Consider the following 57063-nt stretch of genomic DNA (forward strand, 5'->3'; position numbering starts at 1 on the left):
GATGGTGACGTATGGCTCTTCGCTTCGCAGCCGCTTGGCGTCAAAACCATCATCACCGTCGCTCGTGTAGTTTGTGATGCAGCGTTGGCTCGCGGTGGTGTCACAGTTTTGATTAAGATGCATCCGAACGAGACCAGCCCGTACCGCCAAGCCTATGATGAACTTGCACGAACATACAACATCGAGATCCTAGTTAATCAGGAAGCGAAGTCTCCTATTGCAATTGTTGCCTCGGACGCTGTTTTTACGCACTTTAGTTCCGTTGCCATCGAGGCTCATGCAATGCAAAAGCCAGCCATCGCTGTAAATCCTTTTGGAAAGCCTCTACCATTCGACCTCGACTCATCAGGAATTGCACCAGAGATATCTTCACCAGAGGAGATAGTTCCAACGCTTAAGCGACTTGCTGCTAACGAATCCGCAGTCGATGTGCTCCGTGATGGTCGAGCTCTAGAGCGCGCCAGGGAAATAATTGCAAACCAGTTGAGGAACGGCAAGCAAAAGCCAAAAGAGCGACAAGGCTCAATTATGAGATGCTATTCGGAGCTCCTATTATCTTACCGTAGACCGCTATCGCCAATAGCGCGGCCCCTCCGAAAGCTGCTTGACCTGTAGCCATCCGTTTGCCCGCCACCGAACAAAAATTGTTTTATAGTCATCATCAGAGGGCTTCAACAGCCGCCATATGCCGTCATGTGAACTGCGCTGGATGCAATGCAATTTTGCGATCTGACCTGCCCCCGATCTTTCATCCTGCGGCGATTGGAGCCAGAGTGGGCCCCGTTTCGCCGGACGGTCGGCGGTTGGGTTTAGGCATTGACGCGGATGAACTCCCGAGGCGATCGAAATCTCAGTCCTAAGTGCGCGGCGATTTCGCAATAATCCTCGATCTATCCCGTCAGCAAGGCCGATGGTCTCGGCATCCGGCAGGATGGTGGCGCGAGCATGGGCTCGCTTCAAGGTTTTCACAAAGGCCTCCGTCATGCCGTTCGACTCCGGGCTGCGAACCCGCGTGAAGAGCTGAACGAGGCCGAGGGCGGTCGCGGTGTCGGCGGTATTAGCCGCGATGTAGGCGCTTCCGTTGTCCGACAGCCATTTGACCGGGTGAGGTGTCTTCGTTCCGCCTAACCCCCTTTCGATCGCGGCGACCATCGGGTCACGCACCATCTCGCCGGAGATGCCCGCATTGGCGACGGCGAGCCATGCAATGATCTCGCGATCGCAGGCGTCCAAAACGAAGAGGATGCGGACAACCTCGCGGTTTCGAGCATGATTTCGAGATGATCCGAGCACAAGCGAACGTTCGAACGGAGCGCGATGACGACGCCGTCATGGACGCGCCCGGGACGACGTGCGCTCAAGCGCTCAAGGACAAGCCCGTTGAGACGTATGATGCGCAGAACTGGCTTGGCGTTGATCGGTGGCTGATCCGTATCTCTCCGTTGCCGGTTCACGAGGGCCGTAACGCGCCGGTAGCCATGGGTCGGCCGCTCGTCGACCACGGCGCGGATCAATGGGAGGACCTCGGCGTCATCAGCCTTTCAATAGGGCCCTCTTGGCTTTGGACTGGCAATGCGTCGCTCGTTGAGGTGGGAACGAGAGACTTTCAACGTCTCGGCGACGAGGCTCACCGGGAACCGTTCTTCGGATCTCTCAGGACAGCAAGCGCGACGCCTGTTTTTTCGGCGTGCGCCGTCCAAGGCTTCCTTCAGGATCTCGTTCTCCATGGTCTTGCGACCGAGGAGCCGTTCGAGATCGCGGACGCGCTTCTCCAGATCACGTACCTTGGACGTGCCGACGGCATCCTCGTCGGCCTGGACTGAGGCATGACCGCCCTCCAGCATGCGCCGCTTCCAGGCAAAGAACTGCGAAGGGAATATGACGGTCTGGCGGGCAACAAAGGATACGCTCATCCCAGGCTGCATTGCCTCTTCCACGAGGGGAACCTTCTCGACCGTCGACCGACGGGGTCGACGCTGCACCGAGGTGATGATTTCGACCCATGAAAACGAGCCATCCGAAGCTTTAGACATAGTCGTACTCGTAGGCGAATGCCTATGCCTTGTCGGCTATGCCGACTGTCCGGTCAAAAAAGGGTGCGGTCCATAGAGGACCTCGAACTGCCGGTAAGATCATTTGATCGACAATAATGTATGCACGTACGGCGCCATTGTTGGGGGGATCGAATTTAGGACCTAGGCAAGCCAGAGCCGTCTTGGTTCGGTTGTGGCAACTTTCAGACCAGGGGATCCCGCCGGTGAATCCCGTCGCCGACGTCGACTTCCAGAGGTTACGGGCCTAAGCGATCAAATCCGTCCCGACCGGCGTCCGCTTTCAACTCACTCAAGGCTCGATTAGGGTATGCGCCGCTCAGTATGCCGACCGGAACCGATGAGGCATTCTATAGTAGAAGACCAGACTAATGTTCTCGCAGAGTGCCTCTAAAACCTATTCGTGGGTCTATAGGCCAAAAAAACAACGAAAAGTAAGGTCGGTAAAAATGGGTGTTATTGCGTTAATACCAGCGCGCGGTGGATCGAAAGGTATACCGCGGAAGAATATTCGTCTAGTAGCCGGAAGACCGTTAATCGCTTGGACAATCGATGCAGCGCTTGAGGCGCGGCGTGTGGATAGGGTCGTAGTTTCAACGGACGATGAAGAGATTCGAGACATCAGCCTGGCATTAGGAGCGGAGGCTCCTTTTCTTCGGCCAAGTACTATTGCTGCAGACGAATCCTCCAGCATGGAGGTTGTCCGACACGCAGTAGAAACGTTGGATATGAAAACACTCGTTTATCTTCAGCCAACATCCCCATTAAGAACTTCCGACGATATAGACGCAGCGCTATTCATACATCAAGAGAGCGGAATGTCCGTTATTTCCGTAGCTAAGGTCAAGCCGTGGCTATTCGAATTAGATGAAGGGAGTATGTTGCACAGTATTGGTAAAATCTCCGATACGCGCCAGCAAGGATCGCAGGTCTATGCGCCCAATGGTGCGATATACATAGCATCGGCCTCTAGAATCGCTTCAGGTGGCTCGTGGTGGGATGCTGCCAGAGCTTATGTGATGGCATCGAGTGTGTCAGTAGACATCGACGAACCGTATGAATTGATGTTTGCAGAACTGATGTTGAACAAAAGGATTCAAGGGAGTTGACTATACGTGAAACCGGTCATGAACGCATCAACCTGGGCCACGGCAGGTTTCGCGGATGATCGCAGCAACCATAACCGTTAATGCCTACATCAGATGATCTAGAGACTACTAAGAACTGCGATTTCGAGCGGGACGACAGGACTTGGGCACGGTTGCGAGGTCGCTTCGGACCTAAACGGCGCGTTCGTTGGGACTATTTGGAATCGAGTACGTGTGCAAGGATATTGGGGACTATGGAGATTGTTCCTGGACGCCGCAGTGATCCCAGGGGTCACTAATGCTTTGCACAATCAGCTGAACATTTCCAAAATTCGCTGATTTACAAGTGCTTTAAGCGGCTTGAAGGTTGTGTCGGGACCGCATTTGCTTTGACGCGTCTAATTTCCGAGTTTTGGTGATTTGCAGATCGTCTTCAGACCGCTCTGACGGCGCTTTCGCCATCACGCGGGCGCACTTCGCCTCTGATGTCAGACAAAGCGCGTGAGATAGTAGTCGAGAATACCCATGCCGATCTTCGCCTCGGCGCGCGCGATGCCGATGATTCGGATGAACGGGGAGTGTTAGGGGTTTCGTTTGTGTGTGGGCGGGCGGTTGAAGATTTTCAGGCCCTAGCCGCTGTGAAGCGCTCGCCGTAGAGGATGGCGAACTGCGCTTTGGCCATCGCCCGGTCACGGGGCGCCATTTGCGACTCCTTCTCGGCCCGGTTCAAGGCAAGGAAGGGACGCTTGATGGCCGCGTCGTCGCGCGGGAAGTGGCCGCGGGCGGGTACCGTCCGGCGCAGTTTGGAGTTCATCGCCTCGATTTGATTCGTGGTGTAGACGATTTTGCGAACCTCTTCGGGGAAGGCGAAGAGCGGGATGACCTCGCTCCATGCCCGGCGCCAAGCTCTGGCCGATGGCCATGTATTTCTGGCCCCATTCGCCGTTCTCGACCGCCATCAGGGCCTTTTCAGCCGCTTCGGCGTCGGTGGCCCGGTAAATGTCCTTCAGCGCCACGGCGACGGGCTTGCGATCCTTGCGATGAAGTCGAAGCTATGACGCAGGAGATGAACGATGCAGGTTTGGACCGTGGCACCTGGAAAGACCGCGACGATCGCCTCGGGAAAACCCTTCAGGCCGTCGACGACGGCGAGGAGAACATCCTCGACGCCTCGGTTCTTCATCTCGTTCATAACCCGCAGCCAGAACTTGGCGCATTCGTTCTGCTCCAGCCAGAGGCCGAGGATGTCCTTGGTACCGTCGGCGCGCACGCCAAGGGCGATGTGGACGGTCCTGTTGCGGACGAAGCCCTCGTCCCGGATTTTGACCCTGAGGGCATCAAAAAAGACAAGAGGATAAACTGGCTCGAGCGGCCGGGCCTGCCAGGCGGCAACCTCGTCCAGAACCGCGTCGGTGACGGCCGAGATCAGGTCCGGCGAGACGTTGACGCCATAGAGATCGTGGAGATGGCCGACGATCTCTCGGTTGCTCATGCCGCGGGCATACATCGAGACGACCTTTTCATCGAAACCCGGAAAGCGGCGCTGATATTTGGCGATCAACTGCGGATCGAAGCTCGACTGCCGATCTCGCGGAACGGACAGCTCGAACTTGCCGCTGTCGCTCGTCACGGTCTTCTTGCCGTAGCCGTTGCACCCGTTTCCAGCGCCCTTCTCGCCGGCGAGATGGTGATCCATCTCGGCGTTGAGCGCCCGCTCGGCGGGCGCCTTCTTCAGGCCGTCGAGCAGGCCGCCGGGGTCAAAAGCAGTCGTCGGATCGGCGCCCAACAGAAGCTGGTCGAGCATGTCTTCGCCCGTCGGAAGGGACCCTTTGGCACGTTCATCCGAACCATCGACATCGTCCGCGCAGATTCGAAGATCAGCACAATCGACCTCGCTTACAATCTCACACGTTTCATATGGTATCGGGGGCGAACCCTGTACCCGGCAGAGCACGGCACCATCAATATGATTTACAAGGGAGGTGCGATTGGACGACCGCATCTGCTCAGACCGTCGCCTGATCGCGAACCGCCTCCACCGCATTCCGCGCCTTGCGTGCAAGATTCATCCTGCGTTTCGTCTTCTTCGACAGTTTTCGCTCAGTCCATGAAACGGCGCCCATAGTTTCTAGGGCCTGTTGACATAGTGGATTCCCAAACCGTCTGAGGTCTGATTCAAGGCTGTCTTTTGGGGGCGGCTTTGGCGCGAGGCGATCTGACGGACGAGGAGTGGGCGGTGATCGGCGAACTTCTGCCGAGCGAACGGGGTCCCAAGTCCCGCCCAGCCCATCACAATCGGCGTTTTTTGGATGGGATGCTGTTCGTCCTGCGGGCGGGATGTCCCTGGCGCGACATGCACGAGCGCTACGGGAAGTGGAATTCCGTCTATGTCCGCTTCCGACGCTGAGCCGAACAAGGGGTCTGGGACGCCCTTTTGGAGACCCTGGTCGAGATGGGTCTGACCGACGACTGGCAGCACATGATCGACAGCACGGCGGTCCGGGGTCATTCGCAGGCTGCCGGCGCAAAGGGGGGACCTATTCGGAGGGCTTTGGTCGAAGCCGCGGCGGCTTTACGTCGAAAGTCCACGCCCGAGTGTACGGTCAGGAACGCCCTCTCGGCTTCCTCGTGACCGGCGGCGAAGCTTCCGATTACAAGAGCGCTGCCGGTCTCCTTGACATCCCGGTCGGCAAGCCGCGCCTGATGCTGGCCGACAAGGGCTACGACGGCGACGCCTTCCGAACCGAACTGCTGCAAAAAGGCGTTCTGCCGGTCATACCGGCGAGAGCGAACCGTAAGAACCCGGCCAAGCACGACCGGATAGCCTACCGCGATCGCAACCGGATCGAACGCACGTTTAATCGGCTGAAGCAGGCAAGGCGGATCGCAACCCGCTACGACAAAACCCGCCTCTCGTTCCTCGCTTTCCTCAACCTCGCCGCCGCAAGGCTATGCGTGAAAGACTATGTCAACAGGACCTAACCTAGCACGTGTTCCCAAAATCGAGAACCACTTCACCCTGCTCGGCTGGCTGATCGCACACCCTCAATCAAAGTCCTCAAACATGCAACGCCCGCAGGCGGCGCAACGTACTCATACCTAAGAGCGTGCCTCCGAACAAGGTCCAGTTCTCGAGCCATAGAAGTTGCGTCCTCGTATGCCACCACGTCACCGGCCTCAATAGCAGGCCGTAAGTGCTCAATCCCGGGGAGTTTCGCTGCAACAACAGGCAGTCCAAAGTTCAGACCCTCAATAAGCGCAGTGCTATAGACACCAAAAATTATGTCCGCGCATGCGAAGTCATCGTAGATAGAAGAACATCCTGAAAATTCGAAATTCCGGAAATCATAACGGCGTGCGAGCGTATGGTATGGTTCACTGTTTTCGGTAGGATGACAGCGGAAAAGGAAATTAATATCGGGCCGAATTGCCGCTAGCTCGGTGGTCCATTGAAATAATTGATGCCCAATGGTACCCTGAGATATTGTCAAAACCCTTTTTTTATCTTGAGCATACTTGGGATCTAATTTTCTGATAGATCCGCTCATCGGGAAGCCAATTGTCTGAGTTTTTACCCCCGGAGGTAAAGGCGTTGAGTCTGGCCAGTAGCGACCAAAGCACCATATTTCATCGGGAAAATAAGGGATCGATGAATTCTGTCCGGGCCAACTATAGCCGAGTTGAAATCTAGAAAATAATCCGTGTTGAAGCTCAACAATGCGACATTTACATTCCCGCGCAGCCGCGATCGCCGCCATGGTCGTTGCGTTATACGAATTAACGACAAAAAAAACTTCAGTGCGTTGCTTTTCAAATATTTTAGAGAACCCATATTTCAATATTTTGAATCTTTTTATTATGGTGCATATTTTCTCCTGTATGTCTATATCATCAATGTCAAAAGAATTTTTGATTCTCTCTGATATAGTGACGCATCTCGCTATATGGTGGTTGCCGAGCATCACATCATATTTCTGCCTAAACTCTTTGGTGAAATAATACTTTAATGCATCGACACTGAATGCCCCTTTCAGATCGGCGTCCATAGTGCGATCAAAATATATTGCTTTGCCACGAACTACATTTAATATGGATGCCGATATCGGCTCCACCCCATGTGAAGTCCGGCCTGCGGCCCAGATGGCATATGGCTTCTTATTGAGGAAAGTATCAAGTATAAAAGGAGAGACGAGGCGTTTGAATTCTTTCTTGCCGCGTTCTGTGTATTCCGTTTTTCTCCGTCGTTTTTCCTGTAACCGCAAACGGTGCAAATGGTGTGGATATGTCACGATATTCATTCTCGTGGTCAATTCGAGAAATAATTCCATACGAACTAAAATCCACGGATAAACGCAATCAACCTTCCATCCGGCAAGGTCGAGGTCGCGCTCTAATGCCCAGAAAAATTCGCAGACAGCCTCGATATCGCTAGAAATGATTTTCTTTGCGGTTTTTGAAAGATTGGAGTCTTGGTTCATCGCGGTATTTCCAAGAGTGTTCCTTAAAATGTATCTGCAATTCTTTGAAGCGATGCGGGAACCGCCAAGGTTTTCCTGTCCGTGAGGACAATCGAACGTTGTTTGGCTAAGACCCTCGTGCAAACCTTATATCTAGGGTGGTTGCGTACCATCGCGAATTGCAACGGTGTACTGATGCGGTGGATGCCCGCACCCGGTGATACAATATATATCATAACGTCTCTGGAGACACCCTACTCGGCAAGCAGTGTCTTCGAACTCTCGGGAGGGTCTTCGATCGGACGTGTGTCAGGCCTTTGGATATAGCCTTGATGGCGCCACGGGCCGGTATGCTGTTCCAAAAAATGGTTCCGCATCGATTTTGAGAGCTGCATGCGCTTAAACCCTAGGTCTGAATGTCCCTGCCTTAAACTTCGAAGTCTGTACCGAATTCTCCTCTTGGATCGCTTGCCCCGGCTTTGTGGCCATGTCGTACCACTTTCCTTCGAGTGCTCCTGCTGATCAAGAGCTTCAGACCGCCAATCGGAAGCGGACCCTGGTGCTTTGAAGTAGTTCCAGCTTTCGGTTGGCGTCGAGAGATCACAGATGGCGCAAAGGGCGAGGCAGAAGGTCTCGAAGGTTCAGTCTCCGGCGTTTCGAAGGAGCGTTTTGAGCTTTGAGAAAGCCTTCTCGATCGGATTGCGATTGGCTGTTAGGCGACAAAAACAGGTATAAGGCGGACGATCTTCCCGCTGGTCTCCCATGGGAAGTTCGAACACTCGCAGTCTACCGAGTGGCCAGCAAGGTGCGGTATCGCAACGCCGCCAATTATCTGAGATCGATCTGCCAAATCGCACCGTACTTTTGGGTACCGCCGCGCCTTCTCGTCAAGCGCTGCGGTCGACAAAGACAGACCTAGCGCTACTATCCTCGGAGAAAAAATCGAACTTTAACCATGCCCTCGATCACAATCAGGAACGTCAATGATCGCGTCGCGTGGGTATCAAGTATCAAGTGAATGGGCAGGAACTCCGACGACAGTAACTCCCGCAGGGACCTCTCGGTGCACTAATGCCCCGCCCCCCACAACCGCATCTGATCCGATCTTTATTCCAGGCAGGACATGTGCGCCCACTGCGATCCAGGCGCACTCCCCGACGCTGACGGTACCAGCTAGTACGGAGCCCGGTGAAAGGTGGCCGCCGTCCGCTATTTCCGTGTCATGATCAAGCAAGGCGCCGGTGTTGACTATTACACCGCGGCCGATGCGAGTTCCAATGTTGACGGCTGATTGGGCCATGATTGCAGTTCCGCGACCGATACTGCAATCGGGACAGACCCATGCCGTCGGATGTATCAACGCCGGCGCCTCGGCGCCGGCGCTTAGAAGGCTATCCAGGAGCAATAAACGCTTTCGATTGTCGCCAAGGGCAACATGCACAGCGTCGCAGGCAGCGATGGCTTCGGTAATATCCTCGCCGGTGCCGGCAATGGGCCAAGCAGCATTGTTTGTCCGAACAGGCCAATCTGGGTCGAAGAATACGATGTCCGTCCAGCCTGCCGCGCGCGCCACAGATGCCACACTGCGACCGTGCCCCCCGGCTCCGAAAATTCCGAGTCGACGGGTCATCACATACGCTGGTCGAGGATGAGTGCCGAGTCACGGTGCGTATGCAAAAACCTAGGCTCGAGCGCACCGATTAGCGATTTGATTCCGTCCTTGTCGGCTGTATCTTCGTCTGACAGCACGATCCGCGACAACACATCCACGACACGCGCTACCTCGCCTGTCCGTGCGCTCCGGTAAGAGACAGCCTGTAAGGAAGTAAGGTCCGCCTCTATCGCGTTCTCTCCTTCTGCGATGAACTCTTCATAAGGCTTCTCCCCGGCGGTGTCCGGCTTAGTCAAAATGAGAGGCCATCGACCCGCGGCGATTTCCTTCGAGATGTTGACCTTTGCCGACGCCTCCTCTTCGTAGATCGAGGCTTCGAATCCGTTGTGACGAAGAAAAGCTTCGGCGATGTCTCGCAACGGAACGAGGTTGGTCTGCGGATCCAGGCGAGGGATACCGATATGTTGCGACGGAAGAAGTAGTGACGCAAGTGTGCATATATGGCCAGACTCCTCTAAACTGACGAAATACCGGCGAATGCCGTCAGGACAAGCAAGGGGCTCGCGCCGCGCGAGCCTGTTCTCGAAGGCTTGCAGAAGGGAACCGTTTGAAAAAGCGACGTTTGCGAAACGGGCGGAGGTAACGGGTGATCGAAAACGACTGGAGAAAGCATCGTCGAAAAGGACATGCTCCATCACCCGCTTCGTCGCACCCATAAAAGACGAGGGATTGGCGGCCTTGTCTGTGGACACGCTGAAATAGCGCGCGTCCGGTGCCGATTGGGCCACCCAGCCCATAAATCGGGCCTGTTTCACGATATTAGTGTCAAGCATCTGTAAGATGGAGAAGATGTCTTTTTCCGAACGCACGTGCTTGATGGCCGCAAAATTGAGGACGAGATCGTAAGGCGCCTCCATCTCTAAGAAGAGACGCATGGCTTTCGACCCGTAATCTAGCGGCAGCGCACGCAGATCGCGTACATTGCCAGCATGATGCGAAGATCGGAATTGGCGCACGAATTCGGCCAGGCTGTTCTCATTCTGGTCAATAACATGCACGGCGCGCGGTCCGTAACGGCAGAGCGTGAACACCGTATTGGAGCCGATCGAACCGGCTGCGCCTACGGCTAGAATGCGTTTGCCCGCGACCGCTTCGCGCAATGTGTTTTCGTGGACCGTCAGATCGCCCAGAAAGAATGACTGGTCGCGTCCAGTCGCGATGGCGGCCGGCGAAGCGGCGGTTTTAACTATCTGCGCGGTCATAGCCGATGCTTCGAGCCACTCAAGATTCAAGGTGTTGGAGGAGGGCAGAGACGACGAGTGCTTGATTATCTTTACTTAAAGACGTGGAGCAGGGCAGTGTGAGAATTCGATGCCATATGGAATTGGTCACCGCCATTGTTCCACAGGGTGATCCGCGATAGGGCGCCTGCAAGTGAACTGGCTTCCAGAAAGGGCGAGCTTCGATTCCGGACGCCCACAAGGCCGTGCAGGCGTCCTTAACTGATTGATTTTCGGATAGCACGACGCCTGACAACCAAAATGTGCTCTCCCCATCCGAAGGTGCGGGAAATGGTGCTACTGCCTCGTGGTTCGCAAATGCGCGGTCATATGCGGCACGTATCCGCTTCTTCGCGTCGAGAAACGTACCCAACCGTTGGAGTTGGGCACAGCCCACCGCCGCTTCGAGGTTGGTCATGCGATAATTGTAGCCGACTTCGTCGTGTTCGTAGTCAAGCGAGACCCGAGCGGTCGATGACAGATGTTTCGCCCGCTTCACAAGATCTTCACGCCCAACGATCATGCCACCACCCCCAGAAGTGATCGTCTTGTTGCCGTTGAAAGAATACACGGTAAGGTCGGCAATTTCGCCTATGGGTCTCTCACGGTAACGCACTCCGATTGCTGCGGCAGCGTCAGCTACGATCGGCAAATTGTATTGCTGCGCGACTTTCACTAGACCATCCATGTCCGCTGGAGTGCCTAGAGTATAGACCGGCATCAGAGCAGCAATCCGCCGACCTGTCGCAAGATGATAGAGTGCGCCATTGCGCTTGACCGCATGAGCTTCAATTTCTTCTGCAACACGAACGGGATCCATCGTCCAATTCGTTGAGTCTATATCGATGAACCACGGCGTTGCACCACTGTGTGAGATGGCGTTTGCTGTGGCAATAAAGGTGAAGCTAGGAGTAATAACGAGATCCCCTGAGCGCACGTCAAGAACTTTTAGAGCGAGATGTAATCCCTGCGTACCAGACCCCATAGCGGCGCCTGCGGGTGAGCCTGATAATGCTGCGACTTCCTCTTCGAAACGGGTCACGAAGGCGCCTACCGTCGAGACAAAATTCTCATCAATGCAGCGCTTAAGATACTCGCCTTCGAGTGAGCCGGTATTTGGAATAGCAAGAGGTATCATACGCTTTCTGTCTCGGTGATTCGAGGCGGTGTTGAGATGCCTTTGTTGCCGATTGTCACTGAACATGTAAATGGGGCGGCGATCGCAAATTGGTCCACGTCAGGTAAGATGGAGCCTAGCAAATGTTGGCGGCAATCAACGAATGGTTTAAACAACCTAATTGGGTATTCGTTGTCGCCGAGGCTGGGGTCAACCATAATGGGAGTATTGAGCGCGCTCTGGACATGGTCGAAGCAGCAGCTCGGGCGGGTGCGGACGCCATCAAATTCCAAACTTTCAGGGCTGCGGGTTTGGTGACGGCAAATGCCGAAAAGGCAGCTTACCAGAAGCGCAATGACGGGATTGATACGAACCAGGCGGAGATGCTTTCCGCTCTTGAATTAAGTGAGAGTCAGTGGCGTACGATCAAGGATCATTGCAGTATGGTCGGCATCAGCTTTCTATCAACTCCGTTCGATGAAGATAGTGCGGATTTTCTAGAAAGCCTCGGTGTCGAAGCGTTCAAGATTTCGTCGGGTGATCTGACACACCTTGCGTTTCTTCAGCATGTGGCACGCAAGGGCCGACCCATGATTATCTCCACTGGGATGGCAAATCTTGCTGATATAGAGGAGGCTGTGGATGCGATTGAAGCCGCGGGCTCGCCGCCACTTGCGATCCTTCACTGCGTGTCAGACTATCCGGCGGACCCTGCGTCGAGCAATCTAATGGCCATACCGACGCTAGCGGCTGCGTTCCGTCGTCCTGTCGGATGGTCAGATCATACACTCGGAGAGGCTACAAGCCTGGCCAGTATTCCACTAGCATCTAAGATGATTGAAAAGCATTTTACTCTCGATAAATCATTGCCGGGGCCAGATCACATTGCTTCTCTGGAGCCTGATGAGCTCGTGCGGTTTGTTGCAAATATCAGAACGATCGAAGTTGCACTAGGCGACGGGCGAAAACGTCCGCATGACGTTGAGCGCGACACTGCGCGGGTTGCCCGCCGTTCTCTCGTGACCTTGAAGGAGGTCAAAAAGGGTGAACTGTTCACGATCCAAAATTGCGGGGCGCGGAGACCCGGTACCGGGCTAAAGCCGAAACTCCTCGAAAGCGTGATTGGCCGTCGTGCAAGTCGCGTTCTTCCGGCCGGAACTATCCTCGCGCTTTCAGATATCGGTTGAAGACGGACATAGTCGTGTCGGTTACCAAACGTCGAATATTCGTTGCAACTACAAGTCGCGCAGATTTTGGTATCTATCAACCGGTCTTCAAAGCGCTTGCATCTGATCCACGTATCGAAGCAAGCCTTCTCGTGTCTGGAGATCACGTGCCGCTGTTAGAACAGGGCAATGATATGCGTGCCGCGCGCCTCGCCCGACAATCCGGCCTGCGTCTCGCAGGATTGATTCCTATGCCCCTTGGGTCAGGCAATTCGGTGGCTATTGGTGCGGCAATGGCGCAGGTAACGGCGGGTGCCTCTGAGTTTTTTTTTGCAGTCCGGCCGGACGTACTTCTTGTGCTTGGAGACAGGTATGAAATGCATGCCGTGGTGGTTGCCGCGAGCGCGCATAAAGTGCCGGTCGCCCATATTCACGGCGGGGAAGAGAGTGAGGGGGCCGTGGACAATCTCTACCGTCATTCCCTAACGAAGCTGAGCCATCTCCACTTCTGCGCTACTGCTTTAAGCGAGCAGCGCATATTAGCAATGGGGGAAGAACCATGGCGAGTCTTCCTAACAGGCGCCCCATCCCTCGATGGAATAGCCGAGACTAAAATTCTCGACAGAAAGGCTCTTGGGATCGAGGTAAAGCTACCGGATGGCCCGTTTTTATTGGCAACCTATCATCCGGAAACAATGCGATCCGATAAAACGGTCGACGATCTCGATGAGATGATCGCCGCGCTGGATGAGATTGCTATGCCCACCCTCTTCAGCCAAGCAAACTCAGACGAATTGGGTCAAGAGATTAATCGTCGTTTGAAACTTCATTCGAAACGTTGCCCTTGGATGATCCTCCATAATTCGCTCGGGCGGCATAAGTATTTTTCTGCCATGCTACATGCCGCCGTAATGGTCGGCAACTCGTCTTCCGGAATCATCGAGGCCGCCAGCTTTTCCCTACCGGTTATTAATATTGGCGGTCGTCAAAAAGGTCGTGAGCGTTCTGCGAACGTCGTCGATGTACCGCCGGAGCGGAGTGCCGTGATCAAAGCGGTGCGTAATGCAATTGAACACGGCCGGCTAGAGGTTGAGAACGTATATGGTGATGGACATGCTTCGCAAAAGATCACGAAGGTTCTTGCTGAAATAACTGTCGATTCTCGACTTCTAATCAAACGCTTCAATTTGAATTCTGTATAGGCCGAGTCTTCAGTTACTCAAATGTTACGAAAGGGTCATCGCGGAAAGTGATTTTTTGAGGGTCTTCTGGACTGCACCCGGGTTTGAGCGGGGATGTTATCGGCGGCTAAAAATCGCACTCTGCCCAAGTGTACGACCATATCGGAAGGTTCCGACGGATCGTTCTAAAAGGTCGAAATCTTCGCATCGATGCATTGCCGACCCTGTCGGTCTACAGCCTAAAAGGTCCATCTTCTCGGAGAGGCAAGGCGATATCGTGTGCGGCGCTGTACAGAACCATGGGCGCAGTCATTCCCGTCAGTCGCAGCGCGCCGGTGAAGGTCGTCGTCTTCCAGTAACAGTGAGGGATCTCCGCCCGGTAACGCTCGCCGCAAGGCGCCCGACCGCGAGCGGGCTATATTGGTCGACAGTCCCATCTCATCAATGAACACCAAGCGTGCGGGATCGAGATCGGGCTGGCTTTAAGCCAGGCTCGGCGTCGACCCAGGAGGTCGGCTCGCTCTTGCTCCAGCGCGTGTGCGATCTTTTTTGAAGGCCCAGCCGCGGCGGTAGAGCCAGACGCTCATAGTACTGCACCTAATTCGAACTCCCACTTCGTCGACGAGACGCTTAACCATCTCGTCGAGCGTGACGTCCTTCTGCTCCTCAATCATCCCGACGATGAAAGCTTCATGCGAATCAAGAGCCGAACCGCGCCGCCAACCTTGCAGCTGTGGCGTTCGCTCACAAACCTTCGCGCGCCCGACCTAACGGATTGCCGTCGAGATGCCGACCCCGGCCTGGGCTGCAGCCTGACGTGCGGGCATCCCGTCCGAAGATGCGTTCAGAACCCGTGAACGCAAATCTTCGCTCAACGCTCTGCCCACCATTCACCTCCTTCATGGAGAGATTTTGAAACAGGTGCCGCTCCAAAAATTACTTCGCATTCCATTCATCGATCAAAAGATATCCTCTAGCGCTATGCACTGTGTGCTTAACTCAGGATACACCAAAACTGAACGGTGAGTAGCTGCGCTTCTCCGACTGAAACAGCGATCTTAGATATGCAACGCATCAGTCGCGGCTTCGTCGTCTGAAGGGCGCCGTCCATTCGGTCGAAGTCGCCGCGACGGCCACGTAGAGCACCGAGAGGGGGAAAATCTCTATCAGCATCCGATTGAGCGAGTCGCCGTTCCCGACGCGATAGGAACCGCCGTCCCGGACGAAGGCCAATAGGAAAAACATCGGGATCGCCGCTGTTACGGGGAAGCGCAGGGTCGCAAGGCGCCGGTCTTTGCAGAAGCTCAGCGTGAAGATCACGATACCCGTCAGGACGACCAAGGAGCGTCCCCAGGAACCCGCGCCGATCACCACGTTCTGGAAAGTTGCATCGAGGCTGCCGAGAAAGATGTCCGGCTCGTAGAGAGCCGCTACCGCGAGAACCAGCCAGAGACCTGCTTCCGCAAGGCCTAGAAGCGGACGACGAAAGCGCGACAGAAGCGGCGCGGTGAGAAGCGGCGCAGCAAAGATTGCGGCGACTCCGAGTGCCGTGGGGCCGAGGGCTGAGAGCGGAAGATCCCGGTCCGCGCGAAGGTGGGCAAGGGCGAGGTAGGCGTGCCAGGAAAGCGTCATCGCTCCAAATCCGATCAGGACGGCGATCCGATCGCGGCGCGGCGCGGCGCCGTTCAGAACGAAGGGCAGAACCGCTAGACCGCCGAGGAGAAAGCCCTCTGCCCGCCCCAAGACCAGCGGCGGCAACATGAGGAGCTGGATGGCGACGAGGAAGCTTTGCGGCACACCGGTAGATCGCTCATTCATCGCCCCCGCCGCGGCGATGATCATGACGCAGGCGGCGATGTAGAGGTGGGTGTTGAGATAGAAGGAATTCCAGACATAGCGGTTGTTGCTGATGATCAGCAGCAACATCAGCACCGCGATGACGATCCGCTCCTTCCGTCGAATCGCTTCGCGTTCCGTCAGCGCCCAGAAGAAGAAAAGTGACGTCGCGAGGACCCCTAGCGAGAGGGTCGGGATCAAGGATTTGATGTAGTACTCGTCGAAGATCCGGGCGAGCGAGAGGGAGATAGGAAAGGTGTAGAGGCGCTTTCCGAGATCGTTGAGAGTGATGAATTCGGTCTCGCCCTTAGCGAAGAGGAGAGCGCTGCGCAGATACCTGAACGTGTCGCTGTGATATTTTACGATGGCGACATGGCGCATCGCATAGACGACGACCGCCGCACAGATCAGGCCGAACGCGAGAACCGTCAGGCGCCTCGCCAATGTTTCCGGTTCGTGTCCGCCGGGGCGCCAAGCGGTGATGAGCATAACCGCGAAAGGCAGGCCGCAAGCTGCCACCCAGACGAACAGCGGCTCCGTGGGCAGGCCGAGGAAGAGGAGGGTGGCGCCGACCGAAATCGCGAGCGAAAGGCCCGCAATAAAAGAGAACATCAAGGCGCCGACCGCCGACAGACCCGTAAGCATGCCGAAGGTCCAGCCGGACACGAACAGCCCCGTGACGACGGTCAACTCACCCAAGGCCGAGCTCTTTGCGCGCGGCCTCGCCGAGAAGGCTGGTATCGACGTAGTAGAATTTTCCGTATGGGTCGTGGAGAATGACGAAGATGCCGGAAGGCTGATGGCTCGTCGCGATCCCGAAGGTTCTTTCTATCACGGCCAGCGTACTGCCACGGTCCTCCGCGAGGGCCGCCAGGTCCCACAGATTCGTCGAAAGATCGATCGACGCAAAGAGGCGATCCGCCTCGTAGTCCCGATACTGGATTTCGGAGGCGAGACCGAGAGAGCGGATCGCGATCGCGTCGGCGATGCGCTCGCGTGTGGGCATGATGACGACACTGTCCGGGAACAGAACGCCGAAATAGTAGTAGGGCGCCACGGTTTCGCGCGAGGAGTTGTCGCGATCGATCGAGACTTGGACCACGTCGACCGAATCATAGGCGTAGATCGCCTTATAATTATGCCTGGTGGTTTTATCGATAAATGGAAATTCTACAATATTCACGATAACAGCGAAGGTTATGAAAACTAGAACAAAATTAAAAGGCCTTTTGAGCCATGTGCGGAGTGCACTCTTCAAAGTATCCGAGACCTTCATAATCGATCCGATCGAATCCGAGAACTCTATACTTGGGAGCAGACGCACTTTCGTGCGTGGTAGCGCAGCAAAGACCGTGTCGTCCTGAGGACGCCCGACCGATGATCTGCGCGCCACCCGGTCCGTTCCAAGTCTCGCCTCGTCGATTGATCGCTTGACCATTGCCCTTCGACTGCTAGAAGGTCAATCCCCGAAGCGATCCGTCCTTCGCGCGACATCGGCGATATCGGTCCCCCATGAAGCTCATCATCCAGATCCCCTGCTACAACGAGGCCGGCACACTCGCTATCGCGCTGGGTGAACTGCCGCGCGAAGTTCAGGGGTTCGACACCGTCGAGTGGCTGATCATCGACGACGGCAGCGTCGACGAGACCGTTGAGGTCGCCAAGGCGAACGGGGTTGACCATATCGTCCGGCACACGCGCAATCGCGGGCTCGCCTACGCATTCATGACCGGGATCGACGCCTGCCTTCAGCTCGGCGCGGACGTGATCGTCAACACCGATGCGGACAATCAGTATTCGGCGGCCTGCATTCCCGCGCTCACCGCGCCCGTCGTCCTCGGCTCGGCCGACATGGCGATCGGCGCACGCCCCATTCGCGAGATCGAACATTTCTCGCCGGTCAAGAAGGTCCTGCAGCGCTTGGGAAGCTGGGTGGTCCGCATTACCAGCCGGACGGACGTTGCCGACGCGCCGAGCGGTTTTCGCGCATTTTCGAGCATGGCGGCGCGCCGCTTCGTCCTCTTCAACAGCTATACCTATACGCTGGAGACGATCATCCAGGCAGGCCGCTACAACCTCAGCATCGTCTCGGTGCCGGTGGAGGTGAACGGGGACCTGCGCCCCTCGCGGCTGGTCAAGAGCATACCGTCCTATATCAACCGCTCGATCCTGACGATCATCCGGATCTTCGTGATCTACCGGCCGGCGCGGTTCTTCGGTACGATCGCCGCGTTCTTCTTAGGGATCGCCTTCCTGATCGGCCTGCGCTTCCTCTACTATTTCGTGACGGGCGACGGCGACGGCCACGTCCAGTCGCTGATCCTCGCCGGAGCGCTTCTCGTCATCGGCTTTGTGACGATCCTCGTCTCGTTTCTTGCTGATGTGGTCGCCGCGAACCGCAGGCTTCTGGAGGATATCCGGTTCTCACAGAAGAGCCACATCCTGCGCGCCGACGTGACGAAGATCGAAGCGCGCGACCTGAAGGGGGCTCAGGGCCCCCGCGCCTCGGCTCGGCACAGGGTGGCCGGGCCCCTCGAAAACGAAGGCGGAACACTATGAAGGTTGCTGGCGGCCTTGCAGAAGATGGCATTGTCATCGGAAACACGTTCGACAAATACGGCTCTACCAATCCGATCGTCCGGCGCATGGTCGCCGGTTTCACCAACACGCTGCAGGGCTGGGTAAAGGATATCGCCCCCGGGACCATCCACGAGGTCGGCTGCGGCGAGGGATACTGGGTCCAGAAATGGGCCGCCGACGGGATCGTCACGAAGGGCAGCGACTTCTCCGAACAGATCATCGCGATGGCGCGCGACAACGCGGTCAAGAACTATCTGTCGCCCGACATCTTCGAAGTGCGCAGCATCTACGAGGTGGAGCCCGGCCGCGACAATGCGGAGCTGATCGTCTGTTGCGAGGTGTTCGAGCATATCGACGATCCACAGCGCGCGCTGAAGGCGCTTCGGCGGGTCGTCGACCGCCATCTAATCCTCAGCGTCCCGCGAGAGCCGCTCTGGCGCGCCCTCAACATGGTCCGCGGGCGTTATCTCGGTGATTTCGGCAACACGCCGGGCCACATCCAGCACTGGTCGAAGGGCGCGATCGTCTCGCTCGTCGGCCAATATTTCGACGTGGTTGAGGTCGCATCGCCGCTGCCATGGACGATGATCCGCTGCACCAGTCGGACGGCGAAGCCGGCCGCGTGAAGCTCCCGGTCTCGAAAACCTGGCTCGTCAAACTGGGCACGGCGATCGGTCTTGCCGGCGTGGTCTTCGTCGGGTTCAAGCTTTACGCCTATTCGCATCAGATCGACGCGAACCGCTTGGCGCTCAGCAGCTATGCGGTGCTTGCTGTCCTAGCGATCGTCTATGGATCGGCGAACACTCTCTTGGGCGTCGCCTGGCTGAACATCCTGCATCATCTCGGCCTGCCGGCGTCCTCGCGCTGGTCGCTCTGGGCTTACGCGACCTCGCAGCTCGCGAAATATGTGCCCGGCAACATCTTCCAGTTCGCCGGACGTCAGGTGATCGGAGTGGGGGCGGGCTTCGCCAATGCTCCGCTCGGAAAATCGATTCTCTATGAACTCGCGCTGTTGTGCCTCGCCGCGTGCCATTTCGTGACGCTTGGCGCGCCGCTCCTTCTTCCGGGCCTCGGCTTGACCGCACCGACCGCAGTCTTCCTCGTCGTCGTGTGGGCCAGCTTCGCGCTGCTCGATTGGTTCCTCGGGCGTTCATGCGCGAAGGCGTTCCTGCTTTATGTCGCCTTCCTATTCGTCTCGGGCGCCGTGTTCGCATTAGTCGCCAGCTATTCCGGTGTCGCGTCGACGGGATTGCAAGCCTTCCTCCCGGTCGTCAGCGCGTTCGTCGTCGCCTGGATGATTGGGCTCGTGACACCGGGCATCCCGGCTGGGCTCGGAGTTCGCGAAGCGGTTCTAATCGTCCTCCTGCCCGCCTTCGGCGACGAACCGAGTATCGTCACCGCGGTCTTACTCGGGCGAATTGTAACGGTTCTCGGTGACACGCTCTTTTACGCTTCGGGTTATTTTATCAAGCCATCTCAAACGGCAAAATAATATAGCCTAAACAAACGCGGAAATTTTGGCTGTCGAAGGCAGTTTATACATTGATACTTCCGTAACCCTCGTGAAATTTAGGTCTTCGCTCGGACTTGAGCGGCTTTTTGGCTGCGAGATCGCGAGCCACTCCACTTAGGCATGTAACATGCGTTGATGATGATAGCCCCTTTTTCGGAGGCTACCAAGCTGAGGAACGCCTCGTGGAGCCAGCGTTAAGCTTTAAGTTGGAGTAAATTTAGTCGTGTATGGTGGATCGATGATGAGTTTGATATTGTCCGAAGCATCGAGGGGCTCCGAGTTGTACCAAACTAAATTGTCGAGCAACATGACGACGACGCAGGTAATATAATCGATCGTTTAAGAGAGCGCATCGAGGGGAAATTTTACTATCTCGGCCTTGACATGCAGCATGAAAAGTGTGTAAGGGCAAGCGACAATTGCGGTTTCACAAAGCTTAAGATGTTAGGACAGTTGAAGCGCTGATTGCAAAGGCCTTGCGGTTGCTTTCCCGTCGTCCACCACCGATAATAGACCCGCCCTCCACTGGCCAATTCGCGTTTCGTCCATGACAGAGCGTTCGGTCCGATTGTCCGAATGGGCTGATCGGACGGCCCTCGGGGCTCACTTGAGCCTATTCCGTTAAACGCTTTGCAAGCTTCGCGTATCTCTAGCTGATGGGGAGGCTGCACTTTCTGGCGTGGAAAGCGGATGCGTTTGAATATACGCGAGATGCTCCTACGGGTCATCCGCTTGCCCACCGCTTTTCGATCCGGTCGGAAATTACCTGCGTGTTAAATGTCGGGATGGCATCCTTGCCGGGATCGGGCCGCGGCGGATCGCGTTGCCCAAAAGCTACCTCTCTGCCTATTTTTAGCTTCTGCGTAGAATGCTGGGCGCGTGATGCTACTCAGGATTTTGCGCTTCATCCGAAGATCGCACTTTCTCGGCGCCTTGTTCGCGCCGCAGCGCGTGCGGTTAAAAGTGATGAAATCAGTCACTCGTAGTTTGCTGATCGCTCCCGGCAGCTTCGGCACCTTCCGTATGGTACATTCCCAAAGGCATTTTCGCGAGCGCCAACAGCCGGCCTTAGGGTTTTCCTAGCTCAGTAGGTTCGGACAAGGGTTCGTGATTCAAGCTGTCGAGCCGATATGAAGCAGCCGTGGCACGAGCATTATCGATCGAACTTCGGCATTGGGTTAGATCCAATGCACCAGGGTGCGACGACGCATAAGGAGGCCAAGCGGTTCGCAATCGCTACGGCCGCCCGTGGCAATCGCAGGATCTTTCGGGGCATGCCGCTTCGCTACAGATGAGCAGCGACCGCCGGTTGGGCCGGATCGGGGTGAAGGCCGACTTTCTCTTTGCCCCGGTAGACGAGACCGACGACATCACGCGTCATGAGATCCAGCGACGCGCGGCCGAAGAGTACCGGCTGGAGGTCGGTGTCGGCACGCTTTAGCGGTCCTTCGACCGGCGCGCGTTCAAGTGAGAAAGAGGACCGCGCACGAGAGCGAACAGAATTGTCCGGACATCCGACAGCGAAGCTTGCTTTGACGGCCAGTTTGATCTCGATCCCAAGAAGTTGGTCTTCATCGATCGAGACGCATCAAACACGAAGATGGCCCGCAGATAAGACTTAGTAAAAAGCGAGAGATGCCGCATTGGCGTGCCGCACGGGCACTGGAAGATATCGATGGTCACCGACGACTTGCGGCATTTAGTCATGACGGCGGCGATACCTCTGGACAGGGCCATGAACGGCGTCGCCTTGCAAGCCTTTATCGAGCAGGTCCTGGTGCTTGCGCTAGTGCCCAGCGACATCGTCGTCATGGACAGTGGAGGTGACAGATGGCTCCAGAGACATGGCCCACGAGGCCGGAGGCATTTGCAGGGCGATCGAGCGGGCCGGTGCCATCGCCTCCTTCCATCCGACAGTACTGACTCCAACTGGACCGATATTACTTTCGCCAAGTCGAAGGCGCCGCTGCGAGCCTGTGCCGACCGAGCCACCGACAGGCTTGGGCTCCAGTCAAATCAATTCTGACACGCTTCCGGATCGATGAACGCGCATAATACTTCTAAGCCACCAGCTTCGATGTAGCGTCACTGGAAACGCTTTCGTGGAGCTTGTTGGGGCGGCTCCTGAGGAGTCATTTAATGGGAGACGGCGTTAGTCAAAAACGATGTCGTTTGCGTGCGGACAGTTTTTCTCGTCACAGCTCGACACAAGATAAGGCTTGAGGGAATCGCTAGTAGGCAAATCGCGATAGCCGGTTTCGGAAATGAGCGCTCGAAGGGCGGAGATTAACATAAGAAGCGATGACAGAGACCGCGCCCGTTTCCTCCTGCGTTAATTGATAGCCGATCCATTCCGATTTGGCTTCGGATGATCGCGGCACTGGAAACGGGTTGTCAGTGCGCTTCTTGGCTTCCTCGTCTTTTCATCAGATTGCGACCACACAGACGCCAGTGGTAAGCTCTCCTCCGATAAGGAGGTCTTCGATCGCTCCATGCGATGGGCGTCGACGGAGAGCTTTTTGGCGACCGCGACGCGAGCGCACCATGCCGCGGCATCCGACAATATGATTACCGTCAAACCCAAAGCTCGAACATGTATTAGAATGCAACGGCAGCAAGCGAGCCGCTTCATAGGAAAGGAGCGGCCGCGATCATCGCTCGGCGACCGGACGTTCGAACAGCAGGCTATCCGATGGCCGGTTCCACTTGAAGAATCGACATTGATGGCCCCGCCGCCGTACAGCGGAGATCAATTGTATGAGTGCACAAATCTATTTTTATGAAACTGCAAATGGAGAGTCGAAATGACGTTCCTTAAACCTTGGCAACCGCAGCTTCTTGGCCTTTTGCGCATCATGTCGGCCGCGTTGTTCCTTCAGCACGGGACGACCAAGCATTTGAATTTTCCCGTCAGTCCCATGAACGATACTCCATTCACTTCGCTCGGCGGAATTGCGGGTCTCTTCGAGTTGGTAGGGGGTGCGCTGCTCCTCGTCGGGTTGTTCACCCGTCCAGTTGCTTTCGTACTTTCGGGTTTGATGGCCGCCGCGTATTTCATCGCGCATGCGCCACAAGGCTTCTTCCCCATTCTCAACGGGGGTGAACTTGCCGCGCTCTATTGCTTCGTTTTCTTATACCTTGCCAGTAGTGGCGGCGGCGCTTGGAGTGTAGATCGTGCCATACGCAAAGATGTGTAGGACAAGACCAGCGGTCAGGCCGGAAACGTCAGGATCTGCAAGTATGCCGATTAATTGAAAGAGTCCAGAACAGCGTCGCCTTCAGCGATCGAGGATGACCCATAACATAATGACGACAGGTGTCTTCGCGCCCTATTGTCGTACGACGTCCTAGATCGGCTGCCAGGCGCAAGCGATGCGGGCGTTCGAACATCAAATAATCTGCCGGAAAAAAGCGAGTGTTGAGCGATAGCATTCCGCTTCATGCGCTGAATACAGTCGCCTTGAAGGCGTGCTCGATCAAGAAGCAAGAGATTGGCCAGACCGTCTTCAGGTAGAGATAGCCTTATCGCTCTCGCCGATGACCGAGGTGCTGAGGGAGAGGGCGATGTCTGCCATGTCGAGAGGCCTCCCGACAAAGAACAGCTACTGCGGGCAGATTTCTATTAGGAAGAAGTAGAAGCGGAGATTGGCGAAACCACAATTACTGCCTGATCCTGCGCATAGGGCCCGCGTTTCCACCGGACCCAAGATTGAGAGCAGGTGCTCGGCTCGACCACCATGACGATCTACTCTCCGCGCCAAAACCCGCCCATATGTGCACTCGGGAAAGATCTCTTGCTGCTTTGCGTAGACCGGTGCCGACGAGACGAGAGTTTGGGTGGCGCTGTCGGAGAAGGTCGAATGTTTTCCGTCTGCAGGACTGCCTTGTGCTTTGGGCTCGCTAAACGTGCATGGATTCCAGCTTTGAGCATGCAGAACACGTACGTCGTTTGTCGCATTTCTGCTCAAACGGGCGAACTGCGTCGCCGCGGATCAAGGTCTGAGGCAGGCCCGATCTCGGGTAATGGTCCGACCTTTTGACCGTCCTTCCTCTGCGTGAGAGAATTTCCGAGAATACGGACCTACGGGAGGTGGGCCATGCAGACGGGAGTGCAGCAAAAGCCGATGCACGCCTTCGATGGAGGCGAAATGGGTGCAATCGCCCACCTCTATCGCGGGGAGGTCTACCGCTCGACGATCTGGAGAACGCGCCTCGATACGACCACCAACTGGTCCGTCGTGACGCTCGGCATCGCCCTGTCGATCACCTTCGCCTCGCCCAGTGCATCTGCGCTGCCCCTGCTTCTCGTTGGGATCCTGATCCTGTTCTTTCTGGGACTGGAAGCTAGACGCTATCGTTACTTCAATGTCTGGCGTGCGCGTGCGCGCTGGATGGAGACCCATTTCTACGTCCCGGTACTGCGTCAGGACGCTTCAATCGACGAGGCTGAATGGACCGAGGTGCTCGCCGCAGACTATATTCGGCCGCGCTATCACGTCAGCTTCTTCACCGCGGTCGGGCGGCGGATCAGGCGAAACTATCTCTGGATCCTGATCATCCAGTCAATCGCCTATATCGGCAAGCTCATCGTCCACCCGACCAGTATCGAAAGCTTCAACCACTTTGTGACGCGCGCCGATATCGGCCCGCTTCCTGGAGAAGCAGTCTTGATCGCTGGGGCATTTTACGTGGTGACTTGGACCGTCATCGCGATTTGGAGCATGCGCCATGACCAGCGACGGGCTCGAGACCGGGGGTCGTCAAGTGCAATGAATTAAGCAGGGCGGTTCGTCGATACCTCTTGGCGCTCGTTAGAACGACTTCATTCTGGGCTCTCTCGCGGAAATGAGCACGATCGCGCATTCTTCGGATGTCCGCACTCTGTCCAGGGCTCACTCGACCAATGATGTTGGCAAATCGCCTCCGCAAAGCGAGTTAACGCAGACGGCAAGCCCTTTCAAAATAGTTGCTCCGAGGCATTTGACCGAGCCGGGCATGATGCGGTGGGGCGTGGATAGGGCAGGCGATCTCCTTCAGGAATTCGCCGTGGAACCAGATCGCATCTTCGAGCGCCGGCGCTCTCACTTCCTGTCGGCCGCCGCCCGCAGCCAACAAGCCTTCGCAATGAACACATTCAACTCGAAAGCCTTGCCAGCTTCGGTCGCCCGGATGCGAAGCTTTCCGTCAGTGGTGACCTTGGCGCTTTCGAGGGATGCGATCGGCTAGAGGATTTCTTTGCCGGTTTCGGCCCCGCGGAGGGAAGCCTGACATTCCCACGGCTCGACCCTCCTCAACTGGTGGCGGTTGCGAGGTCGAAAACGCGACCAACCGGCCAGCCGGTTCCATTTCACGGACAAGGTCGTGTTCCGAGTGACCCATGGCTGATAGGATAAACCTATCGTTTCTTCCATGCATTGCTTCTTCAAACTATGAGATAGGCATCCCCAATTTCCTGCCGGGCGGCGACAAAAGCGCGCCGACACGTTTCGAAGGAGATTGTTATGTTTGGAAGCAAAGCCACACCCTTGGTGGTCGCAGGTGCATTGTTCATGGTCACCGCGCCGGCGCATGCGTTGGTAAAAGTGACTAATGAGACCGACGCTACCCATTCCGTGACGTTCGACCATGGCGTGGAAGAAAATCGCCATGAACTGGCGCCCGGCGATATGGTGGAAGAAGCCTGTCCAACTGGATGCGGCGTCCGCTTTGCCGGACATGACTTCACTGCCGTCGATGGCAACGAGTTGGCGATCGAAGAAGGCGCCACCCGCCCGACCCTGAAGAACTGAGGCTTACCCTCGCGCGATGCCGCCGGAACGGTTGCGTAACCGGCGGCATGTTCATTCGAGCGTCAGTCCTGTGAAATCGCGCGTTGCCACCTCACGCATCGTGGATGTGATCGTCTCGAAGATCTGAGTCTGGCTCGATCGTTCGCGCCAGACGAGGCCGATCGATCTCGTGATGGGAGCCCCGCTCAGCGGTATCGCGACCACATCTGAGCGTCCGACGACCTCCGACTGAACATAAAGGGCGGGCAGAAAGGTTACGCCCATCCCCATACCGACCATCTGTCTCAATGCATCGAGGCTCGTTCCTTCGTATTCCCGTAGGAGACGCGCTCCATGCTCTTCGCAGAGATTTCTGATCCTGTCATGGAGGTGGAAGCCGCTTCGCATTCCAAGCACCGCACGACCGCGCAGTTCACTCGCTTCGATACTCTGGCGTTCCGCAAACGGATCATCGGCAGCGACGGCGAGGAACAGCTTCTCTCGAAAAAGACGCCTGACGATGAGGTCATCGCCCGATACCGGAAGCTGAGCGAGGATGATGTCGTGAATGCCCTCTCGCAGTTCGTGTTCGAGATGAAGTGGCATTGCATCTCGAATGTATAGGCGGAGCGAAGGATATTGCCGGTGAAGATGCGCAACGACTTTCGGCAGCATGTACGGCCCGAGAGTTGGCTTGGCACCAAGATTCACTGTCCCGACAACACCGTCCCGGAACGTTTCGGCGAATTCCACGATCTGCCGGATTTCCCGAGATATCGTTGCCGCGCGCTCTGCAACCTCGCGTCCAGCAGCGGTCATGACGACACCCCTTCGACTGCGATCGACCAGCCGAACGCCCAGGGAGGTCTCGAGGGCCTGCACCTGTGCACTCAGGGAGGGCTGGGCCAATCCACACTTCCGCGCAGCCTCGCCAAAATGCAGCGTCCGCGAGACCTCGAGCAGACACTGTAGCTGGCGTAGACTCGGCGGCTTGGTCATCACGTTAGAGGGTCCAGATAGGAAATTCCTATCGATAACACGAAGATTCGTATCTCCCAACAATCGGTAAGCGGTCCCATCTGCGCTGCGTAACAGATCGAAAGGAGCGCATGATGAGAACTCAAAAGATCATCCCAAGCCTGCACCCCCGGCTGAGGACACTCGCCGAATACAAGGCCAGGATCGAAGCCCGGATCGCTGCGGAAATGAAACGTCCGTTGCCGGACTCGATCTACCTGAGGAGCTTGAAGCGGCTCAGATTGCAAGCAAAAGACGAAGCGATCGCGATTACAAAGCGCCTGAGTTCGGACGGGCCCTCTCGTCCCTCGGCGGCTTGACACGCCCATGCAAACGAGAACGCGCGTCCGTTCAGACCGCCGTAAAGCTCATCAATTCTAAACGCCTGGATCAGTGCAATCACCAGGGGCTGTGGAACTGGCGCCGCCCTTACGACTATGGCGGAGAATGACATGACGTCTTGGACCATCATCGAATGGACGACTTCATCTCAAGCATAGATTGTCATCATTCCTCGCTCGGACTTTGTCCAAACCGCCTGGATCAAGAAGCAGACGCATAACCGCTCTCTTTGCGAGTCGACTGACAAATAAACCCGCTGTGCAATGACCGCATGCGGCGAAGCGCTCACCAATGTTCGGGCCCCTCTGGCGAGAGCTGCCGGCTTTCTCGTGATGTCGAACGGATCACTCCACGCTGCCGGCGAAGGTTCTCCCATGGACTTCGCATTTCTCGTTATCGATTGGCTGGGCAAGCCTGTATGGATGTGGCTCGGCTTTCTAACCGTCGTCGTGGCGCTGCTCGTCTTCGACCTCGGCGTTCTTCATCGTGAAAATCGAGAGATCGAGGTACGTGAGAGCCTTGTTCTTTCATCCATGTACATCGCCCTCGGACTTGCATTCGGCGGCTTCGTCTGGTGGCAGCTTGGCTCCGAGTCGGGGTTGAACTATCTCACGGGCTTTGTGGTCGAGAAGACGCTTGCGCTGGACAACGTTTTCGTCATCGCCCTCATCTTTTCCTTCTTTGCCGTTCCCAGAAAATATCAGCACCGCGTTCTGTTCTGGGGCATACTCGGTGTGATCGTGCTGCGCGCGATCATGATCGGGCTTGGCGCTACACTCGTGTCGCAGTTCTCCTGGGTGCTCTACGTCTTCGCTGCCTTCCTGATCATTACGGGTATTAAAATGCTCTGGATCGGCGAAAAGGAACCGGATATCGGTAACAATCCGATCGTCGGCTTTCTGCGGCGCCGTTTCAACGTGACGGACCAGCACCACGGCGAAGCCTTCTTCGTGCGAAAGGCGAATCCTGTCACCGGCCAGCTTACCTGGTTCATGACGCCGCTGTTCATGGCGCTCGTCATGGTAGAAATTGCCGACGTGATCTTCGCCGTGGACTCCGTGCCGGCAATCTTCGCGATCACGACGGATCCCTTCATCGTCTATACCTCGAACATTTTCGCCATCCTCGGCCTCAGGGCTCTTTATTTCGCGCTGGCGGCGATGATCCATCGCTTCCGTTACCTGAAGCCGGCACTCGCGATCGTGCTGATCTTTATCGGCTCGAAGATATTCGTCGCCGATCTGCTGGGTCTAGAGAAGTTTCCCGCAACGCTTTCTCTCAGCATCACATTCGCGATCATCGGTTCGGGTGTCGTTTGGAGCCTGATCAAGACCCGGCCGACGGCTCCATTCGCGGGTAAAATGAAAAACGTCCAGATCGACGGAGAATGAATGGCCGATCGCGAAGTACTGCACTACACCAAAATCCGGCAGTCCAACGGCGATATAGCGTTGTCCGGAGACCCTAAGGGCGCTGTCCCATCGCTGAGGATGAAACGCGTAGACCGTAAGCGAACGGAAGAAACGGAACTTTAAATCTGGCAACCGAACCGTGCTAAAAGAAGATCTGTTTTTAAGGTGCCGTTCGTTGAGAACAAAGCGTCAAGAGACGTCCTCAAACGTCTCTTGACGCCTGGATTTTTACGGAAAATCAACCGCGGCTTTGAGCAGAATTAAGCGTCTGGATATCTACCCTTGCCGAAAAATGGCAAGGAACGTAGTAATTGACACTCCCAATGTCATTGAAAGTCATAGTTAGAAGCTTGCCTGAAGCAAAAGTAGAGAGGCAACGCTATCGCCGTTGTAGATTTGGCCCGGATAACCGTATCGCGTAAATCTCAGTGAACTTGGCAATCCAGACTAACCAGGCACTCGCTGCGTCTGCTTCGAAATCAGTCGGCGAATCGTGACTCAAATTCCCAAACGTCGTCAAAGCCAATCAGTTTGCTGAAAGCGCGAAATTCGTAGAGATCGTCCTCGACATTAAGCGAGGAACCGTCGTCGCGGATGGCGCGATATACCTTGGTAAGCGCCTTTGCCATCGCAAGAAAGCCTGTAGCAGGATATATTGCGAGACTATAACCTAGCGCTTCCAGTTCGTCGCGCTGCAGTATGGGCGTCGATCCACCCTCAACCATGTTGGCGACGAGAGGTTTGTCGATCGTTTCGCAGATGCGCTTCATCTCCTCCAATGATGTCGGTGCCTCGAGAAAAATAAGATCGGCGCCGGCTTCGGCGTAGCTTGCGGCGCGCCGCAGCGCGTCTTCGATACCCTTCGAGGCTAGAGCATCGGTGCGCGCGACGATCAGGAAGTCATCGTCCGAGCGGGCGTCGACTGCAACCTCGATTTTCTTCACCATGTCGGCACATTCGATGACCCGGCGGCCGGGCGTGTGCCCGCACCTCTTCGGAAACACCTGGTCCTCGAGCTGTATGCCCGCGATGCCCGCGTCCTCATAGCCTCGAACCGTGTGGGCGACGTTGAGGAGCCCGCCGTACCCGGTATCGCCATCCGCGATCAGCGGCGTTGCAGTGCCTTTGGCGATGGTCGCCGCGCGCCCCAGCATGTCGGAATAGGTCGCAAGTCCGGCATCTGGCAGGCCCAGGGTCGATGCGACCGTGCCGTAGCCGGTCATATAGAGAACATCGAAGCCCATCGTGTCGGCGAGCTTCGCGGAGATCATATCGAAAACGCCGGGCGCTGAGACTATCGCCTTTTGTTGAAGGCGTGCGCGAAGAGCGCGCCGCTTTTTTTCCGCCGTGATCTTTTTGATCCCACTCATAGTACGCTCCCCCGTGCAGTTACCCATTGCATCGGTTAACACAGCTCAATATTGTACACAATCTTGACCGGAGGCAGCATGACGGGACGAAAGCGCGATGACGACGGCACCGGGCATGGTCACTCTGCCGACCGGGCCTATGCTATCATTCGCAGCGGACTTCTGCGGGACGAATGGCCGGCCGGAACCCGGCTTTTGGAAACTGAACTCGCCCGACGCATCGGTGTCAGCCGCACACCCATCCGCGACGCCTTGCGTCGCCTCGTGAACGAAGGTTTTCTCGAATATGCCGCCAATGTTGGCTGCCGGGTTCGCGGTTGGGGCCGCAATGACATCGACTCAATCTTCGATCTGAGGATCGAACTTGAAACCTATGCCGCCAGGCGCGCTGCGACGCGGATCAGGCCCGGTGAGATCCGGCAGCTCACCGAGCTCTGCGATGCCATGGAAGCCGTCGTTGAACGCAGTCTAGGCTTGCCCGAACTGCGTGACGAACTGACCCCGCTCAACGACCGGTTTCATACGGTCATCACCGAGGCCGCAGGCAACGCCAGGCTGACTCCGGTGCTTGCGAGCGTCACCTTCGCGCCGATGGTCCTGCGAACCTTCCGCCGGTACCGGGAGGAAGAGGTTATGCGCAGCATGGGTCACCACCGCGAACTGGTCTCCGCTCTCGAAAGCGCAAATGCCGACTGGTCCGCTGCGGTCATGCGCTCCCACATCCACGCAGGCTACGTCGCCATGATGCGCGACGCTGTGTTTGAGATCGAGCCGTGACGTTCCAAGCCGAGCGGAGGCGAGTACGCAGCAGAGACGCGACGCAGGCTCCTTGACAGTAAGCCTCGATTGTATACAACATTCAGAAGCCCAGCAATGCTGGGAGGAGGGGCAGACCTAGCGTTTCATCGGAAACGTATGGGGTATGAGCGAGACTTCTGGGAGGAAGACAGATGAAACATTGGGCGGCGACGGCCGTGATCGCATTGACTGCGCTTGGCGCAGGCGTTGGGCAATCCCATGCGGAGCGTACCCTGCGCCTGACGCTTCAGGTTCCGACCAACCACCCCGTCGGACAGAACATCCTGTTCTTCAAGGAGAAGGTAGAGGAAGTCTCCAACGGCGAGATCACGATCGAAGTCTACGATTCTGCTCAGCTATACAAGGGCAGCGAAGTTCCCCAGGCAGTCTCGTCGGGCGCCGTCGACATGGGGCTCGTCCTGATCGACGAGTATGCCGGCACGATTCCAGCGACCGGGCTTTTCTCCGTCGCCTTCATGTTCCCGGATTACGATACGCTCGCCGAGGCGGCTGGGCCCGAAAGCCCGGTGCGCCAGAAGATCGACGAGATGATCCGCGAGACGGGCACGCGTGTGATGTGGTGGCAGGACTACGGCCCGGTTCAGCTCCTGTCGAAGGATGCGCCGCTCGTCACCCCGGACGAGATGGAAGGCAAGAAGGTTCGCGTCCTCGGCAAGCCGTCCGGCGACTTCATCGAGGCAGTCGGCGGCGTTCCGGTGAAGATCGGCGGGTCGGAGCAGTTCCTCGCCTATCAGCGCGGCACAGTCGATGTCGGCATGACGGGCACGACCGCAATCCAGTCCCGAAAGCTCTTCGAGGTGATGGACTGGGTGACGATCACCAATCACGCCCAGACCGAATTCCTGGTCGTCATGAACGACTCGACCTTCGATTCCATGAGCGAAGAAGAAAAAGGGTGGATGCAGGAGGCGGCCCTGGCTGCCGAAGAAAAGATGCGCGCCGAGACCAAGGCCGACAATCTCGCCTCCCAGCAGTTCATCGCGGACGAGACCGAGATGCAGGTCCAGGAACTGACGCCTGAGCAGATCGCAGCCTGGCAGGAAGCCGCGGCACCCGCCGTCGAGGCGTATATCGAGTCGGCTGGCGAAGAAGGCAAAGAGCTCGTCGAAGCCGTCAAGTCGCTGAACTGAGCCAGACAGTCCGATGGTGCTCCCAGCACGCGCACCGGCCAAAAAATTGGCCGGTCCCGCCGTCTTGAGATGGACCGACCGAGCCGGTGCGCTCTGCGCCCGGCTCGGCGATGTGCTGGTGGTCGCCATCGCGCTGATGCTCTTCTTCGAAGTTGCCGCGCGTTATCTCTTCAACGCACCGACGATCTGGGCCCAGGACATCGCGATCGCCTGCCAAGTCTGGTTCACCTATCTCGGCATGGCCTATGTGCTGAGGCAGCGGCAGATGATCCGCATTACCGCTCTCGTCGCACTGGCGGGCCCCTTTCTCCGCCGCCTTGTCGAGAGCTTTACGCTTCTCGTGATCTTGGCATTTTGCACCGTTGCCGTGGTCTACGGCATCGACGTGGTCGTCGACTCGATCCGGCTGGGACGCAGGCAACCGACCATGCTCGAAATGCCGAACTGGATCGTCGAAATCCCGGTCGTCTTCGGCTTCTTGCTGCTTGGCATACAGGCGCTCGCCGACCTGATCCGGCTGCCGTTCGGGCCGGCCCCCGAATTTTCGTCCGGCGGAGAACATGCGCCCTCGACCGATGGACATTTGACCCAATGACGCTCGTCGTCGTCGTTCTCGCGCTCCTGATCCTTCTCTTCGTCGGCCTTCCGGTGGCCTTCGCGCTGGCCGGGCTCGGCACCTTGATGCTTTATCTCAAGGGCCTGCCGCTCGTGATGGTAGCCCAGAACCTGCACGGCGCAGTCGACAACTTCATTCTCCTGTCCGTGCCGCTCTTCTTGCTGATGTCGAACATCTTGCTGAAAGGCGGAGTTGGACGCGATCTCTTCGAGGCGGTTCAGAGCTGGGTCGGGCATTGGCCTGGTGGCCTCGGCATCGCCGCGCTCGCGTCCTGCGGGATCTTCTCGGCGATTTCGGGCAGCTCGGTCGCAACCGCCGCGACGGTTGCGACGGTCGCCGTGCCGGAGATGACGGCTCGGGGTTATGGCCGCTCCTTCACGCTCGGGCTCCTCGCCGCAGGCGGCACCCTCGGCATCCTGATCCCGCCCTCGATCCCGCTCATCGTCTACGGCGTCATCACCGAGGAGAGCATCGGCAAATTGTTCCTCGCCGGAATTGGTCCCGGCATCCTGCTTTTGATCCTTTTCGGCATTTTCTGCATCGCCTATTCGCGTTTTTCGAGGGCTTATGTGCCGTCGGAAAAAGTCGACGCCACGCGACGGCGCCACGCGACCATCCGTGCTCTGCCGACGGCCGGGCTCGCGGTTCTAATGATCGGCGGCATCTATACCGGCATCTTTACGCCGACCGAGGCCTCGGCCGTTGGAGCCGTCTTCGCGTTTCTGATCACGGCGTTCCTGCTGCGCTCGCTGACGCGCGAAGGCTTCGTTGCGGCCGTGCGCGAGACGGTATCGACAACGATCGTCCTCTTTCTCATTGTTATCGGCGCCAAGATCTTCGGTAAGGCGGTGACGCTCTATCAGGTGCCCGCGCAGATCTCTCAGCTCTTTGACACCGGCGCGCAAACGGCGACTGGCTTCCTCGTCATCGTGGGGCTGATCTTGCTTTTCATTGGTCTCTTCCTCGAGAGCCTTTCGATGCTTCTGATCATGATGCCAGTGCTGTTTCCGACGGTGCTCGCACTCGGCATCGATCCGATCTGGTTCGCGATGTATTTCGTGATCCTGATCGAGGTGGCGCTGATCACGCCGCCGGTGGGTCTAAACCTCTTCGTGATTCAGGCCGTAGCGCGATCGACGCTCGGCGAGGTCGTACGCGGTGTATTGCCGTTCATCGGCCTCATGTTTTTATCGATCTATCTGCTTTGGCAGTTCCCGGTGATTGTAACTTTCATACCCAGCAATCTTTAGAAAACGCCGCTTGCACCCGACCCACGCAGCCAAAGTTCTCAAGGGCCGTAGGCCTTTTAAGGTCCGATCGCGGAAAGAACTTCTACATCACATCATCGAAGCGCGCGTGCTTCCTCGAATGTGAGCGTTCTGGTTGCGTCGCCGTCGAAATTGACGAAGGCGAGGCGGTTGCGCTTCTCAACGAGTTGTGCTGGCAACGGGTCATATCGAAACGCCTCGCCGCCGAGATGCGGCGTGAGCGATCCGATGTCGACGCGGTTCAAACACGCGGCCGGCAGTCTTGACCGTATGCAAGCAAGGCCGAGCTTCCTGCGCATGCGATGAAACGGACAGGGGCTGTGAACCCATAGCCGGTGGAAGCGGGACGGAACGACTATGGATATCGCAGTTATCGGTGCCGGCATGGCGGGGCTGAGTTGCGCCGAACGCCTGCACGCTAGGGGCTGCAACGTATCGCTGTTCGACAAAGGGCGTGCTGTCGGTGGTCGGATGTCGACCCGCCGCGTCGACATCGATGATACATGCTTGCAGTTCGATCACGGGGCGCAATTCTTCACAGCGCGCGACCCACGTTTTGCCAAGCGCGTAGAGGGATGGGTAGAGGCCGGACACGTTGCTCGCTGGCCGGAGGGGCAGCAGGATGCCTGGATTGGCCAGCCGGCTATGAACGCGCCTTTGTTGGCGATGGCAGAAAATCTGAAGGTAAGCGTATCGACGCGGATCGAAACGCTGACCCGCGATAACGGTCATTGGCACCTTCATGGAGGAGGTGTCGGAGAAACGGCGTATGATGCCGTTGTCGTAGCCGTCCCGGCCGAACAGGCCGTATCACTCCTGGCTCCTCAAGACGCCACCATGGCCGCTTACGCCGAAAGCACCCGATCGAAGCCATGCTGGACCGTGATGGCTGCGTTCGACACTCGCGTCACTGCTTCTGAAACCGGGCCGATCCGCAACCGCGGTGCAATCGAATGGGCAGTGCGCGACAGCTCCAAAACCGGCCGCGAGGATCGCGAGTGCTGGGTCATTCATGCAACGCCCGACTGGTCGCTCTCGCATCTAGAAGACGAGCGGGAAACCGTAGTGTCGGCCCTCCTGGAGTCGTTGTCCAGAGAGCTGGAGGACGCTCCAAATGCCGAGGCCGTCCGGCCAATCTATGCCGCCGCTCACCGGTGGCGCTACGCGCGTTCGGGTGCTGCAGATGTTTCGCTCCTCTGGAACAATTCCATCGGTCTCGGTGCATGTGGAGATTGGCTGATGGGGCCGCGGGTGGAATGCGCGTGGCTGTCCGGTGCCACTCTAGGCGATGCGATCTTGACGAGCATGGGGTCCGACTGACGAAACACTCGTGCAAATCTGCAATCAGCTCAATTATTGGGGCATCGTTAAGTCGCGCCGGATGAAAAATGGAGTGCTATGGTCGTCTCGGTCAAGCAATTGGAGCGCGCCGCGAATTCCCGCCATCGAGCATGGTTTCGACGCGATCGGATCGGCCGGTATAGGCGCAACGCGCGATAGGTGAAGCGCAAGTTTACTGCGCAGGGGACAGCGGCTCGGGCACAGGGTTTCGGATCGGTGTGACCTGCTGCAGGTAGGCGTAGATCGCGGCCAGGTCGGCATCGGTCATGTTCCGGTAAGCCGGCCACGGCATCGGCGGCAAAAGTGGCCGGCCCTGGCCCATGTGGCGCCCGTTGCGAATCGTCTCGATGAATTGGGTCTCGCTCATGTCGCGCAGAACGCCGGTCTCCGGATCTGGAGTGAGGTTTGCTGTGAAACTCACGCCCCACGGACCGGACCAGGCGGTACTGGTCAGATTGGCCGCCATCGTCCAACCTTCCGGTACTACCGCCGGCGCCTCGATCGTTTCGTCGGCGGGGTGGCCCGAAAGAGCTCGGGTCGTGTCGGGTTCAGGGCCATTTGCGCCCATGATCCAAGGCGTGTGGCAGTCGTGGCAACCTGATGTGTTCACCAGATAGTCGCCGCGCGCGATCGGGTCGCTTTCTTGAGCGGCAACGCTCGAGCCGGCAAGCGCAAAGCAGAGCCCTGCGAAAGTCCTTGAGAGTGTCACTTTGATGCTCCTTCTATGATGCGCGCGTGTTTATCGGCGCGGGGGTTGTCCTGAGCTTCGACCCATGCCCTCAGAAGGGCGACGGCCTCATCGTCGACGATTGCCGTGCCGAGCGGCGGCATCTGCAACATGCGATTGCGCGAGCCCATGCGGAGGAGCACTGCACTAGCGTCCGGATCGCCGGGAGCCACGCGCAGAACCACACCCTCCGGCAGTCCAGCGGGGGCTTTGTGTAGGGGCGTGCCAACAGTTGTGACGCGCGCCGAAGCGGTGGCTTCGTGAGGCTCGTAGGCGAGATCGAGACCAAGATCGGCAAGGGCGCCGCTATCGGTGTGGCAATGCCCGCAATTTGCGTGAAGGTAGCCGAGCGCCGCGCGCTCTACATTGCTGGTGGCTGCAATCCGCGGCGCGGGATCGTCCGAGAGGCCAGTAATCAGCCCGCGTTCGATGAGCGCCGCGAGATCGACGGCGTCGTCCGGAAGTACCTCGGCATGGGGAGCCGCCGGGTCTCGATCGACCGACAACTGGAGTGCCGTAAATCCAAGTACGGGGCTCGGTCCGCTGCCATGGCAGACGCGGCAATCCGTACGGGCAGGGATCGTGTGCGACTGGCCATCACTCAGCGGCCAGGCCCCTGCACGGCCTCGTTCCGGCGCGAGTGTTGCCGTGCTGCCGTCCTTACTCCATTCGTAAGCCGCGAAAGTCCAGCGGCCGGCGCCCTGATGTTCCATGAAGCGGGTTTCGACTGGGCGGCCGTCGAACGAGAATTCCTTCCAGAATCTGGTGCCATCCGGAAAAATCCAGCCCGCAGAGCCCGCAGCGTCGATTGTCGCGCCGGGCGGGAGCGAGATCCAGCGTCGCTTGATCGCGCCGTCGGTCCAGAGGGGATATTGTGGTGAGAAGGCGAGATGCGCCGGATCGACTGTCAGCGTTTCCGGTTCGGAATATAGGCCGGTCGCGAAGAGATCAGTGGGCAACTCGAGCTGGAGAGCTGGGTCGACCGGTTGGGCAGCCGTCGAGCCGAGCGCCGCAAACGCGGCTGCAACGACAAGTGTCGCGCCGAAATGGCGAGCCTTGGCGATGATCGGGTTGGGCATGGCGCGACGGATCTCTTCCTCGGCCCTGCGTGGAGGACAAAGGGCCGTCGGACGCTTTCTACGACGATGCGACAGGCTCCGCATGGGAAGAAATCCGTCACGGCATCGTAAAAGTTCCTTAATGTCATCGCGCGGCGCTCAGATCTCTTCCAACTCCAATTCCAGCTTATTCGCGACATCGAGCCGGAACCGTCCCCGACCTGAACGTGCGATCTGTATATGACCGCCTCGCTCTGCGAGCCGGCGTTGCAGCAAGAGCAGACGCGATTCAAGATTATCGAACTGGGCCGGAAGCCGCAGCGATGGATCGAGCCTGAGTTCTCGGTTGGAGAATTCCGTTCGCCCGGTCGCGGCATGTTCGCTTGCCAATTTCCAGAAGATTGCGCCCGCGACCCCCTTGATCAGATAGGCCTCGTCGATGAAGACCGTGTCGTCGAACCGATAATGACGGAGTCGCACCGAACCGGCATAGTCCAGCGTCTGCGGCGTTTGTACCGCGCGGTAATCGCGGCCGTCGCTCTGACCCAGAAGGATGCGCATTCCAAGGCTTTCGGCAATCAGTTGCAGAACGTCCTCGTCATCATAGCTGAAGCGGTTGCGTTGAAGCGACTCGGCGAACAGCACGCCGATCGTCTTGCCGAGCGGGCGCAGCGGAAGCGCGATCTGGCTCAACGGTGCCTCAAGCCCGGGATAGGTGATCACGGTTTCTGGACACGCATTTTCGGCTATTCCCGCCGCCGATCTGATTGCGGCGCCATAGCTGTATTCGGCCGCGAGATGGCCTATCCTGATCGGAACGCCCTCGGCAGCTGCGACGCCGATCACTCCGGAGCCGAGGCCGATTTCCGAACCAATCCCCGTCGTCGCATAGCCATGCGAGGCCACTGTGAACAGCCGGTTCGCCTCGCGGTCGAGCATCAGAACCATCGAATTGCCGATGCCGAGATGCTGTTCGAGTGCGTCGAGCAATGCATCCAGAAGCGGCCCCAGTTCGTCCATCGCGTTCAGTACGGCCGCCACACGCCGCGCGGCGCTGAGGGGATTGCACGGTCGCGACCATTCCAAACGATGCGATTCCAGGGACTCGATCCTGCGCACAAGGAACAGATCGGAGCCGAGCAGGCGGAACACCTTTTCCATCCCGCTATGCGACGCGATGCCGGCCAGCTTGGCGCGCATCGCCTCGAAAAGCGGACCGGCGGTCTGGGTTTCCTCGTAATCGAGGTCGAGCCGGAACTGTGCGTTGGTGTCTGGATCGACCACGACAACCGAGGCTACACGGGTTTCCAGCACGTTGCGCCGCGTCTTATTGAAGAACTGGTAAGACAGCGCAACGCGCGACGGATCGACGTAGTGGACCTGCGAAATCTCCGAGACGTTGGGCATGCCGTCCTTGTCGGACGTGGCGAGGAAGGCCGGTACTACACCTTCCAGACAGTTTCGTATCTGATCGAGCGAAGTCATGACGCTGCGCGCAGCAGCCGTTCGCCCGCTTGGGGGCCGGGCGTTTGGGTAAATGCTTCCCGCGGTACGAATTCGACTGCAACCGCGTCGTCGGTATCGAAGCTGCAATAACTCGAAGAAAAACCTTCGCCGAAATCCGCATCGATCAGCCGGTCGCGGAAAGCGCGCAGATCGCGCAAGACGGTCCTTATGTCATCCGGACGGGCGGCAAGCAGCATCGCCTGGTCGCCCTTGATTTGGACCGATCGATGTGAAGGCACTTCCGACACGGTCAGCGCGATCCTCCCTTCGCGCGTCAGATCGAGCAGAAGCTGCGCATTGGGCGACCGGGCAAGCAGGACCCGCACTCGATCAGGCCCGACGAGCGGGCACCCGAGCGCGATGCCGGCCAAGGGACGCCGATCGAGTCCAACGACACCGAAAATCGTGTTGGCCCCGTTGCGGCAGAATTCCGAGACCTGGGCGAAGGCGACGGCCAGACCCAAAGGATCGGTTTCCTGCAGCGCTTTCTGAACTACGACACTGGACACCGAGGCGACTCACAGAGTTTCCGACAGTTCATACAGGTTGTCCCTAGGTTACACGCATCGCATTTTCCGTGCGAGCGACTTTTTCGCTGTCGGCTCCATCAGCTTGGCCCGGATCGCCGTAGTCGTGAAGCAATTTTTTAAGTTGCAGCGAGCCGCCCCGGGATCTCGGCCGGACAGGCGATCGGGGTGGGAAGTAAGGGGTAGGAGAGACGGACGGGTGCTGCAATAGACGCCACGATGCCTGAATGGGACTATTCGAGCGCGAGGCTTCGGTTTGGTCACCATCGGAACAAGGGCGGATCGTCGTCGAGCTTAAAGCGTCGGCGCCGGAATGACCGATTTCAAATCCGGCGGCGGCTCCTTGCCATGGAGCATTCCAAAAGTCCGACGAGGATCGTTCTGACTTCTTCTGGCCTTTCGTCTAGCTTTCGAAACCGCTGCCAGACGGCGATGTCGCACAGGGCCGCCACTACGCCGACATCTCTAGTACCCGCGTCCGGCGCCAGCGCTTCGCGAACCAGCGCCTCGATCCCCGCGTCGACCTGATCGAGGAAGGCGCTTAATTCGGGCACGCGGTCTCGGTCTCTAGCGGCAACCTCGATCCAGACAGCGGCGCGCTCAAAAAAGCGGTCGAGTTCGTCGACCAGACGTTCCAATCGCGGCCGTCCGGGCTTCCACCCAGCCATAACTTCCGGCGCCTGTTCGGGGAGGGGAGGCTTGATCCTGTCCCAGATCGTTGCGCCACAGGCCTCGAATAGCGACCCGGGGGTAGGAAAATGCCGATACACAGTCGCGGCGCCGACGCCAGCGCGTTCGGCGATCTGGACATAGGACGTGGAGATCACGCCTTGCTCGGCATGTAGCTCAGTCGTCGCTTCGACGATCCGCGCACGGGTCTCGTCCTGCGCCTTTGCGCGTTTACGCATTTGATAGTCGCGGCTCGGCATATGATACCTCCATATTGACGAGAGAGAAATTTCGTGAAATACTTATATCATGAAATATGCGCCTAACCCCAATCGCAAATATGGAGAACCTGAAAATGTTGAACACACCGGTTTACACCACCGCTGCATCTGCAATCGCTTCCGTCCCGGCTCGTGAATTTCTGTCCGCACTCGCGTGGATCAAGGCCGATGGCGCCAACACCGCCGGCACGATGAGCATGATCGAAGTCTTTGCGCCAAACGGATGGGAAACGCCTTGGCACGTCCACTACACCCACGATGAGTATTTCTACGTTCTCGAGGGTGTGATCAGCGCGCAGGTCGGCGAGCATCGCATCACGCTCGAAGCAGGCAACTTCGCCTTTGGACCGCGCGGCATCCCGCACGGCTATCGCGTTGCCGGGTCAGGTCCGGCCCGGCTGCTGATGATGACCAACGACCGCGACTTTGCGGAATTCGTCCGCGAGGCGAGCAGGCCCGCTTCGGGAGACGGATTTCCGGAGCCCTCCGAGCCCGACATTGATTTCCTGATGGCTGCTGCCCGGAGGTCAGGCCAGGATGTGCTTGGTCCGCTGCCGTTCTGATCGACCGTGACTCGGTTGTGCCGGTCACCCACAAGGCCGGCGCAACCGATTGGAAAGTCTGCCTTCGGCCTCGACCAACTCTAGCCTTCGTCGACCGATAGGCATGGATGGGTATCTCCGTGAAGACTGGGCGTCAGAATCAATCCTTCGCGCGACGGAGAGATGCCAAAGGACGTCAGAGCGACGAGCACGGAAAGTGTCCTTTCTCAAAGTCGTACGCCAGAAGGTGCCTGTGCTAACGTCGACATCGAGCATCATCTCCCAAACCACGCTATGCTTGCCGTGCTAACGATAAAGCGACGTCTCCCGGAGACGGGTCCAGGAAACCGCATGAACCGGACCATCAAGGATGCGATGGCAAAACGCTCCGATTACGAAGATTATGAACAGCTTCGTCAACAGCACGCCGGCTTTGGCGCAACTTCAGCTTTGCGTATTGTCGAAGTGCCCATTCGGCTTCGCAGCTTCGAGGCGATCCGCGCGGCTCTAAAGCAAGCATCGCATCAGTTCACTCGAACGAGCAGTATCAAATATGTAAGACGAGGCAGAGAGTCAGGATAGTTCCGCATGGCAGAGAATCGAAAGACTGAGACAGTCACCAAGACTGGTCCGCGCGCTCCGTCGAACCTTCACGATGGGATGCCCATCGCCGACAAGCGGGTCGCTCTGGGAAAGGGCGCTGGGAAGTGGCTTCTGGTCGGTTTTGCCATCTTGATCGTTGCTGCGCTGTTCTTCGTCGGCAGCCTCTAAACGAGTATTCCTGACCGCCCCGTCCAGAGAAAATGTGGGTCGCTCAGTCAGAGCCAGATCCGTCGTGTTGCAAACCAGAGTAGGTCTCCGAGCCCCCGGCGTACGTGTCGGCGTTAGTCAGGAAAAACTCATAACTGTGCTTCAATGACGGAGCCATCGCGACACCCTGCGTCAGCAATTCGAAATTCTCGGACATACGGAACCCGCCTGGAAAACTGTAGGTGTGAAGACTGAACCGGCACTTACAATCGCGAATGGCCTTCTTTCATGTTCACACCTTTTCGCAGGCTTTCTTGCGGTTTGGCGGTCCTCCTTGCCGCGACAGGGATGGCGAATGCGACAACTGTCAGCCTCGAAGCTTACAGCGGCACGGCGACCGCAGTTACGGGCGACATTGAGCTGACGGAAACAGGCATCACGTTTGAGGACGGCACAGTGTTTGGCTTCGGCCCACTCGATGGCACCTCGATCATGATCGATGGCGAATGGCGGCATGCCGATATCTGGCTATCGGACACCCCAGACGATCCCGTCCTATCCTCCGGCAACCGGTTGTGCGGAGAGGGGTCGATTACTTTCGTTGCGGTTTGGGACGACGCCGAGGATGAATGGGACGATCTGCCGTGGAATGATCCGGAGGACGATCTTGTGACGATCGCCGTCTTCACCACGCAGGACATTCCTGAAGACATCGGTGAAATGTGTGCGTCCTATGTGTATTCCTTCACGCCATGAGAATGGTCGCTTCTGATCTATTCAGCCGACTTGTCAGGCCGGCTGCCAGTGAACGCGCCTGCGAAAACTCTTCAGGACCTGACATGGCCCGGATCATTGCGCTCCCATTCATCGCCGCCCAGCCTCCTCATTCGGTGCTCTCAGTCCCTGCTCAAGTGAACAGAGATTGCGATCGTCTTGCGTTCACGGTAGCGGAGGCCGAGGAGTGACAGCGCCGAAACCCATCCCTGCGCCAAGCCATCCCGAAAAGTGCGAGAGCGCCAGCCGGACGTCCCGAACGGCCTTTTTCGTAGGTTTAGTGGCCTTTTCGCTTTTCGCCGCTTACCTTTTCGGAGAGTTCCTGGTCTTGGGGGCATTTTCGATCGCGACGGACGTGGTTTCCAGTTTCTGGTTCTATCTGCTCGCCATCGCGCCGCTCGCTGGTCTAGCGACACTTGTTCTGGCCGTGTCCGGCCCGTGGCGTTGGATCCTGTCCGTCATCGTCGTTGTTTTGGCGATCGGCGGTGCCGCTCTCGATACTTATGCCCTTCATCTCGCTCCTCCCGACGGGCAAAATCCGATCGTCGTCGCCATGGTGGCCATGGTTCAGTTGGCCGCGTTCCTGGTGGTCGGATCATCGATTGTTTGCGTGCGCATGTTCCGGCGATTCTTCTGGCGGCAGTGATTTCTACGGATAGACCGCTCGGCGCTGAATGCTCCATGCGTAAGGAATTCGAGCAACTGACGATTTCGATCGGGGCGCCAAAACAATACGAAACCGTCCGCGTTCGCATTAAACTCGATCAGTTGGAAGCGAAAGAAATAGGCCCCACTCGTACCTTAAGAGCGTTCGGGGACATACGACGCAACTGCTTCTACATTGATCGCGATGCAGACTACTGGGATTGAGAAAGCGCCGCGTCGACGCTTTCATCGAAGAAGTGTCGATTTTAAAGATTCTCGGCAGAACTGCGCCTTCCTGAAGCGACATCGGGGGTGGGCAGGATGGGTTTGTCGCCATTGCGAAGAGAAGTCGGTCCGCGCTCTTTCCGCCCGTCAGGCTGAAACTTCCGATATGGCCTAAGGGGTGGCCGGCACCGCAGACAGCGCGCTTGTGCCGGGCGCAAAGCCAACGTCCAATTCCCTAAGTTCGCCTACCTTCAACTGCGCCTCGGATACTCTTTTATGAGAGGACCGGTCACCGCGAACGCCTCGTTGCGTAAAGCGAAGCGTTCGGCGACTGCAGAGGTCACCATCACGTCGACAGTGATCTTGTTTGACAGCGTCGCGCCACCCGCGGGCGCAGGAGAGACAATGCACGCTGCAGGATGTGGCTGTGCCGACCGTTGTCGCGACTTCTTGGTAGAGCTCTAAGTCAGTATCTGAACCAAACATCCATGTGGTTGCGGTAGACGTTCACGCAGACGCTGGGCGTTCCGTAGACGATCTCATCGAGAACCGCCGGATCGGAATTGCCGTTGGTTACAAGCTGCGGAATTTGCGCTCGCGCATTCTGCGAGACGAAGGTGAAGTCGCCGTCGTCGCCGCGATCCGGTCTCCCGTACCGGTGAAGGTTTGCACGATCCTGCCGAAGAATCGATCCCGCATCGGTCAACGGATATCCGTCCGATGCTTGCTTATCCCTCTCGCTGATCTGCGTGCAATAACTGTCGTCGATCGCCGTTTGCGCGGAAGTCGAACTGACCGAGCTTCCGAGGGAAGCGAGCGCGATGGCGCATAGCATTACAATTCTTCGCATTTGGAAAATCCAGTTCAAGCCGGTTGTTAAGGTCGATGCGGCGTGACAACCACGTCGCCGTAGATTGCGTCGGCACGAACACTGCCGCGGGGTTCCTCGAAACAGCGGCCGAGCTCGGCAGTCCATCCGCTCGGAAACGATGGACGGTCGAAGGAAACCACTGCACGGCCCCATGAGCTCGATCGAGCACCATCCGGACCGGTCAGTTCGGCTCCGCAATAGGAATCGCGGTCTGGCTCGATCCAGTAGCCATAGAAAGTACCTCGTCCCCCGGACGAGAGCGAAAGGCCCGGCAAGTAGAGCCGAACCCGCGAGCCGCGATAGTCGTATGTCAGGACCGCGGTGTCGCCGATATCGGTCTCATAGATGACTTCAGATCCATCGCTGAGAACCCAGGCTTCGTCTGCGATCGCGAACGAAGAGGCATGGAGGCAAAAGGCGATGGTCGATACGATGAATGCCGCAGATTGCCTCGCACGCGACCGGAAACGCGTTGTGCATAGGCATCCATCGGCGCGCTTGGTTAGCCAAACCGACAATCTCTGAGTAACTTTGCGATCGTTCGCAGAGCCGGACGCCTTCAACGACCCGAGTACGAATGCGACTGCCGCCGAAATTCGCTTCGGTTCCATTTTGGTCTTCATTGCTGACCTTAAGTCCATGTCGGCCGGCAGAGACACTGCGAAACCGCTTCTACCTGAAAGCACTTAGCGGAGGCGACAGAGCCCTCCCATGTCCGGCGATCCACGGTTCTTGCCCGCTCGTTCGCGTCACGAATTCGAAGTGGCGCAGCCGCTTAACGAATTATTCTGGACCTGCGGCGAACGGCCGGACAGGAGTTTTGGATTCCCGGACATTTGAAGAAGTTCGCGTCCGGTTCTAAGCCTCGAACCCCGATGGGCATCGCAATCGCCGGCTTCAAAGCCGCAATCGTCGAACAACCGGCCCATCATCGGCGGTCCCGCCGCGCCGCCTCATTGCCCCTCGGTGTCGCGGCGGCGACGTCTGGTCACTCATTGGAGGAATGAGAATTGATACCCCGTGCAGTCGTCCTGATCGCCATTCTTGGTATGCTGTCCTTCACCACGTCCTCCGGTAAGGCTCAGGGTTACGATCCTGAATGTGAGCGTGTACTCCTCAGGGTATGTGGCCCGGTCGGGAGCTACTCGATCCGCGACTGTGCCGAAGACTATGATTTCTGGTCGAACATCCCGGAGTTCTGCGAGGCCGATATTCAAACGATGATCGAGACCGAACGGGAGGTCTACGGTCAGGATCCCGATGCCTTACCGGATATGAGTGAGAAGTTTGGTGAAGACAGCTTCCGCGGCTTTTCCTACGGCGGCATTCTGCGCGGAGGGCCGGAGACCGGTGCCAGACGCCTTGCGAGTCTTTACGACGGGCAGCCGATCGAGATCTTGGAAAACACCGGTGTCTGGATGGACGGGTACGAGTGGTACCGCGTAAGGACAGACGAGAACCTGATTGGTTTCCATTGGGGCGGAATCTTCTGCCAGTCTGGTGGACTTCGCGATAATGGAATTCTCAGCTATTGTTGATGTGATCAAAGTATCGAGCATGCGCTCATTGGGAATATGGAATTCGGAAACTGACATGCTGCAATCGTTTTCCGCGTACCTGTTGTTTCTTTTAGAGTTCTGATGTGACCATTTACCATCAGGCCGGCATTCAAAACGAAGCAATACTTCGTTTCTGCAGCACGGACTACCGTCCAGACGATGCTGCCGAGGCCTATCGAAGCCTTTACGCCGGCGGAAGCGATGTCCGCATCGCTGATCGCGCTTTCTCTGCGAGGTTTGAAGCCCGCACGGTCGGACCGATTGTCATCTTCGATAGATGGCTCAGCGGGGTCTCACACGAGCGTTCGACGCAGAAGATCCGCACGGATGGTTTCGAGCATTTCGTTCTTCAGGCCAATCTGGGTGGAGAGCTCGTCGTCACGACGCCGGATGCGACGAAAATCATTCGACCTGGCGAGATCGCATTGCTTGATGCTGCAAGGCCATACGTAAATCGATGCGATGCGGCGCATATCGTAACCATGTCTGTTGCCCGGCATGTCATCGAGAACGCCATCGGGGATGGTTTAGACCTCCACGGTCGGATACTCGGCTCGGCGACGGCCGCACTACTCCTGGATTTCATGGTTTCGGTGCACCGAAATGCCAACAAATTATCACTCGATGCGGCGCCAGCTTTGATAGACGCTTTATCCAGTCTGCTTTCAATCGCAGCGTCGCCGAATTCCAGCGCTGCGAGCTTCTCCGATGTCTCCCCCGACAAACTGGTAGCGGCAAAGAGGATTGTCCGGGCAAATCTTGGGGACCGACGGCTCGATCCCGAAAAGATCGCGATTATGGCCGGCGTTTCACGGTCCAAACTCTACCAGTTGTTCAAGCCCTCTGGCGGTGTCGACGCCTATTTGCAGGCGCAGCGGGTACGCCGGCTCAAACACCTGCTGTCAAGGCCGCGAGAAACGCGTGGTATCGCGGAATTGGTCTATCTCTGTGGTTTTGCAAGCGAGAGCCATGCCAGCCGCATGTTCAAGACTATGTTCGGAATGCCGCCAGGCGAGTACCGGAAGACTCAGCGTTTCGACGGTTCCGTGACCATACCCAGGGACAGACTGTCGGACGATCCCATCTACACGTGGATCAGCGCATTGAACTTTGGTTGACCCGGTGTCTCGGATTGAGACTGTTTCGGGGTCCGCTCGCGAAAGATGGGCGCTCGTAATCGTCCTTTGTCTGGTACATCTGGTATCTTCGATAGACCGGCACGTCCTGACGCTCGTTCTCGAACCCGTCGGCAAGGATCTGAGACTGGCCGATACCCAACTCGGGTTCGTTCAAGGGACGGCCTATGTCGCCCTTTATGCCATAGCGATTCTTCCGTTTGGAATACTGCTCGATCGGATCAATCGGAAGCTCATTCTTCTCCTTTGTCTGATCTTGTGGTCGGTTGGAACTGCGGTTTGTGCCCTTGCCCAATCATTCGAAGCATTGGTTGCGGGGCGCATGCTGATCGGCCTCGGACAGGCCTCGGTGGTTCCTGCAGCGATGAGCATGATCGCGGGTGCCTTTGCAGATCGTCCGTTCGGACGACCGGTCGCCGCATTTACTGCCTCGGCAACGCTTGGGCGCGGGATCGCTCTCTTCGGAGGCGGGGGACTCCTGATATGGCTTGCTGGCTCTGAGACGTTTCAAGCGCTGGACGAACTGGAACCTTGGCGGCGCCTGCTTCTGCTTTCGCTAATCGCCAATGCAATTGTCCTAGTCGCCGTCGTCGCGTTTGGTTTGTCTGATTTGCCGCGAATGGAGCGCGTCCGTGAACTCGCTATCAGCCAAGTCCTGCTCGCCAATTGGCCCCGGTACGTCACCTATCTCGGGTGTGCGGTCGCGACGGTGATGTCGATCCAGGTTATAGCCGCCTGGACACCGACCGTCTTCGTAAGAACATTTGCAATTGCTCCGGCGGAGAGCGGTCTCCTCGTGGGTGGACTGGTGCTGGCGCTCGGAGCGGTTGGAAACCTCTCTGGCGGGGTCGCGCTCGACAGCTTTTCGAGAAACGGCAAGCGGGCTGCAACGCCGATCGTTATGATCATTGCGCTCAGTGGAGCAATGATCATGGCCCTCATGCTTTGCCTGGCCGATCACATCGTCATCGCGGCTTTCGCTTTCGGGGGAGCAACGCTCTGTCTGGGCGCGGCGACGCCTCTTGCTATCGAGGCGATCCAGCGTCTGACGCCTGCAAAGTTTCGTGCCCGCGTAACGGCAGGTTTCGTTCTTGTCGTCACATTGCTTTCGCTCGGCATAGGACCGGTCTGGGTGGGCTGGTTGAGCGAGAACGCCTATCCGGGCCCCCACAGCCTCAATCATGCGATGCTGACGGTCCTGACTATCGCTGGCATGTTGGGTCTGACGAGCGCCGTCACCGCTTCACTTCTGGGCGATGTCGCGGAGCGCAGACCCGCTTAAAGCCTGGCTACGCCCTCCGGACCATTTATGTGCGACGGGCGGCGTCGTTCCCCGCTGCCCGATCCAGGTTCGACGCTACTGGCAGATGTAACCCGAACAAACCCATCCCGTCGGCTCGCCATCGGCCTCGACGATATACCATGTGCCGTTATCGTTCGCGTCGATGATGTCGCCATATGTTCCGGGCCCAAGCCGGGTCAGTTCATAGTAATTGGAACCGGGGCCTTCACGCACCGACAGGTAGTTGTCGCCGTGTGGGTCGAGGCCACAAACTTCGGCAGCGCCTGCTGACGAGATGCAGGCACCGACGGTAAGCGCGGCTAGGGTCATGGTGGAGATCTTGAGGCAGCGGAACATCGAACATGCTTCCTTCGTATCAGCCCGCACCGAACGGGCTGCTTCTGCCTGGATGGGGCCGATCGGGAAATCCGGCCATGCTTCAGGGTCCGAAATGCAAGCTCTGACGTTCAAGCAGAAACATCCTTGTGGATATTGAAGCGCACGTTCTTACGTAAGCCTGTTGCAGGAAAAGCTATCCCCTGTCTGATGACTGTACCAACCCATCTGCGACGCTGAGATATTCGAAAGAGTGATCAATTCCCCGTCTCCGAAAAACAGCGTATAGGAGCCGTCGGTGCCCTCTTGGACCTCGGTGACTTCGAACGTTTGAGAGCCGTTGTCGTAGCTGCTGGCGGTGAAGGAAAAGGTCTCGACCTCGCAGTCCCAGCGGCCCTCATACGGGTAGCCGTAGGTCCCGCCTTCCGAAAAATTATCTTCGCCTGTTCCGGAACATCCCGCCAGAGAGATAAGAGTCCCCGCGATAGTCAGAAGAACAGCGGTTTTACGGCGACAGATCATGAGATGTCTTTCAAGATGGTTTGGAGCTAGGCGCTCTGGCATCTTCAGTGATCGAGCGAGCGCGCGGCAATGCCCGACCGTCCAAACTCGCCGAACGAGAGGTCGACACGCTGAGATTCCAGATCGCATTCTGTTAGTGCGGGAAAGCGGACCGCCTTCCTCGCAATAGAAAGGATAGTGCGCGTCCCTTCCGGCCGAACAGTTCAAAGGCGAAGGGTCAACATGTGCGGGACCGTCATGCCCCCGAAGATTGCAGCCAGAATGGGCATGGGAAGTCCGCCATAAGCGACCAGCAAGCACCCGGCGATGGCGATTGCCAAGGCGGCGATGCTTGGCCAACCTGCCGCATGTCGCACTGCCCGCAGGCCGAAATTACGGACTTGCTCAATCTGCGCGGGACCGGCGTGAAAAAGCAGGAACAGCAGGCCGACCGCCAGGACAGGGTCGAGTAGCAGAGGTGCTCCGATCGCTGTCAAGGCAAGGTTGCGCGCCCTTGGTTCCTTCCAGACCGTGTGGAGAGCGAGCAAGCATCCAAGAGCTCCGGCTGCCGCGATAATGGACATGACCGGATTGGGCACCGTTGTGCCTATCAAACTCGCAAAGACGTCCGCCGTCGCACTCCGGCGAAACAACGCGCTTCCCCCCACTAGCAAAAGTGCGATACCGACGCCCGTTACTAACGTATGATCTCGCCGGTCGCTGGCGAAATGCCAGGCGGACAGAGCAAGGAAGAGGATAAGCCCGGCGACCGGTTCGGCGAAGATGAACGCCGCCGCCGCCATGCCCGTCACTACGTACGCAACGATCTCGAGCGGCGCGAAGGCGCTCAGCGACGCACGCTGCTCATTGCTTGCGCCGTGGGGCAGCCCGCATGCGAAGTAGAGTGCTGCGACCATCGCTGCCGCAGTCGGTCCCGCCAATTGCGCCAGGACAGCGAGCAGGACGACGACCCACCCCAGCAGGTGGATCGTCTTCGTCGTGCCGAAGCTCAAGGCGCGATTGAGGGATGCCCCATTTCGTTCGCCGTCAGCGGTCACCATCACCATAACCGGCGCCACCATTCTTGGACATCGACAAGTCGACTGGCGTTCGCGACAGAGCTTCGATGGCGGGTTTATAGCCTTCCAACGCACTTCTCCGAAGAACGTAACGCGAGAGAATGATGCCATAGACAAGCTTCGAGAAGACGTCGGCAATGGAATAGAGAAGTTGACGGATGACCACGATGTCCCCCGTGTGACCCAGCTGTGGGAGAGCGTAGGCGATTGGGTAAAGCCCCCAGAACGCGAGAAAGAACCACCAAATATTTTTTGGCCACGCCGCGAGTTCGGCCGGCCCCATGGCGATCGCTCGGCTGATGACGCCGCGCACCTCGATAATGAGCCAAACGAAGAAGATGGTGGAGATGACTCCCCAGACGTTCAAACGCAAATAGTTGCCTGTTTCACCGAACTGGCCGACCAGCCCCGTCCAGATCATCAGAAGTGCTGGAATGCACATCCGGGCAGCTCTGACGTGCAACTCGGGACGAAGGAGCCCGAATGCCAACGGCAGTTGGGTCAGAAGGATAGGGACAGTAATGGTCCAGTTGCCGTAACGATAAGCGTTGGTGAAAGTCGAGTTTTCAGCCAGAGGCTGGTACATTCCTTCGACGAACTCGTAGCTTTGCTCCCAAGCGTTGAACTCGCGCAGCAACGAAAGACCGGCCGAGACCATAACGATCGCGGACATGATCGGAACGATCCGATAGCGCGGCGCCAGCTGAAGCGAAGTCATCAGGAAATACAGCACGAAGGCGAAATGCGCACCGTAGCTCACCATAAGGATGAGCGAACCCATCGTGTACTGACCGACCGTGAGGGAAACGAGGTTTTCAATGTTGCCCAACTGGTCAGCGAATAACTCGGTATCTTGCATGACGGACCCCAACTAGAAACGAAGATATTGATCCACGTGAACAGCAGGATCGTCTCGATCCGTCATCGGCTTTCGCGTGCGGGGATCAAAGCCATTCTGGTTCAGTTGGTTCCCGCACAGCTTGCGACTAGAAGGCGTTCGGCGAACATGTCGCATGCACGAGACAACAACTGGGCACGCGTTCGATGTTCAATCATGTCGCGCTTACTTCCAATCCGGCATCGTGAATTTCCGCCCCGATCCTCCGGGGAATGCCAGTCCCGAATTGAGCCCCACGCCGGAACCCCGGAGCGGCAAACCAATGCGATGACAGTGCGGAGGTCCGACATGCGACAGAGCGGTCGCACCTATGCGGATCAGACAGCTGGAAGATGCTTCTTCAGGAGGCCCCTGGCGTCGACGCGGGCGCGGAGACGTAGGCAAAGGAGATAAATCCCGCCGAACTTGCGCTGAAGGAACAGGGTGTCGACGGGCGGCACCAGATAGACTTGGCGATCCTCGGCGAGTTTCATGCCTTCTTCGCGCATCGTCCGAAAGATCTCTTCCTCGCCGAAATCGAAGCGGTCGCCGTGCTGAAGTAGGCCGGCGGCGAGCTCGAAAAGATCGAGGATCTGGACGCGTTTGCGGGCGGGGACACGATCGTCGAGAAGGCCGAGCTCGCGCAAAGCGCGATCGGCAGCCTCCCGGTCCTCCATAAGGGCAGCCTGAAGGAGCGACCTGCAGTCTTCGGCGAGCTTCTCCGGGAAGCTGCGCGTCGCCCCGAAATCGAGGAGGACGATCCGCTCCGTCCCCGGGGTTACACCCCGCTCAATGCGAAAATTCGCCAGGTTGGGATCCGTCTGCATCGTCCGAAAAGCGAAAAGCTCGTTAAGGGCGAGTTCGATGAGGTTGGCGGCGGTCCGGTCGCGGGTTTCCGGATCAGCAGTGAACAGCGTCTCGAGCGGGGCGCTGTCGACGTGGCTCATCGCTAGGACTTCTCGGGTCGAGAAGTCGTCGTGCACCTCGGGAATGAGAAAGCGTGGATCGTCCTTGAGGAGCTTCCGGAACCGGTTCAGGCACCGGGCCTCGTGTTCGTAATCGGCCTCCTCGTGGAGCTGACGCTTGGCTTCTGCGAGAAGCGGCGAGACATCGAGCTGCCGAGGGATCAACCCCGTCATCCTCAGGAGCGTCGCGACATTGTCGACATCGCTGTCGATCGAGCGGACAATGCCTGGATACTGGACCTTTACCGCGAGATCGCGACCGTCATGGGTGAGGGCGCGGTGAACCTGTCCGATCGAGGCGGCCGCGATCGGCCGGTCCTGAAAGAACTCGAACCGGTGGCGCCAGTCCCGGCCCCAATTGCGCGTGAGCACCGTCTCCAATTGTTGTTTCGGCATCGGGTCAGCGTCGGAGCGCAGGCGACCCATGATTTCGGCGAGTTCGGGCGGAAGGATATCGCCGGCATCCATCGAGACCAGTTGGCCAAGTTTCATCGCCGCGCCGCGCAGTTCCGAGAGCTGGTCGGTAACCCGCCGAACATTACTGGGCGTCAAGAGAAGTTCGGACAGCCGCGGGCGCTGGCCGGCCGCGAGCCGGCCGGCACCTTCCAGAAAGACGTTGCCCGCAAGGCCGCTTGCCAGACCTCCGAACCGCGTTAGCCGGGAAAATCGGCTGCTCGGTACAGGGCGGTCTCGCAATGATCGATCTTTCGGCGGCATGGGTCCGTCTCTTGCCTGCGTTGTTTGTCGTAGATGGCATGCCGCAGTGGCCTTGCCATTGCCGGCGGCGGATCTGCGACGCTTCGCCGTGCCCGCCTTCATCAGACCGAGCTTGCGGATCTGCCGTTCTGGCCGTTTGACAACGACATGATCGATGCTGCCAAGGGAGGCGGTTGAACGAAAGACAGGGCAATTCCTAGAGCATGATTTACGACGCCATCATCCTCGGTGCCGGCGGTGCCGGTCTCATGGCGGCAGCGACGGCCGGGCAGGCGGGTGCAAGGGTCCTCGTCGTCGATCATGCAGCTGAGGCTGGCAAGAAGATACTCATCTCGGGCGGTGGACGCTGCAACTTCACCAACATGAATGTCGAGCCCGGCTGTTTTATTTCCGCAAACCCGCATTTCATGAAATCGGCTTTGAAGCGATATACGCAATGGGATTTTGTGGCGCTGGTCGAAGAGCATAATATCGCCTGGCACGAGAAGACGCTTGGCCAACTCTTCTGCGACGGTTCGGCAAGGCAGATCGTCACGCTGCTGCTCGGCGAATGCCAACGCGGGGGAGTCGAAATTCGCCTTGGAACCGGGATCGGTGCGATCGGCCATGCGGACGGGCGGTTCACGATCGGCCGCGACAGCGCGCGCAGCTTAGTCATTGCGACTGGGGGTCCCTCGATCCCGAAGCTCGGCGCGACGGGGATCGCCTACGAGATCGCCGAGCGGTTCGGCCTGGGTGTGGTCACACCGCGCCCGGCGCTGGTGCCGTTTACCCTCGGTGAAGACGAGCGGCTGTTCAAGGACATCTCCGGCGTCGCATGCCAGGCCGTCGCCTCTATTCGCGACGTCGGCTTCGCGGAAGCGGTCCTTTTCACCCACAAAGGTCTGTCCGGACCGGCCATTCTGCAGATCTCATCCTATTGGAAGCCGGGCGAGGCGATCGCGCTCTGTCTCGATCGCGATGCAGCCGAGCGTTTGAAGGCTGCGAAACGCGCGATGCCGAAGGCGGGCCTGAAAGCTGCGCTCTCGGAACTCCTTCCGAACCGGCTCGCCGATGCCCTGGCCGGCCGTATCGGCCTTGAGAAGCGTCTCGGCGACTGCGCAGACGCAGAACTGGAGCATGCTGCCGAAAGCTTGACCGCGCTGACTTTCCGTCCTTCCGGCACCGAAGGCTATGCCAAGGCTGAGGTCACTGCGGGTGGGATCGACACTGCGTCGCTCTCGTCGAAAACGATGGAGGCGCGCGCCGTGCCGGGCCTTTTTGCGATCGGTGAAGCGGTCGACGTCACTGGCTGGCTCGGCGGCTATAATTTCCAGTGGGCGTGGGCTTCTGGGGTCGCCGCAGGTCGGGCTATCGCTACGAGGGCGAGGGCGGCCGCGAGCTAGCGGCCGCCCTGGCGATCAGAAAGAGCACGCGCTTTCCGGCCGGTCGAGCCCCATTGTGTCGAGATTGGAGACCTGATGGAGAAAGCCTTCCTGCGGCGAAGCAGAAACGACTGACTCTTCAGTGCCGAGTAGTACCGGCTGGCGTAGCTGCCAGTTCCAGTCCCGGAAGGTCAGCCGCTCTCCTTTGAATGCGGCAACGGCGAAATCTTCCGACTTGATGAATTCGTCGAGCACCGCAGGATCGGTCGATTGGGTGCGAGAGGCAGCCTCGCCGACTACGCGCACCGCCGTCCAGGCCTGCATGTCCTTCGCTTCCATGCGCCGTCCTGAAGCATCCTCGAAGCGGTTCTGAATTTGTGCGCCGCCCCATTGTTCGCTCGCAGGATGCCAGGAGCCGGGAGTGAGACCCGAGGTGCCGGCGACTGGGCGTGGCACCCAGGTGCGCCAGGGTACATAGGAGCCGAAGACTTCGGACTCGTCCGCAACGAGCAACACTTCGTGCTCGGGAAGGTCCTGCAGAAAGACCGGCAGCTGGCGCTGGACGAGCGCCTGACCGGAATCAGTTGCGCGCGCCCCGCCGGCATCTTCGAACGTCTTCTCGCCGACAATATTGCCGCCGAACTTTGTCGCTGCGCGCTTCAACGCCTCGGCGAAGAGCTGGTCATCCTCGTGTTCGCCGGCAACCAGCGCCCAGTTCCGCCACTGCTTCCACATGAGATATTGCGCGAGGCCGTCGGCGAGCATCGCGTAGGATGGCGCGGTATGAAGCATGTTCGCCCGGCAATCGGCGTCGCGCAGCCGCGTGTCGAGGGCGCCGGCGTTGAATACGAGGGCGTTGTCTTCGGCGGCGAGGTCCGCGACCGCGAGCGTATGCTCCGCGTTGAGGTCGGTCACGATGTAGTGGATCCCGGCGTCGAGCATTTCCCGCGCCGCCGGCGCTGGGTCGTCGCCCGGCGCGAGGGTCACCACTTCGAGCGTAAACTTCTGGCCCATGAAAGAGCCGGTCGTGTCGTTGTCGGCGATGCCGACCCGCGCACCGGCAACGCCGATATCCTCCGGCGGTATGTCCAGAACCGAAAGTGCGAGCGTCCGCTCGTAGGTCCTCAGATAGCCGATCTTGACTTCGGACAATTGCTGCTGATTGCCAGTCGTAGCGGCCGGCTCCGCAGTCGAAGGCGCTGGTGCTTCGGAGGTTGGCGCCCCACCAGCATCCTGCGCGGATGCGGGACCCGTCCCGGCCGCGATGGCAAGGGCAAGCGAGCTGGAGAGCAGAGCAGTTCGTATGAACTTGGTCGTCGGTCTCTTCGTCATGGCCGGTTTAGGTCCTCCTCGTCCCAATGATCGCCTCCGTCCGCCGTTTGTGGGTTTGATCGCGGCATGGCGCGCGTTAAACCTATGGCACGAAACGGCGGACACCGCTCCGGGAGGTATTCATCCATGTTTTACAGCAATGTTCTGGAAGCCCTGAGGGCAAGACAAGCTGGATTTTTTCCCGTTGTCGTATTGCTGGCAATGATGACAGCGGCTCCAGCGACGGCGCAGGATAAGCCTGCGAGCGAACCGGCGGCAAGCGAGAGCACGTCCGAGCCCACGGCCGATGATGCGGACGTGGCCGCATCCAGCGAGGTGACCCAAAAGGTCGCGATCTTCCCCTTCGAACTGATCGATTCGAGCCTGGAAGGTGACATGCTGGGGGAAAATCCGGACGAGACGGCGCGCCTCCAAAAGATGGCGCCGATGCTGCGAGACGATTTCGAGACCCTCCCGGGTTACGAAATCATGGACACGTCTTCGGCCGACGAGAAAGTGGCGGGCGTCAACTTGCAGTCCTGCGGCAATTGCGGGCTCACCTTCGCCGAGGATCTCGGAGCCGATATCGCTGTTCTTGGTACGGTCCAGAAGGTTTCGAATCTGATCCTGAACATCAACGCTTATGTCTACGATGTCGAAAGCCGTAAGCAGATTGCGCGCGGAAGCTCCGATATCCGTTCCAATACGGACAAGAGCTGGGAGCGTGGCCTCCACTACCTCTTCGACAACGTCCTCAAGGAACAGCTTGAGAGCCGTTCTTGATAAGGTTTCTTGCCAGCGTATCGGATCCTGACGAGGCGCTCGCCGCGCTGCGCGGCGGTGCCGATATTATCGACCTGAAGAATCCCGCTGATGGCGCACTCGGCGGTGTTTCACCGGAACTGATCGCACGTACGATTGCGACGGTCGGCGGCCGTCGCCCGGTCTCTGCCGTCGCCGGCAACCTCCCGATGGAACCTGACGTGGTCCGCAAGGCGGTCGAAGCGCGGCTGGAAGCCGATTTCGTGAAGATCGGGCTCTTTCCGGCAAGCCCCGAGGCAACGCAGTCTGTCATCGAAGCGGCGGCCGAGTTCGGCGAAAAAAGCCTTATGATCGCCGTGCTCTTTGGCGATCAGGCTCCGGACTTCGATATCCTCGACAAGCTAGCGGCTTGTGGGTTCTCAGGTGTCATGCTCGATACGATGGAGAAAGGCGCCGGCGGGCTGACGCGGCATCTGTCGCCAGCTCAACTTCGTGATTTTGTCGGGCGGGCGAAGACGCGCAACCTCATGGTCGGGCTCGCCGGCTCTCTGGAGGGGCCGGATATTCCCCGCCTTGCGCCACTTGAACCTGATTTCCTCGGGTTTCGGGGTGCGCTGACGCAGGGCGGACGAAACGCATTGATCGAGGAGAGCCGCGTCCGCGAGATCGCCGCGTTGATTTCCGGCGATTTCCGCCGAAGTGCTGGAGCAAGCGACCATCCGCTTTCCGAGCAGAAGAGCCCGAATGAGGGCGTGTCCGGAGATCGGGTTTTCGTGAAGGATCTTGTCCTGCCGCTGGAGATCGGTGCCTATGCTCACGAACACGGACGCCGGCAGGACGTGCGGTTTTCGGTCGAGGCCGTGGTCGAGCCGATCCCAGCGAGTGCGCAGAACATGGCCGACGTCTATTCCTACGATGTGATCATCGACGCGATCAAAGCTTTGGCCGAGCGCGGTCACACCATTCTCGTGGAGGAGCTGGCGATACGCCTAGCCGAGACGCTCCTTTCGGATCGGCGGGTTCGACAGATCACGGTCCGCGTCGAAAAGCTCGGGCTTGGACCGGGCGCCGTTGGCGTCGAAATCGTCCGCCGCGGTGCGGCGATTGGCGAATGAAGCCGCCTGGCTTTCTTGGTGACCTAGCATGTTGTAACGATCACGTTATTGCGGCAGACTGGGACCCCCCGCATGAATTGCTGCGTTCCAAGCGTTTCGGATTGGGTGTCGAATGAAGCGTATCTCTCTGGTCAAACTTGGCGGCAGCACCGTCCGCTCGCCCAATCTTCAACGCTGGATCAAAGCGATCGAACACGCGAGCGAGCCTACCGTCGTCGTACCAGGCGGTGGCCCCTTCGCGGATGCCATCCGCAAGATGCAGGCGCGGCTCGGTTACGACGACGCGACCGCACACGAGATGTCGGTTCTAGCGATGGAGCAGTTCGGCTGCGTGCTACTCAATCTGTCAGAGCGGTTCGTAAAGGCTGAAACGATCGAAGCGATCCATGCCGCGTTGAATAATGGGAACATCCCGGTCTGGCTGCCCCGGCACATGGTGATGAAGGCCGAAGAGATACCCCAGAACTGGTCGGTGACCTCCGACTCGCTCGCCGCCTGGATCCAGCAGCAGCTTGGCGCT

General features: G+C 58.1%; 53 protein-coding genes and 4 pseudogenes (1 of these 57 running past the window's edge). 32 read left to right on the plus strand and 25 right to left on the minus strand.

What is annotated here, in order from left to right:
• On the plus strand, window positions 1-615 hold a 615-nt coding region (locus tag FP2506_RS18885), incomplete at its 5' end, for a hypothetical protein (protein ID WP_040488808.1).
• 194 nt (window positions 616-809) lie between these two features.
• Here FP2506_RS18885 and FP2506_RS01290 read toward each other — a convergent pair.
• A pseudogene (locus FP2506_RS01290) lies at window positions 810-2033 on the minus strand (IS3 family transposase).
• Between the two features lie 389 nt (window positions 2034-2422).
• On the opposite strand from FP2506_RS01290, the gene FP2506_RS01295 reads away from it, so the two are divergent.
• Window positions 2423-3160: an acylneuraminate cytidylyltransferase family protein gene (locus FP2506_RS01295; protein WP_081448263.1), complete on the plus strand. Its 738-nt coding sequence runs from the start codon at window positions 2423-2425 to the stop codon at window positions 3158-3160.
• Window positions 3161-3761: 601 nt separating this feature from the next.
• On the opposite strand, the pseudogene FP2506_RS01300 reads toward FP2506_RS01295, so the two are convergent.
• Window positions 3762-4943: pseudogene (locus FP2506_RS01300) on the minus strand (IS256 family transposase).
• A 396-nt stretch (window positions 4944-5339) separates the two neighbouring features.
• Between FP2506_RS01300 and FP2506_RS18625 the strand changes: the two are divergent.
• Window positions 5340-6121 (plus strand): annotated as a pseudogene (locus FP2506_RS18625) (IS5 family transposase).
• Window positions 6122-6153: 32 nt separating this feature from the next.
• Here FP2506_RS18625 and FP2506_RS01315 read toward each other — a convergent pair.
• The 4 genes from FP2506_RS01315 to FP2506_RS01325 form a co-directional block, all read right to left on the minus strand.
• A complete protein-coding gene (locus FP2506_RS01315; RefSeq protein WP_007065542.1) occupies window positions 6154-7617 on the minus strand; it encodes a glycosyltransferase in 1464 nt (487 codons plus the stop codon).
• 982 nt (window positions 7618-8599) lie between these two features.
• Complete coding sequence (locus tag FP2506_RS18235; protein ID WP_007065545.1) at window positions 8600-9226, minus strand: acetyltransferase; 627 nt, start codon at window positions 9224-9226, stop codon at window positions 8600-8602.
• Window positions 9226-10470: a UDP-N-acetylglucosamine 4,6-dehydratase gene (locus tag FP2506_RS01320; RefSeq protein WP_007065546.1), complete on the minus strand. Its 1245-nt coding sequence runs from the start codon at window positions 10468-10470 to the stop codon at window positions 9226-9228. Before FP2506_RS01320 ends, FP2506_RS18235 begins: the two co-directional genes overlap by 1 nt.
• A gap of 19 nt (window positions 10471-10489) precedes the next feature.
• Complete coding sequence (locus tag FP2506_RS01325; RefSeq protein WP_244404106.1) at window positions 10490-11692, minus strand: aminotransferase class I/II-fold pyridoxal phosphate-dependent enzyme; 1203 nt, start codon at window positions 11690-11692, stop codon at window positions 10490-10492.
• 56 nt (window positions 11693-11748) lie between these two features.
• Here FP2506_RS01325 and neuB point away from each other — a divergent pair, with 56 nt between their 5' ends.
• Both neuB and neuC read left to right on the plus strand, forming a co-directional pair.
• Window positions 11749-12792 carry an N-acetylneuraminate synthase gene (gene neuB, locus FP2506_RS01330; protein ID WP_007065548.1) on the plus strand — a complete coding sequence of 348 codons (1044 nt, stop codon included), beginning with the start codon at window positions 11749-11751 and terminating at the stop codon, window positions 12790-12792.
• 14 nt (window positions 12793-12806) lie between these two features.
• Entirely contained in the window at window positions 12807-13973 is a 1167-nt protein-coding gene (neuC, locus tag FP2506_RS01335) for a UDP-N-acetylglucosamine 2-epimerase (protein WP_187289013.1), read from the plus strand.
• A gap of 274 nt (window positions 13974-14247) precedes the next feature.
• On the opposite strand, the pseudogene FP2506_RS19145 reads toward neuC, so the two are convergent.
• The 3 genes and pseudogenes from FP2506_RS19145 to FP2506_RS01350 form a co-directional block, all read right to left on the minus strand.
• A pseudogene (locus FP2506_RS19145) lies at window positions 14248-14839 on the minus strand (transposase); the annotation flags it as partial.
• A 187-nt stretch (window positions 14840-15026) separates the two neighbouring features.
• On the minus strand, window positions 15027-16487 hold the full coding sequence (locus tag FP2506_RS01345; protein WP_007065551.1) for a hypothetical protein: 1461 nt from the start codon (window positions 16485-16487) through the stop codon (window positions 15027-15029).
• Window positions 16480-16971, minus strand: coding sequence for a hypothetical protein (locus tag FP2506_RS01350; protein WP_148227430.1), 492 nt, complete (start codon window positions 16969-16971; stop codon window positions 16480-16482). Before FP2506_RS01350 ends, FP2506_RS01345 begins: the two co-directional genes overlap by 8 nt.
• Before the next feature lie 329 nt (window positions 16972-17300).
• Here FP2506_RS01350 and FP2506_RS01355 point away from each other — a divergent pair, with 329 nt between their 5' ends.
• From FP2506_RS01355 to FP2506_RS01390, 8 genes are all read left to right on the plus strand, one after another.
• A complete protein-coding gene (locus FP2506_RS01355) occupies window positions 17301-18347 on the plus strand; it encodes a glycosyltransferase family 2 protein (RefSeq protein ID WP_007065553.1) in 1047 nt (348 codons plus the stop codon).
• The gene (locus FP2506_RS01360; protein ID WP_007065554.1) at window positions 18344-18994 is read left to right on the plus strand and encodes a class I SAM-dependent methyltransferase; all 651 of its coding nucleotides are present in this window, start codon (window positions 18344-18346) and stop codon (window positions 18992-18994) included. The genes FP2506_RS01355 and FP2506_RS01360 overlap by 4 nt, the downstream gene beginning before the upstream one ends.
• Window positions 18946-19860 carry a hypothetical protein gene (locus FP2506_RS01365; protein ID WP_058371601.1) on the plus strand — a complete coding sequence of 305 codons (915 nt, stop codon included), beginning with the start codon at window positions 18946-18948 and terminating at the stop codon, window positions 19858-19860. Before FP2506_RS01360 ends, FP2506_RS01365 begins: the two co-directional genes overlap by 49 nt.
• Window positions 19861-21172: 1312 nt before the next feature.
• A complete protein-coding gene (locus tag FP2506_RS18890) occupies window positions 21173-21322 on the plus strand; it encodes a hypothetical protein (protein ID WP_007065557.1) in 150 nt (49 codons plus the stop codon).
• 1363 nt (window positions 21323-22685) lie between these two features.
• Window positions 22686-23078, plus strand: coding sequence for a DoxX family protein (locus FP2506_RS01375; RefSeq protein WP_007065560.1), 393 nt, complete (start codon window positions 22686-22688; stop codon window positions 23076-23078).
• Between the two features lie 900 nt (window positions 23079-23978).
• The gene (locus tag FP2506_RS01380; protein WP_007065562.1) at window positions 23979-24659 is read left to right on the plus strand and encodes a DUF2270 domain-containing protein; all 681 of its coding nucleotides are present in this window, start codon (window positions 23979-23981) and stop codon (window positions 24657-24659) included.
• 217 nt (window positions 24660-24876) lie between these two features.
• Complete coding sequence (locus FP2506_RS19050; protein ID WP_148227431.1) at window positions 24877-25107, plus strand: hypothetical protein; 231 nt, start codon at window positions 24877-24879, stop codon at window positions 25105-25107.
• Window positions 25108-25382: 275 nt separating this feature from the next.
• Window positions 25383-25670, plus strand: coding sequence for a hypothetical protein (locus FP2506_RS01390; protein ID WP_007065564.1), 288 nt, complete (start codon window positions 25383-25385; stop codon window positions 25668-25670).
• Window positions 25671-25721: 51 nt separating this feature from the next.
• On the opposite strand, the gene FP2506_RS18245 is transcribed toward FP2506_RS01390, so the two are convergent.
• Complete coding sequence (locus tag FP2506_RS18245) at window positions 25722-26648, minus strand: hydrogen peroxide-inducible genes activator (protein ID WP_040488820.1); 927 nt, start codon at window positions 26646-26648, stop codon at window positions 25722-25724.
• A 110-nt stretch (window positions 26649-26758) separates the two neighbouring features.
• On the opposite strand from FP2506_RS18245, the gene FP2506_RS01400 reads away from it, so the two are divergent.
• Together FP2506_RS01400 and FP2506_RS01405 are read left to right on the plus strand one after the other, a co-directional pair.
• The gene (locus FP2506_RS01400; RefSeq protein WP_007065568.1) at window positions 26759-26986 is read left to right on the plus strand and encodes a DUF465 domain-containing protein; all 228 of its coding nucleotides are present in this window, start codon (window positions 26759-26761) and stop codon (window positions 26984-26986) included.
• A gap of 396 nt (window positions 26987-27382) precedes the next feature.
• Window positions 27383-28399, plus strand: coding sequence for a TerC family protein (locus FP2506_RS01405; RefSeq protein WP_040489277.1), 1017 nt, complete (start codon window positions 27383-27385; stop codon window positions 28397-28399).
• A gap of 500 nt (window positions 28400-28899) precedes the next feature.
• Here the strand turns inward: FP2506_RS01405 and FP2506_RS01410 are convergent, their stop codons facing one another.
• Entirely contained in the window at window positions 28900-29790 is an 891-nt protein-coding gene (locus FP2506_RS01410; RefSeq protein WP_007065571.1) for an isocitrate lyase/PEP mutase family protein, read from the minus strand.
• Between the two features lie 78 nt (window positions 29791-29868).
• On the opposite strand from FP2506_RS01410, the gene FP2506_RS01415 reads away from it, so the two are divergent.
• The 4 genes from FP2506_RS01415 to FP2506_RS01430 all read left to right on the plus strand — a co-directional run bounded on the left by FP2506_RS01415 (window position 29869) and on the right by FP2506_RS01430 (window position 33605).
• Entirely contained in the window at window positions 29869-30567 is a 699-nt protein-coding gene (locus FP2506_RS01415; RefSeq protein WP_007065572.1) for a GntR family transcriptional regulator, read from the plus strand.
• 173 nt (window positions 30568-30740) lie between these two features.
• Window positions 30741-31739 (plus strand): TRAP transporter substrate-binding protein DctP, encoded by a 999-nt coding sequence (dctP, locus tag FP2506_RS01420; RefSeq protein WP_007065573.1) that lies wholly within the window; start codon window positions 30741-30743, stop codon window positions 31737-31739.
• A gap of 13 nt (window positions 31740-31752) precedes the next feature.
• Window positions 31753-32334 (plus strand): TRAP transporter small permease, encoded by a 582-nt coding sequence (locus FP2506_RS01425; protein WP_007065574.1) that lies wholly within the window; start codon window positions 31753-31755, stop codon window positions 32332-32334.
• The gene (locus tag FP2506_RS01430) at window positions 32331-33605 is read left to right on the plus strand and encodes a TRAP transporter large permease (RefSeq protein ID WP_007065575.1); all 1275 of its coding nucleotides are present in this window, start codon (window positions 32331-32333) and stop codon (window positions 33603-33605) included. Before FP2506_RS01425 ends, FP2506_RS01430 begins: the two co-directional genes overlap by 4 nt.
• A 92-nt stretch (window positions 33606-33697) precedes the next feature.
• Here the strand turns inward: FP2506_RS01430 and FP2506_RS19055 are convergent, their stop codons facing one another.
• A complete protein-coding gene (locus FP2506_RS19055; protein ID WP_007065576.1) occupies window positions 33698-33868 on the minus strand; it encodes a PDZ domain-containing protein in 171 nt (56 codons plus the stop codon).
• Between the two features lie 112 nt (window positions 33869-33980).
• Between FP2506_RS19055 and FP2506_RS01435 the strand changes: the two genes are divergently transcribed.
• Complete coding sequence (locus FP2506_RS01435) at window positions 33981-34943, plus strand: NAD(P)/FAD-dependent oxidoreductase (RefSeq protein WP_040488821.1); 963 nt, start codon at window positions 33981-33983, stop codon at window positions 34941-34943.
• A 193-nt stretch (window positions 34944-35136) separates the two neighbouring features.
• Here the strand turns inward: FP2506_RS01435 and FP2506_RS01440 are convergent, their stop codons facing one another.
• The 5 genes from FP2506_RS01440 to FP2506_RS17835 all read right to left on the minus strand — a co-directional run bounded on the left by FP2506_RS01440 (window position 35137) and on the right by FP2506_RS17835 (window position 39690).
• On the minus strand, window positions 35137-35673 hold the full coding sequence (locus FP2506_RS01440) for a c-type cytochrome (protein WP_007065578.1): 537 nt from the start codon (window positions 35671-35673) through the stop codon (window positions 35137-35139).
• Window positions 35670-36770 (minus strand): hypothetical protein, encoded by a 1101-nt coding sequence (locus tag FP2506_RS01445; protein ID WP_007065579.1) that lies wholly within the window; start codon window positions 36768-36770, stop codon window positions 35670-35672. The genes FP2506_RS01440 and FP2506_RS01445 overlap by 4 nt, the downstream gene beginning before the upstream one ends.
• 138 nt (window positions 36771-36908) lie before the next feature.
• Window positions 36909-38234, minus strand: a complete 1326-nt coding sequence (locus FP2506_RS01450) for a GAF domain-containing protein (RefSeq protein ID WP_007065580.1) — start codon at window positions 38232-38234, stop codon at window positions 36909-36911.
• Window positions 38231-38764 carry a hypothetical protein gene (locus FP2506_RS01455; RefSeq protein ID WP_007065581.1) on the minus strand — a complete coding sequence of 178 codons (534 nt, stop codon included), beginning with the start codon at window positions 38762-38764 and terminating at the stop codon, window positions 38231-38233. The genes FP2506_RS01450 and FP2506_RS01455 overlap by 4 nt, the downstream gene beginning before the upstream one ends.
• 341 nt (window positions 38765-39105) lie before the next feature.
• Window positions 39106-39690: a TetR/AcrR family transcriptional regulator gene (locus tag FP2506_RS17835; RefSeq protein WP_210160422.1), complete on the minus strand. Its 585-nt coding sequence runs from the start codon at window positions 39688-39690 to the stop codon at window positions 39106-39108.
• 116 nt (window positions 39691-39806) lie between these two features.
• Between FP2506_RS17835 and FP2506_RS17840 the strand changes: the two genes are divergently transcribed.
• The 5 genes from FP2506_RS17840 to FP2506_RS01480 all read left to right on the plus strand — a co-directional run bounded on the left by FP2506_RS17840 (window position 39807) and on the right by FP2506_RS01480 (window position 42444).
• A complete protein-coding gene (locus FP2506_RS17840; protein ID WP_187289015.1) occupies window positions 39807-40295 on the plus strand; it encodes a cupin domain-containing protein in 489 nt (162 codons plus the stop codon).
• 330 nt (window positions 40296-40625) lie between these two features.
• Complete coding sequence (locus tag FP2506_RS18630; RefSeq protein WP_148227433.1) at window positions 40626-40856, plus strand: hypothetical protein; 231 nt, start codon at window positions 40626-40628, stop codon at window positions 40854-40856.
• 6 nt (window positions 40857-40862) lie between these two features.
• Window positions 40863-41045, plus strand: coding sequence for a hypothetical protein (locus FP2506_RS01470; protein WP_007065584.1), 183 nt, complete (start codon window positions 40863-40865; stop codon window positions 41043-41045).
• A 327-nt stretch (window positions 41046-41372) separates the two neighbouring features.
• Window positions 41373-41780: a hypothetical protein gene (locus FP2506_RS01475; protein ID WP_007065586.1), complete on the plus strand. Its 408-nt coding sequence runs from the start codon at window positions 41373-41375 to the stop codon at window positions 41778-41780.
• A 346-nt stretch (window positions 41781-42126) separates the two neighbouring features.
• Window positions 42127-42444: a hypothetical protein gene (locus FP2506_RS01480; protein WP_148227434.1), complete on the plus strand. Its 318-nt coding sequence runs from the start codon at window positions 42127-42129 to the stop codon at window positions 42442-42444.
• Between the two features lie 690 nt (window positions 42445-43134).
• Here the strand turns inward: FP2506_RS01480 and FP2506_RS01490 are convergent.
• Together FP2506_RS01490 and FP2506_RS01495 are read right to left on the minus strand one after the other, a co-directional pair.
• Complete coding sequence (locus FP2506_RS01490; RefSeq protein ID WP_148227435.1) at window positions 43135-43374, minus strand: hypothetical protein; 240 nt, start codon at window positions 43372-43374, stop codon at window positions 43135-43137.
• 170 nt (window positions 43375-43544) lie between these two features.
• A complete protein-coding gene (locus tag FP2506_RS01495) occupies window positions 43545-44162 on the minus strand; it encodes a hypothetical protein (protein WP_007065590.1) in 618 nt (205 codons plus the stop codon).
• A 387-nt stretch (window positions 44163-44549) separates the two neighbouring features.
• Between FP2506_RS01495 and FP2506_RS01500 the strand changes: the two genes are divergently transcribed.
• The 3 genes from FP2506_RS01500 to FP2506_RS01510 all read left to right on the plus strand — a co-directional run bounded on the left by FP2506_RS01500 (window position 44550) and on the right by FP2506_RS01510 (window position 47516).
• On the plus strand, window positions 44550-45077 hold the full coding sequence (locus FP2506_RS01500; RefSeq protein WP_040488825.1) for an SH3 domain-containing protein: 528 nt from the start codon (window positions 44550-44552) through the stop codon (window positions 45075-45077).
• A gap of 104 nt (window positions 45078-45181) precedes the next feature.
• Window positions 45182-46216, plus strand: coding sequence for a helix-turn-helix domain-containing protein (locus tag FP2506_RS01505; RefSeq protein WP_007065593.1), 1035 nt, complete (start codon window positions 45182-45184; stop codon window positions 46214-46216).
• 4 nt (window positions 46217-46220) lie between these two features.
• Window positions 46221-47516 (plus strand): MFS transporter, encoded by a 1296-nt coding sequence (locus tag FP2506_RS01510; protein WP_007065594.1) that lies wholly within the window; start codon window positions 46221-46223, stop codon window positions 47514-47516.
• A gap of 75 nt (window positions 47517-47591) precedes the next feature.
• Here the strand turns inward: FP2506_RS01510 and FP2506_RS01515 are convergent, their stop codons facing one another.
• The 5 genes from FP2506_RS01515 to FP2506_RS01535 all read right to left on the minus strand — a co-directional run bounded on the left by FP2506_RS01515 (window position 47592) and on the right by FP2506_RS01535 (window position 51970).
• A complete protein-coding gene (locus FP2506_RS01515; RefSeq protein ID WP_040488826.1) occupies window positions 47592-47873 on the minus strand; it encodes an SH3 domain-containing protein in 282 nt (93 codons plus the stop codon).
• A 150-nt stretch (window positions 47874-48023) separates the two neighbouring features.
• Window positions 48024-48374: a hypothetical protein gene (locus FP2506_RS01520; protein ID WP_007065596.1), complete on the minus strand. Its 351-nt coding sequence runs from the start codon at window positions 48372-48374 to the stop codon at window positions 48024-48026.
• A gap of 203 nt (window positions 48375-48577) precedes the next feature.
• On the minus strand, window positions 48578-49435 hold the full coding sequence (locus FP2506_RS01525) for a Brp/Blh family beta-carotene 15,15'-dioxygenase (RefSeq protein WP_007065597.1): 858 nt from the start codon (window positions 49433-49435) through the stop codon (window positions 48578-48580).
• Window positions 49401-50291 carry a bacteriorhodopsin gene (locus tag FP2506_RS01530; RefSeq protein ID WP_007065598.1) on the minus strand — a complete coding sequence of 297 codons (891 nt, stop codon included), beginning with the start codon at window positions 50289-50291 and terminating at the stop codon, window positions 49401-49403. Before FP2506_RS01530 ends, FP2506_RS01525 begins: the two co-directional genes overlap by 35 nt.
• A 356-nt stretch (window positions 50292-50647) precedes the next feature.
• Entirely contained in the window at window positions 50648-51970 is a 1323-nt protein-coding gene (locus FP2506_RS01535) for an ABC1 kinase family protein (protein ID WP_007065599.1), read from the minus strand.
• Between the two features lie 224 nt (window positions 51971-52194).
• Here FP2506_RS01535 and FP2506_RS01540 point away from each other — a divergent pair, with 224 nt between their 5' ends.
• Window positions 52195-53376 (plus strand): BaiN/RdsA family NAD(P)/FAD-dependent oxidoreductase, encoded by a 1182-nt coding sequence (locus FP2506_RS01540; protein WP_007065601.1) that lies wholly within the window; start codon window positions 52195-52197, stop codon window positions 53374-53376.
• A gap of 15 nt (window positions 53377-53391) precedes the next feature.
• Here the strand turns inward: FP2506_RS01540 and FP2506_RS01545 are convergent, their stop codons facing one another.
• Window positions 53392-54687: an ABC transporter substrate-binding protein gene (locus FP2506_RS01545; RefSeq protein ID WP_007065602.1), complete on the minus strand. Its 1296-nt coding sequence runs from the start codon at window positions 54685-54687 to the stop codon at window positions 53392-53394.
• Between the two features lie 126 nt (window positions 54688-54813).
• Here FP2506_RS01545 and FP2506_RS01550 point away from each other — a divergent pair, with 126 nt between their 5' ends.
• The 3 genes from FP2506_RS01550 to FP2506_RS01560 form a co-directional block, all read left to right on the plus strand.
• On the plus strand, window positions 54814-55449 hold the full coding sequence (locus FP2506_RS01550) for a DUF3280 domain-containing protein (RefSeq protein ID WP_050764964.1): 636 nt from the start codon (window positions 54814-54816) through the stop codon (window positions 55447-55449).
• Complete coding sequence (locus tag FP2506_RS01555; RefSeq protein WP_007065604.1) at window positions 55446-56543, plus strand: (5-formylfuran-3-yl)methyl phosphate synthase; 1098 nt, start codon at window positions 55446-55448, stop codon at window positions 56541-56543. The genes FP2506_RS01550 and FP2506_RS01555 overlap by 4 nt, the downstream gene beginning before the upstream one ends.
• 112 nt (window positions 56544-56655) lie before the next feature.
• A protein-coding gene (locus FP2506_RS01560; RefSeq protein WP_007065605.1) for an amino acid kinase family protein crosses the window boundary here: on the plus strand, window positions 56656-57063 show its 5' portion. It continues 246 nt past the right edge of the window; only the first 408 of its 654 coding nucleotides appear in the window; its start codon is at window positions 56656-56658; its stop codon lies beyond the right edge, outside the window.

This window comes from Fulvimarina pelagi HTCC2506 (genome assembly GCF_000153705.1).
Classification (GTDB): domain Bacteria; phylum Pseudomonadota; class Alphaproteobacteria; order Rhizobiales; family Rhizobiaceae; genus Fulvimarina; species Fulvimarina pelagi.

Excerpts from the sequence above, each read along its gene's own strand:
- FP2506_RS01390 (WP_007065564.1), top strand. The coding sequence starts at position 25,383 with ATGTTTGGAAGCAAAGCCACACCCTTGGTGGTCGCAGGTGCATTGTTC.
- FP2506_RS19050 (WP_148227431.1), top strand. The coding sequence starts at position 24,877 with ATGATGCGGTGGGGCGTGGATAGGGCAGGCGATCTCCTTCAGGAATTC.
- FP2506_RS01430 (WP_007065575.1), top strand. The coding sequence starts at position 32,331 with ATGACGCTCGTCGTCGTCGTTCTCGCGCTCCTGATCCTTCTCTTCGTC.
- FP2506_RS01470 (WP_007065584.1), top strand. The coding sequence starts at position 40,863 with ATGGCAGAGAATCGAAAGACTGAGACAGTCACCAAGACTGGTCCGCGC.
- FP2506_RS01425 (WP_007065574.1), top strand. The coding sequence starts at position 31,753 with ATGGTGCTCCCAGCACGCGCACCGGCCAAAAAATTGGCCGGTCCCGCC.
- FP2506_RS01525 (WP_007065597.1), bottom strand. The coding sequence starts at position 49,435 with ATGGTGGCGCCGGTTATGGTGATGGTGACCGCTGACGGCGAACGAAAT.
- FP2506_RS01515 (WP_040488826.1), bottom strand. The coding sequence starts at position 47,873 with ATGTTCCGCTGCCTCAAGATCTCCACCATGACCCTAGCCGCGCTTACC.
- FP2506_RS01415 (WP_007065572.1), top strand. The coding sequence starts at position 29,869 with ATGACGGGACGAAAGCGCGATGACGACGGCACCGGGCATGGTCACTCT.
- FP2506_RS01380 (WP_007065562.1), top strand. The coding sequence starts at position 23,979 with ATGCAGACGGGAGTGCAGCAAAAGCCGATGCACGCCTTCGATGGAGGC.
- FP2506_RS01325 (WP_244404106.1), bottom strand. The coding sequence starts at position 11,692 with ATGTTCAGTGACAATCGGCAACAAAGGCATCTCAACACCGCCTCGAAT.
- FP2506_RS18630 (WP_148227433.1), top strand. The coding sequence starts at position 40,626 with ATGAACCGGACCATCAAGGATGCGATGGCAAAACGCTCCGATTACGAA.
- FP2506_RS01550 (WP_050764964.1), top strand. The coding sequence starts at position 54,814 with ATGTTTTACAGCAATGTTCTGGAAGCCCTGAGGGCAAGACAAGCTGGA.
- FP2506_RS01445 (WP_007065579.1), bottom strand. The coding sequence starts at position 36,770 with ATGCCCAACCCGATCATCGCCAAGGCTCGCCATTTCGGCGCGACACTT.
- FP2506_RS17840 (WP_187289015.1), top strand. The coding sequence starts at position 39,807 with ATGTTGAACACACCGGTTTACACCACCGCTGCATCTGCAATCGCTTCC.
- dctP (WP_007065573.1), top strand. The coding sequence starts at position 30,741 with ATGAAACATTGGGCGGCGACGGCCGTGATCGCATTGACTGCGCTTGGC.
- FP2506_RS17835 (WP_210160422.1), bottom strand. The coding sequence starts at position 39,690 with ATGCGTAAACGCGCAAAGGCGCAGGACGAGACCCGTGCGCGGATCGTC.
- FP2506_RS01520 (WP_007065596.1), bottom strand. The coding sequence starts at position 48,374 with ATGATCTGTCGCCGTAAAACCGCTGTTCTTCTGACTATCGCGGGGACT.
- FP2506_RS01355 (WP_007065553.1), top strand. The coding sequence starts at position 17,301 with ATGAAGCTCATCATCCAGATCCCCTGCTACAACGAGGCCGGCACACTC.
- FP2506_RS18245 (WP_040488820.1), bottom strand. The coding sequence starts at position 26,648 with ATGACCAAGCCGCCGAGTCTACGCCAGCTACAGTGTCTGCTCGAGGTC.
- FP2506_RS18235 (WP_007065545.1), bottom strand. The coding sequence starts at position 9,226 with ATGACCCGTCGACTCGGAATTTTCGGAGCCGGGGGGCACGGTCGCAGT.
- FP2506_RS01315 (WP_007065542.1), bottom strand. The coding sequence starts at position 7,617 with ATGAACCAAGACTCCAATCTTTCAAAAACCGCAAAGAAAATCATTTCT.
- FP2506_RS01450 (WP_007065580.1), bottom strand. The coding sequence starts at position 38,234 with ATGACTTCGCTCGATCAGATACGAAACTGTCTGGAAGGTGTAGTACCG.
- FP2506_RS01410 (WP_007065571.1), bottom strand. The coding sequence starts at position 29,790 with ATGAGTGGGATCAAAAAGATCACGGCGGAAAAAAAGCGGCGCGCTCTT.
- FP2506_RS01545 (WP_007065602.1), bottom strand. The coding sequence starts at position 54,687 with ATGACGAAGAGACCGACGACCAAGTTCATACGAACTGCTCTGCTCTCC.
- FP2506_RS01405 (WP_040489277.1), top strand. The coding sequence starts at position 27,383 with ATGGACTTCGCATTTCTCGTTATCGATTGGCTGGGCAAGCCTGTATGG.
- FP2506_RS18890 (WP_007065557.1), top strand. The coding sequence starts at position 21,173 with ATGAGCAGCGACCGCCGGTTGGGCCGGATCGGGGTGAAGGCCGACTTT.
- FP2506_RS01540 (WP_007065601.1), top strand. The coding sequence starts at position 52,195 with ATGATTTACGACGCCATCATCCTCGGTGCCGGCGGTGCCGGTCTCATG.
- FP2506_RS01475 (WP_007065586.1), top strand. The coding sequence starts at position 41,373 with ATGGCGAATGCGACAACTGTCAGCCTCGAAGCTTACAGCGGCACGGCG.
- FP2506_RS01295 (WP_081448263.1), top strand. The coding sequence starts at position 2,423 with ATGTTCTCGCAGAGTGCCTCTAAAACCTATTCGTGGGTCTATAGGCCA.
- neuB (WP_007065548.1), top strand. The coding sequence starts at position 11,749 with ATGTTGGCGGCAATCAACGAATGGTTTAAACAACCTAATTGGGTATTC.
- FP2506_RS01530 (WP_007065598.1), bottom strand. The coding sequence starts at position 50,291 with ATGCAAGATACCGAGTTATTCGCTGACCAGTTGGGCAACATTGAAAAC.
- FP2506_RS01320 (WP_007065546.1), bottom strand. The coding sequence starts at position 10,470 with ATGACCGCGCAGATAGTTAAAACCGCCGCTTCGCCGGCCGCCATCGCG.
- FP2506_RS01435 (WP_040488821.1), top strand. The coding sequence starts at position 33,981 with ATGGATATCGCAGTTATCGGTGCCGGCATGGCGGGGCTGAGTTGCGCC.
- FP2506_RS01360 (WP_007065554.1), top strand. The coding sequence starts at position 18,344 with ATGAAGGTTGCTGGCGGCCTTGCAGAAGATGGCATTGTCATCGGAAAC.
- FP2506_RS01365 (WP_058371601.1), top strand. The coding sequence starts at position 18,946 with ATGGACGATGATCCGCTGCACCAGTCGGACGGCGAAGCCGGCCGCGTG.
- FP2506_RS01400 (WP_007065568.1), top strand. The coding sequence starts at position 26,759 with ATGATGAGAACTCAAAAGATCATCCCAAGCCTGCACCCCCGGCTGAGG.
- FP2506_RS01375 (WP_007065560.1), top strand. The coding sequence starts at position 22,686 with ATGACGTTCCTTAAACCTTGGCAACCGCAGCTTCTTGGCCTTTTGCGC.
- FP2506_RS01495 (WP_007065590.1), bottom strand. The coding sequence starts at position 44,162 with ATGAAGACCAAAATGGAACCGAAGCGAATTTCGGCGGCAGTCGCATTC.